The following is a 57671-nucleotide window of genomic DNA, read 5'->3' as shown; positions in this document are numbered from 1 at the left end:
CGCCAACTCCCAGAGATCTTCTTTCTCCTGCACAATATGACCAACGATTCCCGGCCTCTTATCTATCTTTTCAAGATCCAGCGGTTTCTCCATGACAGACACGATTGTCTGAAGTTCTACCTCCCGCCGTAAGAATGCATCAAATGCAAGAATTGCTCTCACTTCTACAGCCTCACTGCCTGCCATAGACACCTGGATCTGATCCACATGATGACTCATCGTACACCGTACATTTTCCGGAAGATTGGAACATTCGATCAGATGTTGGAATGGTATCATCCCCTGCCAGCTTCCATATGGTCTTGCATCATCCCCTCTCAGGTAGAGAAAGTTAAGATGCAGGATTCCTTCTATTTGGATTCCTTCTTCTCTATACTCCGTATGTTCTATCTGGATTTCCCCTCTGCTGCAGAGTACTTGAAGTACATCATCTTTTAATTCTGGAAGTGAAAGCCGTTCCGTTAGTTTATATCTGGATTGGTTCTGCATTAAAAGCTCTTCAAAAACCGTCTCCTGTTTCTCCGGAATACACTGCTCTTGTAAAGAATAAATATCTTCTAACAACTCCATCTCCTGCTCTTCGTAAAAGTTCATCCGCAGCAGTAATGTCCCTTCAATCCCAAGGATCCGCATCTCGCCGTCCTCATCCATACGGATATCAACCAGTGTATCCTCCAGCGTATGTTCCACAGAATAAAACATTCCTTCTGTCAGGCCATTGCAAAGAAGTTTTCCTTCGTATGGAATCACCTGGCTGACCCAGTCTGCCTTCGATTCTTCTGACAGATAGAGACAGAACACCTGTAGTTCCCCTCGGACTGTCACCTCATCTGTTCCCGGACGCAGTTCTAACTTTCTACCGCCCACTTCGGACAACAGAATCTGGCTGATACTCTCCTTCGTTCCCGGTAATGTAATCTCTTCTTTTATTCTATAAGTGTCTTTTTTTGTGTCTGACAATCCAAGCAGACGAAACTTTTTCATTTTTTTATAAACAGCATGTTCACTTTCCACATCTTCCGTGACTTCTTCACTTATCATCTGAGTCCTTCCAATTTCAAGTTCTGTCAGTAGATGCAGGCTCAGCTTTCTGGAATGCACCATTGATACACTGAACTCTGTTCTGAGATTTTTCAGGAAATATTCTTCCTCTCCCGGTTGTTCTACATATACCATTTCTTCAAATGGAAGCTTTCCTTCTAAAACTGCCGGTTGCGGATCCAGAGAAGCTGTCATGTACAAAATCTTAAATAGAGCTTTTCCACTGATTTTCAGATAATTCTCTACAAGCTTCATATCTTCCGTCTTCACACAGACTGTCCCTTCAATTACATTTCCCACATCCTCCTTTGCATCCGGAACGTTATAGTCTTCGTCCAGCTGAAACTGATCGTAAATACATTTTCCTTCATGCATCAGGCGTATCGCTCTCTTCACAATTTCCATCCTGCTCCTCCTCAATCAAACATAACCTCTTTTTCTGTTTCACTGATTTCCACGACTATGTATGGAAATGTCGTGATTTCTTTCGTCTCTTCACCAGTTGCCGGTCCCATCAGACTTGTATTCAAACAAACTGCATGCTCCGTTTCATAAAGTTTCTTCACCTCAATAGTATATCCTGTTGTCGGACATGCACCGTATCCTTCTGCAAGATACGTCTTTCCCTGATCCGAATAAACAAAATGAAATGCTTTCTTTTTTAACTGACTGAGCACTTCTGTCATTTCCTCCGGAAGATGCTCCTGGTCGATCAGAATATATTCCAGATCTTTTTGTTTTTGCTCTTTCTCAATCCTGGTAATACATCCGCTTATAAAAAAACAGACACACAGTAGAAACACAGCTAAAATGCCCTTTTGTTTTTTATTTTTCATTACAATATTCCAGATACTGTAAACAGTAACGCCATCCGGATTTTTTATTTCCCTTCAATCTATGCATCAGTTGTATTTTTTATGCTGCTACGGTATAATAAAGCTACATGCGCCAGTAGTTATTTTATATTATGGCGACTCTATTATTCTTAAGATAAAGAAAGGATATTATATGTTTCGATTTATTTTTGTTGCAATTTTTCTAATTCTTTACCTGATTCTTTCTATTCCTGTTTTCTTTGTGGAATGGCTGATCGGTAAATTCAACCCACATGCGCGTGACATCAGTTCTCTGCGTATTGTCCAGTGGGGATTTAAAGTGATTTTGAAAATGACCGGTGTGAAAGTTACCGTGATCGGTGAAGAGAATGTACCGAATGAACCTGTTCTCTTTATCGGAAACCACCGCAGCTTCTTTGACATTCTGCTCACTTACAGCAGATGCAGGAATCTTACAGGTTATGTAGCAAAGAAAGAGATGGAAAAGATTCCGCTTCTTTCTACCTGGATGCGTTTTGTCTATTGTCTTTTCCTTGATCGTGAGAATCCGAAGGAAGGTTTAAAGACAATCCTGCAGGCAATCGATTATGTAAAGAACGGTATCTCTATCTGTATCTTCCCTGAAGGTACAAGAAATAAAGGTGAAGAATTAAGTCTTCTTCCTTTCAAAGAAGGTGCTTTCAAGATTGCCACGAAGACCGGCTGTCCGATCATACCGATTTCTATGAATAATACTGCTGAAATTTTCGAAAATCATTTTCCAAAGATCAAGAAAACACATGTTGTTCTCGAATACGGTACTCCGATCTATCCAAATGAACTGGATAAGGATGTCAAAAAACATATCGGAAGTTATGTAGAGAATATTGTTAATGAGACAATTCATAAGAATACGGAATTGCTTAAGAACTAAATTTGCATTTTTGCAATTTATCTCATTGAAAATCCCTTATTATTTGCAAAAACGCAACCAATCTTTTTCATAAATGAACGATGTCACAATCTATTTCCCGTGCTACAATAAAGTCACTTAAGAGAGCCTGGTAAATATCTGGATGATTGGAAAGAAGGTGATGACCATGGTTGAAAACAAGAACGGAACTACGGTATCTCCTGGTGAACGCATCCAGCAGTTATGCGATACACATCAGCTGACCCGCAAGGAGCTTGCGCTGCATCTTGGCGTTGCTCCTTCACAGATCAGCCGGATTTTAAATGGCGACACCAAATCGATCAACAGTGATCTTTTAATAAAATTAGCACGGGAATTCCATGTATCCACTGATTATATTCTTGGACTTCATAAAGAACCTCAAGACACCGGATATCTGCCTATGCTGCTTATGAGCACTGCTTTCCGGCCGGGAGAGTGTCTGAATTTTATCCAAAACCTGAAAAGTCAGGACATGCAGAAAATGGCCTACTGCGAGTACTATTATTTCACTGGCGAACATGACAAAGCCGTTGATCTTGCAGAATTATATTTGAGTCATCCTGATCCCATGCTCCGGCTTTCTGCCTGCCTGATCTATACATTTGCCAATCTTTCTCTCAATAGAATCAACTCTGCAACCGGAGGGTTGAAAAGTCTGAAAGAGAACTTAGATCAGATTCTGAAAAAGGAAGATAATCGGAAGACTACCGCATTCGCAATTTTTACAACCGTTGCCGCACAAACGCTCCTTCATCTTCCAGTCGGAGGTGTTCCTCCTCTGTCAGACTATCTCTCTGAACTGCCTGTTGGAATGAGATTGTGGGGAGGTTATATCCTGGCTCATAATTCCTATCTTTCCCAGGAATATGAAAAGTCACTTGGGATTGTCCATGCCTGTCTGATGTTAAGCACGGATGTCTATCCGATTGCTATGATCTACCTGAATCTTATGGGCGCAATGGATGCGATGAATCTGAGGAAACAGGAGCTTGCCAGACAACATTTTATGAACGCCTGGACTCTCGCCCGTCCTGACGGATTGATTGAGGGAATCGGCGAACATCACGGTCTGCTGCAAGGATTGATTGAAACCTGTCTGAAAACAGATTATTCCGATGACTATAAACGTATCATAAACATCACCTATCAGTTCAGTTATGGTTGGAGAAGAATCCATAATCCGGCAACACAGGACGATGTTGCCGACAATCTGACAACCACTGAATTTTCAATTGCAATGCTTGCTAACAGAGGCTGGACAAACAATGAGATTGCTGATTATATGCATATGAATGTGCGGACAGTAAAACAGCACATGACCAGCATTTTTAACAAATTGGGGATTGAAACCCGTGGGCAATTAAAATCTTATATGCTGAAATAAGCACACCCTGGGTACACATCATGAAAGGGGGAACCTCTATGAAAAAATATGTAACACGAATCTTTCTTGTTCTTCTTGTATTTCTTCTGCTTTGTATCGGAATCTTTACAGGAATTTATTTCACACGTTTTCGCACAATGTCTTCCATTCAAAAGATAAGTTCTTATGACGATGGCTATAACCTGTATCGAATGGATGTGAAATATGATTATAACTTAGATGATGTAATCAACTACGGGATCACAGATGATCAGAGTATGATCGATGCAATTCTGAAGGAAGCACTCCCTCTTCTTCCGGTCAAGATCAAAGCCCCGAAATTTGGCTGTACTGCATTTACAATGACTGATACAGACGGTGATATTCATATGGGTCGTAATTACGATTTTAAAAAAGATACTTCCGCAATGCTCGTGTACTGTACACCGAAAAATGGATATAAATCTGTTGCATTCGCAGCACTTGATAATGTATCTGCCAACATTCCTGATGAGAATGTAAAGAAAAAACTTGCTTCATTAACTTCTCCATTCATCTGTCTCGACGGTATGAATGAAAAAGGTGTTTCTATTGCAGTACTGACGCTGGACAGTGACCCTGTTCATCAGGATACAGGAAAACCTACGATTTCCACTACTCTTGCAATTCGTCTTGTACTTGACCGCGCTGCTTCAACAGAAGAGGCCGTTACCTTACTAAAGAGTTACGATATGTTTGCATCCTCCGGCAGAGATTATCATTTCTATATCACAGATGCCAACGGAGATGGACGCGTCATTGAGTATGACTGCAACAGTAATACCCGCGAACTTGTAGATACGAAATCGGAAGCAATTACCAACTTTTTCATTCTATATAAAGACAAGGTTGCCCCAAACCAGAGAAATGGGATTTACGGACATGGAAGAGAACGTTACGATGCGGTTCTTAACGTTTTTGAAACAGAAAAAGAACACACAAACATAACTTCCTGGAATGCATTGAAAGCTGCCTCTCAGGATCCAAATCCAGTCGAAATAACCAGTAATACACAGTGGTCCATCAATTATAACAATACTGATCTGACTGCTGAGGTTGTCCTTCGGCGAAACTGGGATGATGTTGTAACATACGACCTGAATACAAATACGTTAGATGTTCAGGATGAATAAACAGATAAATTTTCTGGAAAATCGTTACAATCAAGTTGCTTAATCTAGATTTTTACACGAAAAAGGGAATGGACTGAAAACTTCAACCCATTCCCTTTTTCTGTTCATTTCAAGAGATCTGATTAAAAATTTATTTCTGATAAAGACCTTCTACTCTGGATATACAAGATGACGGTCATTCACCAATGCATCTTTGTATTTCTTAATATAATACTTCGCCATATCAAGGTTCTGCTCCTGATAGTTGCCACACTGCTCCGGTGCAGCCCCCGGAATCTCTCCTTCAAATCCGATAATGAAATCACACATTTCAAGAACAAGATCCAGCACATCCTCTGAATCCAGATTTCCAAACATAACAAGATAGCATCCTGTTCTACATCCCATTGGTCCAAAGTAGATCACGTCATCCTTCTTCTCACTGTTGCGGAGATAAGTCGCTGCCAGATGCTCGATCGTATGAAGTGCCGGAGTATCCACAACCGGCTCTCTGTTCGGTGCTGTGATTCTCAGATCAAATGTTGTTGTGACACAATCTCCTTTTGCGTCTCTTCTTGAGACATACAATCCCGGCATCAGATCCAGGTGGTTGATTGTAAAGCTTGCAATTCTATCCATGGTAAATTCTCCTCTTTCAACTTTTCATTTTTAACCAGTATAACACAAATTAACAGTGACAACTAGCTTAAACGAGTGACAGCTCATCAATCTTGCGGAGTTCTTCTTCTGTAAATTCTGTATTCTGTATTGCCTTGATATTATCCAATACCTGTTCCGGTTTTGATGCGCCTACAAGAACGCTTGTTACAATACCATCCTTCAAAATCCAACTCAATGCCATCTCTGCCAATGTCTGACCTCTTCCGGCTGCCAGTCCGTTCAGTTCTCTGATTTTCACAAGTTTTTCTTCTGTCAGAGCAGATTTCTTCAGGAATCGTCCGTCTGTCATAATTCTGCTGTCTTCCGGGATTCCTTTCAGATAACGGTCGGTAAGAAGTCCCTGCGCCAGCGGACTGAATGCAATAATTCCCTTCTCCAGCTTCTTCGCGGTGTCTTTCAATCCATTTTTCTCAATTGTTCTGTCAAAGATAGAATATCTGTTCTGATTGATCACAAATGGACACTTCAAGTCTCTTAAGATTGCCTCTGCCTTTTCTAGGGTTGGACCGTCATAATTTGAAAGTCCCACATAAAGTGCTTTTCCTGACTGCACTGCACTTGCAAGTGCTCCCATCGTCTCTTCCAACGGAGTCTCCGGATCCATCCGGTGATGGTAGAAGATATCTACATAATCCAGCCCCATACGCTTCAGGCTCTGATCCAGACTGGAAAGAAGATATTTTCTACTTCCCCAGTTTCCATAAGGGCCTTCCCACATATCAAAACCAGCCTTTGTGCTGATCAGAAGCTCATCTCTGTACACGCCAAGTTCTTCTTTCAGAATCTTACCAAAATTCTTCTCTGCACTTCCATAAGCCGGCCCGTAATTATTTGCCAGATCAAAGTGTACGATTCCATTATCAAATGCTGTGAAAAGGATTTCCTTCATATTCTCATAAACACCGGTATCTCCAAAGTTGTGCCACAATCCAAGTGAAATTGCCGGGAGTTTTAATCCGCTCTTTCCACAACGTACATAAGCCATTTTCTCATATCTGTCATTTGCTGCCTGATACATGTTTCTCTTCCTCTCTTTCGTAACGTAAAACAAGTGATAGAATAGTTCTGTGTTTATTCTACCACCTGCTTTTTATATTTAAAATCTCTTTTTTATATTATTCTCATATAATCCAGGAAGAAGCACACACAACATACCTTTTCTGTTCCCTGGTTCCGGTACACCTGTGGCTGGTCTGTCTCAAATTCCAGACTCATTCCCTTTGCTTTACGAATTTTCTTCAAATTTTCTGATACATTATGTGATAAATAGTCCATCTACTTCATCCTTACAACGCTTTTCTGTACAACATTTCAATGTCACACTGTCTGGAAGACCTCGGATTCACTGCAATGTTTCCACTCTTCATGGCATCCACTGCCATTGCTTCAATCTTGTTCTCAATCTCTTCTGCACTCACCGGGCCTGTCTTGCTGGCATTATTAATTGCTTCTGTCAGATTTGCCGGAATTCCAATCTCCCCACATAATTCACAAATCGCATCCACCAGCATCATTGGTTCAAACTCTTCCTCATAAGCCGGAACCGAACTGATGTCATTATAGATCGTCAGATATCTTCCATGATCTGCCAGTGCATTATACTCTGCGATTACCGGAAGTAATACTGCATTGGCCACTCCATGCGGTACATCAAAGAATGCGCTGACCGGATGACTCATTGCATGTACATTTCCAAGTCTTGCAAAGGAAAATGCGATTCCTGCAAAAAGTGAACCGACAAGCATTGCTTCTGCTGCTTCGATATCGCCGCGGTTTGCAACGAAACGACGAATGTTTTTACCGATCAGACTCATGGCTTTCTCTGCCATCGCATCTGAAAACGGTGATGCTGCAGTAGAAATATATGCTTCTTCTGCATGGATAAATGCATCAATTCCACAGGCCGCTGCAACGCTTGCCGGAGCTGTTGTCAGAAGTTCTGCGTCCAGAATTGCATATGCCGGAAGAATCTCATAACTGAAAACTGTCAGCTTATAATCTCTGCTGTGATCTGTAATAACTGAAAATGCAGTTACCTCAGAACCTGTTCCTGCTATCGTCGGAATTGCGATCAACGGAATGATCGGTCCCGGAACTTTGTGGGCACCTTCGTATTCTGTAATGCTTCCGCCATATTTCGCAGTAACACCGACTGCTTTTGCCACATCCATCGGAGAACCGCCGCCGAATGCCACGATAAAATCTGCACCTGATTCTTTGAATGCCACTGTTGCCTTATCCACTGTCTCAACAGATGGATTTCCTTCTATCTCTGTAAATGTATCAACAGCAATTCCTGCCACTTTCAGAGACTCTGCTGCCTTCTCCACGAGCCCCATCTTCGCCAGATGCGGTCCGGACATAAGAAATGCATGGGAACTGCCTGACTTCTTAGCAATCTCGGGAAGCTTTGTAAGGCTTCCCTTTCCTACTGTAATATTCTGTGGAACTGAAAAACTAAATCCATTCATTATTAAACTGTGCCTCCAATCAAATCACTTTTCTGCATCAGTACACGATCAATTGCTGCATCGATCACTTTATCAAGCTCTTCTTCATCTGCCTCCGGCATCAGAGTTGCTGCATCCTCATCAGAGATGATCTCAACAAGTGTACCAAAGGACTCTTTGTATTTCACTTTACATACAACATAGAACACAACACCAAGTGCTGACCATCCAAGTACCATCAGCCACTCTTGAAGGATCAGGTTTCCACCGCTTCCCGGAATACAGTACATTGCAACCATAAATCCTGACATGATAACTGCCATAGTTCCGAAGAATTTATAACATGGAACCTTATACGGTCTCGGCATATCCGGCTCTTTCTTTCTCAGGATCATAAAAGACAGAGCAACCATGCAGTAAGCGAAACAACATCCAAAGTTACCGGCATCACTGATCCATACAAGCATCTTTCTTCCTGCGAACGGAGCAAGCATTGTCAGAATACCGATCAGGATCAAAGCATTTACAGGAGTTTTGTGCTTCGGATGTAATTTTGCAAAGAATTTTGGAATCATGTAAGACTCTGCCATGGAATACATTGCACGGGAACCACCAAGTAAGAAGGAGTTCCAGGATGTAACGATTCCACACATTCCGCCGACAATAATAACCTTTGCCATGATTTTCGTGTTAAATGCCGCTGCCATCGCATCTGCCGTTACAAGTCCTGTTGCTTCCTGTGACGCGATAATGTCTCCAGGATTCATAACGAATCCAACTGCTATAATAACAAATGCATAAAAGATAACTGCAAGTACTACAGATAAAATCAAGATATTTCCAATCTTTTTCGGTGGAACATTGATTTCCTCTGCCGCCTGCGGGATAACATCAAATCCAATGAAGTAAAACGGTGACATTGCCGCAACTCCGATGATTGCTTTGATATTCACACCTGCTGTAGTTCCTGCAAATATCTGTCCATCCAGATTGTCAACTGTTCCATTGATCACCGATGCAACGATCAGTAAGATTCCTGCGCCACCGATAATACAAGTCAGAACTGTCTGCAGAATAGCCGCTGTCTTTGCACCGATAATATTGATCAACATAATCAAAAATGCGATTACAATCGCCGTGATCAGCCAGGATGCATAGATATCAAATCCTGCAACTGTATACATATAACCTTTTAAAAATCCCGGCCACAGATAAGTAATGATCGTTGGAAATGCACAGGCCTCAAAACATGCTACACTGACATATCCAAGTACAATCATCCATGTACAGATAAAGGATCCTGTCGAACCCATTGCCCGGTAACTAAATACATGCTCTCCACCACACTGTGGCATTGCTGCTGTCAGCTCTGCGTATGTCAGACCCACGAAGAAGATCATGATACCACCGATCACAAAACCAAGTGCGGCTCCGATAACTCCGCCTTTTTCAATCCAACCACCTGTTGATACAACCCAGCCCCATCCAATCATAGCGCCAAAGGCGATTACAAGGATGTCCCAGGCATTCAATACTTTGTTAAACTCTGATTTTTTCTGTGTCATAACCTGTTCCCTCCTACTTGTTCATTATCTTTTTTGCTACATCTTCAATCAATTCTGCGGTTCCATCTACTCCCAGAAGACTGCTGTCAATCAGCATATCACGGTTATGACGGTCGCCACGGTTACTTCCGGTCAGTGCCAGATGACGCTTGTGATACCTCTTATCCTTTTCTATAATAAGAAGCTTTGCATCATCTGCTGAAAGATTGTGACTCTTCATTACATTCTGGATTCTCACTTCGTTTGGAGAATAGATAAATACTCTGAGAATCGGCTGATGTTCCTTCAAAATGTAATCAGCTGATCGTCCGATGATCACACAAGATTCTCTGTCCGAAAGTTTTCGTATAATCGTTTTCTGAACATGCATTGCACGGTCTGTCAGGTCTGCATATTTTGAAAAAGATCCGCGGACATCTCCCTCCGCTCCTTTTCCGGCAATCGTAACACCTTCCTCAACCTTCTCCATAATCTCTTTCGGTATTCCTACTTCCTTTATGATCTGGTCTACTGTGTCTCGATCATAAAACTTAATTCCAAGATCTTCTGCGACTTTCCGGCCAATCTGGTTTCCCTTTGCACCGTATTCGCATCCGATTGTAATAACTAGATGTGCCATATCATTCACCCTCTCTTCTATTTCTGCTGCTTACTCCCATACAAATCATCTGAATGATTTTTCTGATTTACACGAGAGTGAACAGCATTTCATTATCGTCTCAACGATTCCAGAAACCACGAAGAAAAAGGGCGCACGATCATTCTCGTGACGCCCTTGTCTTCTATACTTCTTCTCTATTTATGATAATGCTTTTACAGCCTCTTCGATAATCTCAACTGCCTTATCACACTCTTCTTCACTGACGATCAGTGGTGGAACCATACGGATAATATGTGCTCCGATTGCTGTGATAAGAAGTTTTCTGTCAAAGCATCCATGTTTTACATCAACTCCTGAGATTGTATCATCAAACTCAACACCAACCAGAAGTCCCTGATGTCTTACCTCTTTTACATGTGGCAACTTCTCTAATTTCGCTGCAAAATAATCTCCGACCTTCTTTGCATTTCCTGCAAGGTCTCTGTCAAGAAGTTCTCCAACCTCTGCAAGTGCTGCTGCACAGCTAATCGGATGTCCTCCAAATGTTGTTCCATGTGATCCGGCTGTAAATGCTTTGGATACTTCCTCTGTTGCACAGATTGCTCCGATTGGCATTCCGCCACCAAGACCTTTCGCCATAGATACGATATCTGGTTTTACTCCGTAGTTCATATAAGACATAACTGCTCCAGTTCTACACCATCCTGTCTGTACCTCATCCAGAAGTAAGAGCATTCCCTTCTCATCACAGAATTCACGAAGTCCTTTCATAAATTCCTGTGTTGCCGGATGAACTCCGCCTTCGCCCTGTACAGGCTCGATCATAATTGCGATCGTATTCTCTGTGCATGCATCCTTGAATGCTTTCAGGTCATTGTATGGTGCATAAGAGAATCCGTAAGTCATAGGTCCGAATCCAACCTGACATCCATTTCCCGGCTGACCTGTTGCTGACATTGCTCCAAATGTTCTTCCATGGAAACCATCCTTTGCTGTAACGATGTGATATCTGTTTGGGCCATATTTCTCAATACCATATTTACGCGCCATCTTGATCATTGCCTCGTTGGCCTCTGTTCCTGAGTTCTGATAAAAGATCTTGTCCATTCCAAGTGTCTTACATACTTTTTCAGCAAGCAGCGCCTGTGGAATGGTGTATGGATAGTTAAATGTGTGCATTATATCGTCCACCTGATCTTTGACTGCTGCTACAACCTTCGGGTTTCTGTTTCCCGCATTGTTTACTGCGATTCCTGCATAAAAGTCAAGATATGGTGTTCCATTCTCATCATAGAGATACATCCCCTCGGCTGTCTCTGCAAGAAAATCGAAACGCTCATAAGTCTCGATCATGTATTTGCTTACTTTGTCTTTGATATCCTGTGCTGTTAATCCTGTGTCTTTTAATCTCATTGTCAAATCCTCCTGAATCTGCAGCTGTTTCACAGTTGCCTTAATCTCAACTAATTGTCAAATACATCGCGCGCTGAAAAATTTTTATAATAAACAAAAACAAAAAGAGCAAAGCTACTACGAAATGTAAGCACCTTTGCTCTTTGTTTTTGTCTATTATTTTGTACAAGCATACAATATCACGTTCATTATTGTCTGTCAACAACTTTTTATAAAATAAATTTTCTGTCTATTTTGTTGTTCTGTTTTGTACATTATATTGAACTCTTGCATTTTCTACATAAAATTCAATTATAGAGTAATTTTTTCTTTACTCCTCAGAGAACTGATCCTTTCCTGCGGAACACAGAGGACATTCAAAATCTTCCGGTACATCTTCCCACTTTGTTCCAGGTGCAATACCGCCTTCCGGGTATCCCTGCTCTTCATCATATTCCCATCCACATAAATCACATACATATTTCATAATTCCATATCTCCTTTTCTTTTCATCTTTGTTTTTATAATTATTCCTGACCTTGCATCCATTCACTACACGACAAGATCAATGAATCATTACCACTAATTTTCAAAAATCGGTTCAAAATCGCTGACATCATGTCCGCAGATTGGACAGATATAATCTGCCGGAAGTTCACTGCCTTCATATACATAATTACAGATCTTACATCTCCATCCAACGATCTTCTTATCCTGAGGTATCACTTTCTTCTTTGGTTTTACGCGATTCTGATAATCGGCGTAAGTAAGCGGTGCATTCTCATTCAGCAGTTTTGCATCTGTTACTTCTGCAATGAACAGAGTGTGTGTACCGAGATCCTGCTGTTCCAGAACCTTACCACTGATCACGGCGCATGCCTGATATCCCATATATGGAATATTATTCTGATCTACCGGTAACGTAAGATCTTTCATCTTATCCACATCTCTCCCTGACTGGAATCCGAAATGCTTAATTGTCTCAAAGGAACATTCTACATCCAACAGACTCAATGCAAAAATTCCGCTTTCTTTAATCAGATCACAGGTATAATTACTGTTCAAAACAGAGATCGCAATTCGAACTGGGTCATTCGCTACCTGCATACATGTATTGGTAATACAGCCATTTACTTTCTCACCGGAACGTGTGGATAACATAAATACTCCATAAGACAAATTATAAAGTGCTTTTTTCTCCATGTGATAACCTCCTTTTTATTTTAATAATAATTACTATTATTATATTTTTAATATAGCTTATTTTCTCGCTATTGTCAACTGTAAATTTTATTTTGTCCAGTTTTCTTTAAATTTTATCCTGTTTTTATTTGAATTTTCAGACAATTCTTTTTATTTATGCTATACTAGCATTATAGTAACTCGTTAACAGCAGCATTTTGTAAAGGCAGGGATGATTATGAATTTAAACTATCTTGAAGAAACAATTAGAACATCTAAGTATCTTGTTTGTCTCGCCGGAATGGAATTTATGAGAGAGCAAAATGTCGCATATCATCGAGACAGCGACGAATCCTATCGGATTGAAGAAAAGTATGGCTACTCTCCGGAAGAATTATTCAGTGCCCGTATGTTTAACACACATGCAGAATTATTCTATGAATATTATAGAAATGAAATTCTTTCCAAACATCTAGAGGCAGGAAAGGGAAATGAAGCACTTGCAAGATTAGAAGAGGCAGGATATTTAAAGACAATCATTACAAAAGGCATCTATAATATGCCTCAGAAAGCCGGCTGTAAAAATGTGATCAATATGTATGGAAATATTTATGAAAATAATGCGTGTCCACGTTGCGGAAAGATTTTCCCGATTGAATATATCAAAAACAGTGATAAAGTTCCTCTTTGTGATGTGTGTAAATCGACTGTGATTCATCCTGGAGTTTATTTACATGGTGAAATGCTCAGTAATACTGTCATTAGCCATGCTGTGGAAGAAGTCGCTAAAGCTGATACGATTCTCGTTCTCGGGATGAACCTGAATTCCAGTCTGTGCAAAGATATGCTTCCGCATTTCACAGGTAAAGATTTGATCGTAATCCACAAGGAACCACATTATCTGGATGAAAAAGCAACCGCAGCTTACCATGGGGCAGTCAGTAAAATTCTTCCAGAAGTTGCAGAAAGCATACTGGATGCATAATTTTCCAATATTAACACATATTCTTAAAATACGAATCTCCAGTAGAAATCAGTATTTTTATACTTGAACTTCTTCTGGAGATTCGTATTTTTTCTAGATAATATTCATATTTTACAGTTCACCACATTCCAGAATCTCTTTAATCTCCGGAATCGTCTTCTTCTGTTCTCTTAACCGACGAATCTGCGCAATCCTTTCTAAGCTCTCAACTCTGCGGTATCTTCTGGTCAGATTCTCTTCTGCCTGCTCGAACGGCAGCATTCCTTCCTCTGTATAAAATTTCAAAGTACTGTAACGCACTGCCGTAAGCCGCACAAGCTCTCCGATTGTCACATATTCTGCCTGCTCTATTACTTCCATGCTTCTCTGTCTTGACATCTGCTCACCTTTTCTACTGTCTACATAATTAGTATTTCGGTACTTTCTTCCTACTGCCAGTATGCCGGTACCAGGTTGACTCCCTGAATCGGTACTTTATATGCTATTTTCGTCATTGGGAAGATACGGTAATATATATTGCCTATTTTTAGTAAAGTCTCACTGCCTACTCTGATCTCCTCTACCGCAAAGCCTTTTTTCTTCAGATATTCTACAGCCGCAGCTCTTCTGTCCGCCACGTTAGTTCCAAAAATAACCGTATCAATAAATACGGATTTTCTTCTGTCAAGGTAAGGAAATACAAGATTAACACCTTCTAAATATGGATTCTTAAGCAGTTTGCTCTTAGTCTTCACAAACCGATTCATAAATCCTTCAAAAACATTATGAAATTCTGCTTCCCATAATGCACGGTACTTCTCATCCTGAACGGCAGCTTCTGTCATACGCTCTTCTACACGGTTCTGCTCTGATACAGAAAATAAGTCATGGATACAGCCACTTTCACGGAGAAGCCATAAGAGAACCGCATCTTCCAGACTAATTGGACCATCCTCTAGAATCTCTGCACGAAGTCCTTCTTTTATTCTGATATAACTTGTCTCATCACTAAGGTATGCCTTTAGTTCAACACCTGATGTATCATAATTCATATCACAGCCCAAAATGTCCGGTACTTCCTTTAGAAGTTCTTCTGCTTCCAAAACAGCAGCCACTTCTTTCTCAATCTGAGTCTCCTCTTTTTTCTTTAATGTTTTTGCCATCTGTACCGCTTTCTGCAGTTCTGCAGAAAATTCTGGAAATGAATCCGCATCTGCTTTTCCTAATTCTGTCTCCAACACCCGCGCAGCCGAAACAGCTCTCAATACAGCACTTTTTGCCACGCTTGGATGAATACTCTCCTGTCCGTCCAACGCAAGTAATGCATATTGCTGAGATAATGTAAGATCTTTCATACCTGTCTTCCTCTCTTTCCTCTTATTTCCTGATCGCCATTTTTATTGTCTACTTACTACTTACTACTTAGAAAATATCATACAGTACGCAAACCGTCAAGTTGTTACTATTACTTCTACTGACTTTACCTATTAACACAATAATTCAAGAATGCCAAACTGACCTTTAAGACATTTTCAAGTCTTCAACTATTGAAACGTACACCATATAATGCTATTATTAATAATTGGCACTTTAAATGAATTTTTAGTAATAACAGGAGAATATATGAACCAAAAAACAGCTTCTGCCCCTGCAGCAGAAAACAAAATGGGAACCATGCCGATTGGCAGACTCTTGTTCAACATGTCCTTACCGATGATGGTTTCCATGCTAGTGCAGGCACTTTATAATATTGTAGACAGCATCTTTGTAGCAAAACTGTCAGAGAATGCTCTTACCGCAGTCTCTCTCGCCTTCCCGTTACAGATGCTGCTCATCGCAGTTGCAACCGGTACCGGCGTTGGTATGAATGCACTTCTTTCCAGAGCACTCGGAGCAAAAAAAACTGACGAGGCAAATAAGATTGCATCTAACGCAGCTTTTCTTTATATCATAAGTTATATTGTATTCCTTATCCTTGGCTTTACAGTTGTAAAACCTTTCTATGCAAGCCAGATTGGAAATGCAGATGTTGAGATCATGGAAATGGGAATCGATTATCTGAGCACTGTTATGATCTTCTCTATGGGACTGCTGGCACAAATTTGCTTTGAACGACTGCTCACTTCCACAGGAAGAACCATTTTCAGTATGACTTCCCAGTTATGTGGTGCGATTACAAATATCATCCTTGACCCGATCCTGATCTTTGGTCTGATTGGTTTCCCGAAGATGGGGGTTACAGGTGCTGCCGTGGCTACGGTCATCGGACAGTGTGTCGGAGCACTTGTTTCATTTACATGTAATCATAAATTCAACCCGGATGTAAGGCTTCAGTTCCGTGGTTTCCGGCCGGACGGAAAAATTATCAGAACAATTTATGCAATCGGTATTCCATCTATTATCATGCAGTCGATTGGTTCTGTTATGACATACTCCATGAACCGTATCCTGATCACATTTTCATCTACTGCAACTGCCGTATTCGGAGTGTATTTCAAACTGCAGAGCTTTTTCTTCATGCCTGTCTTCGGTTTGAATAACGGTATCACTCCGATCATTGCATTCAACTACGGTGCGCAGAACAGAAAACGTATGGTCAAGACGATCAAACTCAGTATGGCAACAGCATTTTGCATTATGCTCTTCGGATTCCTTTGCTTTGAATTAGTTCCACAGGTCCTTCTTGGAATGTTCAACGCATCTGCTGATATGCTTACGATTGGAGTCCCTGCGCTTCGTATCATCGGTATCCATTACTTACTTGCATGGTTCGGCATCATCTGCGGTACTGTATTCCAGGCGCTTGGAAAGGCCGTGTTCAGTATGATCGTATCCATCATGCGTCAGCTTGTAGTACTGATTCCGGCTGCATATGTACTGGCAAAATTTGGTGGGCTTCATGCAGTATGGTGGGCTTTCCTGACTGCTGAGATCATGTCAATGATTGTCTCACTTATCTTTCTGTTCAGGACTAATCGGACGATTATTTCCAAGATCCCGGATGGAAGTGATATTCTATAAAGGGAAAAAGTTATGAAATTTAAGAAAAATTATGGATTTCTTTAATCCTGTTCATCCTGTTTGGCACTGTCTTTTCAGAACGAAGTGATCTCATGCTGTACCGCATAAAACGAAAACGGAAACTTGCATATGCAAACATATTAATCAGTTTATTGAAGAAAACAACTTTGCTGCAGTATTTACTATTTCTGCCGGTATTCTGCCGCTTCCGGATCTATCACAGACCGGTTATGAAGAGATTATAAAGCGAACTGACTTTTCGCTGACCGTGGCTAAGCAGCATGGAAGAAACTGCTGTTATATATTCCAGGAAGAAGAGTACCAGAATTTCTTACGTATCCGTGAGATCACAAATGAGCTTCATTCAGCAGTAAATCATGATTTCCGTGGATTCTCAATATTCTTCCAGCCAATCATGGATATCCGCCAGGACAAACTGACCGGAGCAGAGGTGCTGATACGCTTTGCTTCTAAAAAATTTGGACAGATTTCGCCTGCTGAGTTTATACCTCTTTTAGAGACAAGCGGACTGATTATTCCAACCGGACGTTGGTTCATAAGAGAAGCAATAACTGCCTGCCGGAAAATCCGGATGCAGATTCCTGATTTCAGAGTTAATATTAATGTATCCCAGGTGCAGATTACAAAATCAGATGTTATTACAGACCTTATCAGCGAGACGAACACTTCTGGTCTTCCGCTCACTGCAATTGCTATTGAACTGACAGAAAGTATTCTGCTCGAAAAAAATGAAAAGGCACAAAACTTCCTGAAAGAATTAAAACAGGCCGGCATGCAATTAGCATTGGATGACTTTGGAACCGGTTATTCCAACTTTCATTATCTGAGTGAACTTCACCCTGATATTGTTAAGATTGATCGTGGTTTTACTTCCAAGGCAATCACAGACAAAAAGGAATATTATCTGTTAAATCAGTTTAGTAACATGATTCATAATCTCGGTTTGAAACTTTGTATTGAAGGTATTGAGACGGAAGACGAATTACAGAAGATGAAACTTCTGAAACCGGATTACTGTCAGGGATTCTACTGGGGACGGTCGTGTCCTTATGATGAGTTCAGGAAACATTTTGTGGATGTGGACAGATAATTACACTATTTAAAAAGAGAAGCCAATTCCCAAGCATTTGGGAAATAGCTTCTCTTTTTTCACTATTAAATTGCCCGGTATTCCGTATACGAACATCTCTCCTAGAATTTTCCGCCACCGCCTCCGGCAGTGCTTCCGGAAGATGTTGTATGCGTACTGCTTCCGCCGCCACCACTGGAAGAATCATTTTTCTCTTTTTTCGTTTTTGTCATTGTATTATACAGGAATATGTCTCTGCTCTCAGTAAGATTCATACTTCCAGCTTTCACATAATTATTAGCTGCTGCCTGGAAACGTACTGTTTTCAGCTTTGATTTCATAGTGCCAACAACAATCAATGAAAGGACGATACCAGCTACTAATGAAATCGGAATCCAGATCCATGACATTGGTTTTTGTGGTTCATTATCGATATCATAAGGTTCTCCGGTTTTTGCCTGCGTAATAAAATCATCACACTCATCAGCAAATATATCAAATGCTGCCGCAAAATCACCATCAGACAAATCACCCGTCATCTCTTCTCCTATGTACTGGATACCTGCATCCGTAAATGCTGTAATAGCATATCCGTAGGTTGCCATATACCAATCATGATCTTCCATGCTGATCAGAAGTATTGTTCCATCCTTGTCCGGTCCATAACCATAATTATGAGACTCGTAGAATCGTTCCGCATAATCAGATACCGTCAGTCCATCCAGTGTATCGGTTGTGGCAACCGTCACATCTACCTTCTGTCGCGTACTAATCTCATCTAACTTACTGGTTAACAGCTCCCTCTCATCTGTAGACAGAAGCTCAGCATTGTCGATGACACGAGGATATTCATTCGCGAATCCTTCTGTTTCCTCCGCAAAAGCCGGAACTGCAAGGCCTAGACAGAGGATGAGGATCGTCATAAACGATAAAATTCTTTTCTTCATTTCCCCACCTCCCTAAAACAGTCCGATCAGGTGCAAAAGCCATGCAGCACCATACGTTACAACTGAGAATACAGCTGCCAGCATCACTGTCCAGCGTGCTGCTGCACCTTTATCTACCGGCAGATCACCGACAAACTTTCCTGTCTGTCCATTCATTGCAAAGGTGTATTTATTTCCGTTCCATGTCGTATTCAGAAGCCATACCGGATACAGTGCATACTTTGCTTTTCCGCCATGAAATTGTACACTGCTATTGTCTGTTGTTACTGTAGCATAACCTTTTACTGTCTCAGCAAAAGCTTCCTCTGTAGAATGTTTTACACGTTTATTGGCACGTTCAATACTTTGTTCAGCAGTTACGTCATACTTATCTGCCAGATATCCTGCAAGATAAGCAGTCTGGAAATCCACCGCACCTGAAATATTGAATGGCTCGATAGATTCCATCAGATCGTCCGCCATCTTTGTGGATCCATCTACCGGAACATTTTCAAAACCAATATTTCCACCCCGGTGAACCATAAAATGACTTGTCTCAGTATAATCATAATCACTATCACTCCACATGCGTACCTTTGTTGCCCGATAGCGGACTGCGGCATCTACATTTGTATCAAAAAGCCAGAATGGAACGTAAATACCTTTGATCTCATCAATATGATTCTGATCCTTGAAGATCTTTGGCAGAAGACGTTTTCCGGTCAGATGTTTCTTCAATCCTTCTTTTGCTGCCTTTTTATCTAATTTGAACGGGATCACCAGATCCGGTTTTAATGCTCCCGCAAATTGTCCCATCATTACAATTGGATTATCACAGAATGGACAGGATGTTGCTGCCATGTTGGCGTCTCCAACAATCTCGCCTCCACAGGATTTACACACATATGTGCGTAAACCATCTGTTTCGCCTTCCTGCCATTCACTGCCTGCGGAAGTATCCCACTCCATATCATCTGTCTGTTCATTCTGCAGCTCTGCATCATAACCTTTGAGTGCATCCATCTCGAACTCAGTATCACAGTACGGACACTTCATCTTCTGAATCTTACTGTCAAAGGCGATTGCACCGCCACAGCAAGGACATTTATATTCCTGCAAGCCTGCCATAACTCATTCTCCTTTCTTCCGTGCCGGGCTTCCGGCAGTTATTTTCCAACCGATGGTCATCCGTTACTGTCTGTCGTTCTCGTCAAAGATATCTCCACACTCCGGACAGAATCTTGGCGGATTCTTCGGATCTTCCGGTTCCCATCCGCACTTATCACAACGGTAAAGCGGTGCGCCTGCCGGCTTCTTTGCTCCACAGTTCGTACAGAATTTGCCTTTGTTTACTGCGCCACAGGAACACGTCCAGCCTTCGTCCTCTGCCGGTCTCTTAGAACCGCATTCCGGACAGAAGTTGCCTGTCACCGTAGCTCCGCAAGAGCATTTCCATGCGCCCGGTTCTGGTTTCGGTTCCGGTTTCTTTGCTCCACAGTTCGGACAGAAATTACCTGTTACTGTAGTACCACATGCACATTTCCATCCGCCTGCTGCCGGAGCTACCTGCGGTACCGGTGCCGGCTGTGGTGTCGGAGCTGCCTGCTGCTGTGCTGCCTGCTGAGCCTGCTGTTGCTGTCCCATAGCGAAAAGATTCTGTGCATTCATTCCACCACCTGCAGCGTTCATTGCCATACCCATGCCCATGAATCCTGTCATAGCTCCTGCCTCGTTGCCTGCTGCGGTCTTCATCGCATCTGCCTGAGCACCGACAAGTGTAGCTGCTGCCATTGTAGGATCACGCATGATAGCTGTACGCTGTGCCTGTTTGATCAGTTCTGCATCCTCGTCCGGAAGAGTAACTGATCCAAGAGCAATACTGACAACCTTCAGTCCACGAAGAGCACCCCACTTCTCTGAAAGTGCAGTATTCATGGCATTTTCAAGATCTGTGTTGTGTGTTACAATCTGGTTTGGACGAAGTTCCATCTCTGACAGACGACCAAATGCCGGCTGCAGGGCTGAGATAAATTCTGTCTTAAGAGTACTGTCAAGTTCTTCACGGGAATACTCCTGTTCTACATTTCCACATACATTTGAATAGAACAACAGTGGATCAACAATCTTATAAGAATATACACCTGAACAACGGATTGATACGTCAATATCCAATCCGATCTTGGAGTCTACTACACGGAACGGAACCGGATTCGCTGTACCGAAACGGTTTTCCAGAATTTCCTTTGTATTAAAGTAATAAATTCTCTGATCCTTACCTGTATCTCCACCATAAGTAAAACGCTTGCCTACGGTTTTAAATGTCTCTTTAATGCTCTCACCGAGATTGCCCGAAAAAATAGATGGTTCTGTTGAGGTATCATATGTAAATTCACCAGGCTCTGCACAAACTTCTACAATCTTCCCCTGTTCTACAATGATCATACACTGTCCATCAGCCACGGCAATACCGGAACCGTTAGAAATGATATTGTCATTTCCTTTTGTATTAGAAGAACGACCTGTCGTTCTCTTCTGTCCCTTTGTAACAAGCACTTCTTTCGGCATAGATTCGCAATAGAAAAACTCCTTCCATTGATCCGCTAACGTTCCACCAAGTGCACCCATACCTGCTTTAATAAGTCCCATACTGACTCCTCCTTTTCCAACTTATGATCTGTCTGCATAAAGTTTTACAGACATATCACGATTTGTTTCCTGCTGCCTTTTTACATCGCATAAATCTGATCCATCAGATATTCAGCTGTCATAGATCCGTAGAAAAACTGATCAATAAAACCATTCTTCTTTGCATCCCGAATATCTATCGCTGCCTGTCGTTCCGTATTGGAATCTACAATGAGAGCAATTTTACAGTGGGGACACATTTTCTTTACTTCATCACGAAGCTTCAATCTCTCACAGAGATTCCATGGGGTATAACCTGTCACTTCCATTATAAGAACAAATGGTTTATACACCTGACACAATTCAACCGTATCCTTCGGAGACTCCGTACGAATCACATCGATCTCATAATCTGAATTTCTGAATGCGGTCGCTATGGAATCAGCAAACAGAAAATTCTGCATATCGACCACAATTTTCCGCATCAAACCATCCCCCTTTCCTTTTGCGACATATCCGATGTGTTCTTTTCTTTTATTTTATTATAACAAAAAAGAAAAAATCCGTCTGTCCTCGAAAGTGAGGACAAATAGATTTTTTTCTTTCAATCATCAAGTTGATTTCCCGGTACAACCAGACGCTTACCGACAGCTGCTACCATCAGACGATTACGATTTGAATATCCCGTCTTCTCTAACATGCGGTTGATATAAGTTCTAACGGAAGATTCTGCCACATGAAGTTTTGCTGCGATCTCACTGTTTGTCTTCCCTTCGCATAGCAGACGCAAAGTCTCAAGCTCCTGGTCTGACAGATCACAGGAGAGTGCCTTTCCGAGTTGTACTGCCGGTACACTGTCCGGCCAGAAATGTTTTCCTGAAAGGGTTCCTTCGATCACATCAATGAGATCTCCGGATGGAGAGTCCTTATACCAGAAACTATCTGCACCAATCTTTCTTGCACGATCCAGGAAACGTCCTTCAAGCATTGAAGTGACCATCACAATCTTAATCCGGGGATAGAATTTTTTAACCGATTCAGCCGCTGTCAGACCGTCAGAATCACTCTCGGTACAAATATCCATCAGAATCAGGTCTATATGTCCTTCTCCACACCGGCTGAGTGCAGCATCAGCCCGGGTCAACGTACCTGCCACTTCGCAATCTATACATTTTTCAACGCATGTGCAAAGATACATACGCGCAAGCGCCTGATCCTCAACAATTAATATTTTTTTCACTACTATCCCTTCCCCCTTCCTCTGCATTATCTGTCTTTGGCAGATCCATCACCAAAGAAAACTCCGGCAGACTATATACCGTCATTATACCACCTGACTTTTCAATTCGGCGACGCAGATTTGTAAGACCTCCCCCCTCTGTGATCACCTTCTCCGGAGGCTTTCCATTATTACGGATCACCACTGAATATTTATCTTCATTTTCCTGAATACTTGCCGTCAATTCTGTTGCCTTCGCATATTGGATTGCGTTGTTCAGACAAACCTGCATCGCCACATACATTAATTCTGCCGCACTCCCTGTTGGTTCTTCCCCCTTTATCTGAATGGAAACTCCGCTGCTGCTGGCATTATCGAATAACTTCTCTTTTTCGGATAAAAGAACGGCATCACGGAAAGCAATGCTTTTCTCCCATTCATGAAGTACAACTGCTATATCAATCTCTCCAAGATTTCCTGCAAGATACTGCTTCGTTACGGTAAGACTTGCAGCAAGACCATCATGCATGGCAGACTTCGCCGCAAGCTGCTCCTTTTCTCTGACAATTGCCTTAACATTTTCAGAAAGCTCCAACAGCTTTTTTTCATCCTCGTTAAGTTTTTGATTATCAGCAGCAATCTGTACCAATACTCGATGTATTTCTGTAATATCAGCGGCTGTAAGCTGTGTATAAGTCTCTCCATAACGATCTGTAACTTCTGTCTTTTCAAATCTCCAGACACTTTTATCCGGAAACCGATAAGTACTCTCCAGCCCCGGAAGCAGTACAACTCCCTCCGGTGGAAAGCGAAGTGCCTGCTCAACTTCCCTGAGATGTTGCATATCACTGTCAAATAAATACTGGCTCAAACGATACATCTGTCGGTTGCAAAGTACAATGTCTCCCTTGTAATTAAAAAAACAGACTCCGGAAGGAAGCTGATCAAAGCTTTCCTTGATTACATTGAACCCGAAATGTTTCAATCTATGCATTGTCCTGTCCTCCTATCTGTGTACGGACCAGCCACAATCCATCATCCTGACAAACTGTCACTTCCTGTGAAGCTATCACTGACAGATCTGTACTACATTCCACAGATAAATTCATTTCATCATCAGACACAGAGATAAACAATGACTGTAATTCTCCTAGTGTCTTCTCTGCCACAACATGCAGCAATTCAAATAAGCGCACAACATCTGCTGAACGCATCGGTCTTGTCGTACGATAGAGCACTCCACATTCTGTACCACAGGCGGTCATTGCCCGTACTGCTTCATCAACTGTCAGTCGTAATTCCTGCTGCGGCAGTATTTCATATTCTTCACTTAAAAAATACAGATTTGCTCTACGCTTAATGTATGTACCGATCAGCAATATCTCTTTCAAGAATTTCCGTGTCTCACATGGATCAGCGTTCTTACATTGTTCGAGCAGCTGACGTATCTGATCTGTCTGTCTTTTAAACTTCACTTCCAGTTCATCGTAAATATGATTCTTTTCTGTCAGTTCATACAGCCTCTTCTGTACAAGATAGGCATCCTGGAGTTTCTTCTTGTTCTTCTCCATCTCCAATTTATTTTCATTCAACCGGACTCGAAGATCCATCAATGGACGCACATTGTCACTCCAGACAACAAAGCCTCCTCTGATCGGTGCTGATGAGATGCGCATTCCATCAGGCGTAAGTATTGTCTGTCCCTCTCCGGGACAGATCATATCTTCTCCTGCCGCATGGGAGCGAAGAACAATCTGCCCATTTTCATCTGCAATGCAGCCTGCCAGCGTTGTTGCCTCAAACAGTTCAATATAACCAGAATTCGACTGTATCATCTTGCAGTGAATGCAGCTTTCGTAAATGGCCATATACATCAGACAGTTCATCACATTCATATCCCCAAACACATAACGTACCTGTGGGATTCCGATCAGATAAAGCACTCCATACAGAATTGTCACACAACAAAATACAAATGGCATCACCCGTCTTTTTCCTACATTTGAAACACGACTATTCTTAAATATATGAACAACTGTAAATATCATGCAGCCCACCATCCAGGCAAGGCAGAAAAAATACACCACATTGTGATAATATGGTCCATTACCTGGATTTCCCGGAATTCCGCTTTTAAATGTAAATACTTTTTGATGAAGATCATTGGTAATAACACATAAGAAAAGTAGTGCAGGAATAATTGTCAACAGTTGTGTCTTTCCACTCAGACGATATTCCTCTGACTTTCCCAGAGACATCGCGATATATACCCCCAGCAACGGGATAAACAGCATTGGCAAGTAATACAAATACCATAGATACCTCGCCACTGTCAGATCCGTGACCACTTCATACTTAAGTGTCCGAAAAATAAGCCAAAGCAACATCAGTGCATCTGTCAGGCGCAGACAGTGCAGTACCGGCTTCTGAATGATCCGCCGGTCAATAGAATATCCCCACAAAGCAAGTAGAACTATATATAGCGCCGCGCGGACATCCCCCGGATAACCGCTGCCTATATCATACATATCCAGCATACGGCAAGTATAGGCCAGCGCAATCATTGCAAAAACAAAAATCATTACATACAATTGTCTTTTGTTTCGTTTCACTGATGTCTCCCTTATTTCTTCATATTATCTACCAGCAACATGTTAAGCTGCTCCAGACGCTTCAGATCTTTTTTAGTAAAAAGCAACTGGTGACGGAAACTTTCCGTGTGTTCCTGTGGTTTTAACGTGATTACACATTTAAAAGCACAAGGCATAAGATCTGCGCTTGAAATTCCACATAAAAGCCCCATTGTAAAATCTCTGAGTTCCAGAGGATTAAAAATATAAAGAAGATCCTCTTCCAACGGATTATATTGATTTACAAAAGAAAAACGAATCAACATATCGCTGTAAAGTACTCTTCCGATATAAAAAATCTCACTGCTTCTTCCATTTGCAGAAACAGAACAGATTGTCAGAGTTGCCTCGTACTTTCCAGGTTCTCCCTTCTTTTCATAAATATCGATAACACCATCTTTTGTTCTCTGATAGCGTCCGTCATAAAAATAAAAATATAATCTCCTCGCCTGAAAGAACGGGCTCTTTTTCCCCCATCCCGGAAAACTGACCGGTTCATTGACCGATTCCGGAAGATATGTGGTAAGCTGAGAGATCGACACCTGAAGCACCTGGCTAATCTCATATAATGTTTCAATATCAACCGAAATTTCTCCACTTTCATATTTACATATCGTAGCTCTGCTCTTGTGGATGGCATCTGCCAGTTCCTGCATTGTCATCTTCCCGGCTTTCCGGTATTGTCGTATTTGTTCCCCTACATAACAAGTAAAATCACTCATTTTGTTTCCTCATACTATCCATTCTTTTCATTAATTTCTTTCTTTTATAATTATATCTGAAAAGCAGTTGATTTGTAAAGTTTTACGAAACTTTTCTCCCATAAAGTTTCTTTAAAGGAAACTTCTTTCACTTGATTTTATATTTATTTCGTATAAAATATAGCTATTGGGCTGAACTTCTACAGCCTTTTATTAACTTTATTGAGAGGGGAATTTGAAATGAAAGAAAAAGGAAGCAGCTTTTCCGGTTCAATAGGCTTTGTCTTAGCCGCAGCCGGAAGCGCCGTAGGTGTTGGAAATATCTGGAGGTTTCCGTACTTATGTGCAAAGGACGGAGGCGGTCTGTTCCTTCTGGTATACCTGGTACTGGTATTAACTTTTGGGTTTGTATTACTGACAACAGATGTTGCGATCGGACGAAAAACAAAGAAAAATGCACTGAAAGCTTTTGAAGAGCTTAATCCAAAATGGAAATTTCTGGGACGTTTAACTTTCCTCGTTCCGGTATTGATCATGACTTATTATTCTGTCATCGGTGGATGGATTTCAAAATACCTTTTCGTCTATCTTGTTTCTGACGGAACTGAAGCAGCAGCAGATGGATATTTTACATCTTTTATCACATCTGATATTGCACCAATTGTATTTATGTTGATTTTCCTTGCGCTGACTGCCTGGATCGTATTTCGCGGTGTAGAAAAGGGAATTGAAAAATTTTCCAAGATCATTATGCCTGGATTGATTCTTTTAATCGTGATCATTTCCATTTTCTGTCTGACACTGTCTCACACAGCGGCAGATGGTACTGTTCGTACAGGTATGCAAGGTCTGTCTGTTTATTTAAAACCAGACTTTCACGGATTAACCGTAAAACGTTTTCTGGAAATTCTTCTGGATGCGATGAGTCAGTTATTCTTTTCCTTAAGCGTATCTATGGGAATTATGATCACTTACGGTTCTTATGTTAAAAATGATGTTGACTTGAATAAAGCAACGAATCAGATTGAACTCTTTGACACGGGAGTTGCATTCCTTGCCGGAATGATGATCATCCCTGCTGTCTTTGTATTTCTTGGAAATGATGGAATGGCTTCAGGTCCAAGCCTGATCTTCATCTCACTGCCAAAAGTTTTTGACGCCATGGGAATCTTTGGACGTCCGGCAGCAATTGCCTTCTTCCTGATGATGGGATTTGCGGCACTTACCTCCTGCGTTTCCGTTATGGAAACTCTGGTTGCAAACTGTATGGAATTATATCATAAGCCACGTAAAAAAATGTGTGGTGCAGTTGGGATTTATTCCCTTATTACTGCAGTATTGATCTGTCTTGGATATAATAAACTTTATTTCGAACTGAAACTTCCAAATGGATCTGTTGGACAGCTGCTGGATGTTATGGACTATATCAGCAACAGCTTCCTTATGCCATTCATCTCACTTCTGACCAGTATTCTGATTGGCTGGGTAATCGGACCTGACTGGATCATAGGAGAAGTAGAAAGGAACGGAGAACATTTTAAACGTGCCGGCATGTATCGCTTTATGATCCGTTATGTAGTTCCTGTTGTAATGCTCATCTTATTCCTTGTATCTACAGGATTTGCAGATTTAATTTTGTAAAACAGATGCGGTGTAAGGAATCTCCTACACCGCAAATTTTCAGTTTGATATTCAGTTTATCATAATACTTTTTATAATGTAAAGCTTTTATTTTCCCTATATATACGTTCTTTTACAATGAACTCACTGTCCGTGAGCATACGCTGTAAGTTTTCTTTAAAAGCAAGGTAGACGAAACGACTCTCCTCTGTTTTTCATCCGAATCTTCTTTCACAAAATATGTGCCATCTTTCAAAGAATATTTCCAATAATCAAAAAATTTACAGTAACGCCTCTTTGTATGACTGAACATGAGGCTTCACTTCTCCGTCTATGTAACTATCAAGAAATTCTTTCATACAGTTACGGCTATAGCGATTACTATGAATAATCTGTGCAAAATGACTCAAAGTATTTGAAATCGTATCATTGACCAAAATGTAATCATAACTATTGGCACATGAAATCTCTTCTTCTGCTATTTCCATTAAAGCATTCACTTCTTCTTCGGTATAAATTCCAGTGCTAGACAGCCGGCTCTTTAATTCATCCCAAGATGGCGGCAAAATGTAAATCAGTGTAGCATCCGGACAAAGTGCACGAATCTTCATTGCTCCGATTGTATCCACGTCCAAAATTACATTTTTCCCTCTTGCACGCGCTTCCTCTACACTTTTCTTCGTTGTTCCGTAAGCATTACCATTCACATATGTATATTCCAACATCTCACCCATACGAACCATTCGCTCAAATTCCAGTACAGACACAAACCAATAGTCTTTTCCGTCTATTTCATGCTTTCTCTGTCTTCTTGTTGTCACAGATACACTGACACACGCCTGTTCATGATCCTGCAAATACTCTCTCAAAACCGTCTTATTCCCCACACCCGACGGTCCCGAAACAACAATCAACTGTCCATATTCTGCAATCTTGTCCAAATATTCCTTTTTCATCGCCGTTTCTTCCTTCCTCTCAACCATATTTTCGTATGATTTATACTTTTTTATTATAAATTCAGACAATATATTGCGTCAAGCATATTTTTCATACAAATGAACGCAGTTTTACTTGTTGTCCTGTGATTTGTATTTCTGTTGCCATAACAAAAAAAGAAGAGAACTTTCATTTTACTGGAGTTCTCTTCTCTTAGTCATTTACTATTTTTCTTTGATTTACTCACTCTCTTTTCCAAAATTCACAGCAAGTACGATCATATTGATTCCCTGCATTAAAACAGCAAATGCGATCATATATCCAACTGAGAACATAGTCAATACCGGATGAGTAAAGGCTATAATACTTACAATAATGGATAACACACCACAAACAATTGCTAAAATTGCTTTTCCCTTAGAATCCTTAAACTTCTTCACTCCGGCTACAATCTGGAAGATACCATAAATCAGGACGCTGGCTCCAACCAGATAAGTTGCCATGATGTCTGTCAGGAATCTCTGTACGCCACTAAACAATAAAATGATACCGCCAAGTCCTTCCAGGACTCCAAGAATACATCCTCCGATATCTTTCTTCTCTTTTGACAATGAAAGTATCACAAGTTCAATACCATTCACGAAGAGAAGCATTCCAAGAATCCATCCGATTGCTAAAAAAGTCCTCATAGGTCGAACTACTGCATAAAAACCTAACAGCACTGTCAGAATTCCCGTGATCATTGTGATAATTTTAATTGTTTTATTCTCCTTCATTTTTGCTGCCCCTTTCATTTCTGCATTTCTTTTGTTTTTTCTATGATAACACAAATTTTTATTTACTTGTTACCTTTTTTATATTTTACTCCACAGCCAAATACAAGCATTGAGAATATCAATATCGTAATCCAAATTGTTGCTTTGCTCTCATCTCCTGTTTTCGCATTTGTTGTGCTTTCGTCTTGTAAATGTTTCTCCTCATCTTCGGGATGGTTCTCCTGCTCATTCACGGAATTTCCTGTCACATATGCTTTTACGCTGGTACTTCCTGCATAAGTTGCAGAATCTGTTGTCTCCTGAGCCAGAGATTTCTTTGGAACTGATAAAGTACAAATACATACAAGAACGAGCGACATAAAAAAGAGTCTAAGCAAGCTTTTTCTTGTATTATTCCACTCTTTTTTATTGTGCATGTACATCTACAATCTTTGTATAGAAATTAAGTGTACCGGTGTACTGTCCACCCCAGACAGAAAGATCTTTATTATATAACTGATTACGGTTCAGTCTTAATTTGTCAGTTGCTGACTGATCTGCTCCCGTAAATAGATTAAATAAAAATCCATTTGCATACCATGTCCCATTTTGAATACTCTCATCGTTGTTATTCATAATCTCATAAGTCAGAGCACAATCTGAATGTGTATTATGTGTCAGGAGAAACGGATCAGAACTTTCAGCTGCTGTCGCATCTTTTACTAAAACAGCGATTCCATTTCCTGCCCCGAGATTATCTGCTTTTATACAAGATACAGTGATATCTTTGTAAGAATATGCATTTCCTTCTGTCTCAGGCTGCTGTATTTTTCCAAAATCAACGGTCTCCGGAATGCTTATAATATAATCTGCTTTATTTAAATTTTCCTCCACTGTTGCAGTCACTGTTGTATCTCCCGTTCTTTGAGTCTCACTGGACGGGTCAAGATCTTTTGCAAAAACGCCTGTTGACATAACAGATACCATCATCGTTGCTGCCATAAATCCTGCTACTACTTTCTTTTTCATCATTCTACCTCCACGTTTTATTCTTTTACATATAATTTAAACTCTGCGCTTCCGCCGTTTAACGGACTTTTATCTTCTAATGAATAACACTTATATTCTATAACTGCCTGATACTCTCCGGCTTCCAGCTCCTGGTCAAGCGTAATATTCTCCAGACCTTCTCCCGGTTTTAACTCTTGTGATTCGAACAGTTTTGTTCCGTCTTCCAGTTTCAATACAATTACAAAAATGCAATCATTATCTGCCGGATTACCAATGCTTACTGTCTGCTCCTTTGTATTCGCCTTCATTACCATACTTGTATATCCCGGAATCAGGATTCCTTTTTCCTCGGAAGGTTCTTCCTCCTCGATATCCACATCCCAGGCTACTACTTCTGCAGACGAATTTCCGGTTTTCTGATTCTTTTGGTTCATAACATACCAGGTAATTCCTGCGGCTGCTATCACAGCCGCAATCAGAATTCCGATTATAATCTTTGTCTTTTTTTTCATCTTATTTTTTTACTTTCTTTTTTCTCCAGTAAATAACTCCACCTGCTACAATACCTGCCACAACAACAATACCAAACAAAAGAATCACACTGCTGTTATCTCCTGTTTTTACTGTATCCTTAATATGATCAACTGCTTTGGAGATCTCACTCTTTTCAGCCAGTACAGCAAACGGAACCATCTCTTCTACATCTTTTGAGGCGATCATCTGTTTATCAATTTCAAGCTCTTCGATCTGATTATTTCGATAAACAAGAACCTTATATCCTTTTCCTCGATACTTTGACAGATCCAGTTTTACATTCAGATTTCCTTCGTATGGTGCTGGCTGTTCATCTCCATATACCAACGTCGGTTCTGCTGAATAAAGAACCTGCTTATCTGCCTTTTCCGCATATTTCTTAAATGCCTGATAAATGTCATTCTTCTTCTCTAGCTCGTTTAACTGAAGTTTCGTATCTTTATGCATCATACCTTTTACGGTAACTCCTTTTGATGCGTTCACTAATTCAACTTCCGTAATAAGCGAAGATAAGATTCTTGGATACCCCTGATTCTTTGTTGAATTCCATGTCCAACTACACAATTCTTCATTGCCTGCTACCAGAGTATTTAATTCCTCTTTAAAAGCATTGCTCTTCATTTCAGCCGCTGTTTTCGCTGTTCCCTGTTCTTCGTTTCCTGATAAGGTATCCAGGTAATATGTGTTATTCACAGCTCCTGCTGTTTCTTCTTTTGTGCCAAATACTGCTCCGGTTGTCCCACCTTCTATCGCAGTCTGTGCACTATATGCAATTTGAATGGAGCCATTTTTATCCAACTTTCCAACGATTCCTCCGGCAATTCCATTTTCCTTTGTTGACAGAGTGCCTATACTCATACAGTTCTCAATCGTTCCGCTGTTTACTACTGCAATTCCTCCAGCAATTCCATCTGATGCACTTGCTGTTGCCTTTGCATAGTTCGCAGTATTTCGAATCACACCTTTATTCTCAACTACAACGCCTCCTGCCATTGATGTGCCCTTAACAAATGTCGTTGTCTCCGTCAAATTTTTAGGCTCATGCGTGAGTTGATCAGTAAATGGACCGCTGAGATTTGATCCACTGATACACTCATCAATCAATCCATAATTGACAATCGCTAGACCTGCTGCTTTCTCTCCTTCAATATTTTGATAAAAAGCTGCGAAATTCTTTACACTTCCCCGTGCACCGATCGTATCAAAAAGTGCTGCATTTCCATCTGATGATTTGATATCGAATCGGTAGACATAATATCCTTGTCCGTCAAATGTACCATTATACGGATTGTCTGCTGAACCGATTGATTCTGTCATTGTTTTACCGTTTCCGAAAATTGTGTTCATCAGCTTGAAGTTTGCACGATTGTTCTTCTTAACAATTTCCGGAATTTTCTTAAATTCTTCAAATGTACGAATCTCGTAAGTTTCTTCTACAGGTTCTTTCTCATAATTCGAATAGGTTCCATCTTCCCAACGATAGACTGTGCCATGTGTATCATCCAGAACCGGATAAGCATCCGGAGTTTCTCCGTTATCAATATTCTGATACCATACTTGAGAGCCGTCTGTCACCTCGTTATTTAAAAGATATGCCTCTTCACCACTCTTGAACTGTTCTGCTGTCTTTGCCTTTGCCAGTTCTTCATCATTCGCAATCTCAGCTTCTCCCAGGAAACCTTTTACCGGAAGTGTATCGAGATAATAATTATTCTTGATTCCATCTTTCTTCGCCGCACAGTATCCGGAAATTGCACCATAGATCTCCTTCCACTCTTCAGCAAGCACACTGCCATAATTGTAACAATCAGAAAGAATGAAATCCTCTTCACCCAATGCAACCTGTCCGGTGATTCCACCGCTGTAACCACGTCCTCCGTGATTTTCCACTTTATAATATGTGATCAATCCGTAATTTGCACAATCCTTGATTTTTGTGCCGCCTGCATATGTATCATCATCAGTTACAAAACCTACAATTCCACCGACTCCGTAGAAACTATAATCCAGTACGATCTTACCTGAATATGTACTCTCCTCTATAGAAGTTGCTGCATTGATCTCTCCGACAATTCCGCCGATATAGTATATCAATCCACTTCCAATATTTACATTTGAATTCACCCGCCTGATCACACTGTCGGAAGTTGTTCCTACAACACCACCTACTGCACTTGCCGCCTCTGCTGTTGTAACGATTGTTCCATTCAGTGTAAAGTTCTTAAGCGTCGCTTTCTTTGCCTCGTCTGTCTCGTTCGGGTCACTCATAAGGTTCTGGAAAAAGCCTATTGACTGATCATTTACTTTCGTCATACTGAAATCAGAAATCGTATGATTCTGTCCGTCGAAAATTCCTTTGAATTCTCCGATTGGTTTCCATTCATAGTTTTCATCCGCCGGATTCTTAAGTGAAATGTCAGACACCAGCACTCCATGTGCATCTGGCTTTGCTTCCTGAATCTGTGTATGTTCACCGTCCCCATTTACAAGAGCGGCAAACCAAAACATCTGTCCACCATTCCCAATCTCATAACTGCCTGTAGATTCATTATAGTCTGCCGGCTGATATCCACCACATTTCGTACAGAATCCATTGTCATAGGAATGTTCCTTGCAGACTGCATTATAATATAATGTAATATCCTTCGCCGGCATTACGAAACTTCCTTTTCTGTCACCCTCATAATTTTCTGTTAATGCAAGCTCTTTATAAGTATTTCCCTCATAATATCCGACACTCTTTACATTATCTGATACATAAAATTCAACATTTTCTCCTTCTTCAAAGTAATCTACATAGGAATCCAATAGGATTGCATCTTCAAATGACTGATTCGTACCTTTCACATATACCTTATGTCCTACTGCTCCATTTAAAACAAATGTTGCGTTTGAATATGGTGCACCGCATGTATATGTATAATATCCTTCTTCATCCGGAGTCAATGTCGCGATCTGGTCTTTTGTCAACAACGTTTCTTCCGAAGTTACTTCTGATGGATTTTCTGTATTGTTATGTCTCTGCAATGTAAGGGATTCCAGAACAGTTGTACCTTCCGCCTTAAACCGAAGTGTTACCTCTTTTCCTGAAGGAACAGTATTTTCCTGACATGTTGTCCCATCTTCCTGAATCATTTCTAACTCTGTATCTCCGACTCCATTCGTAGCAACATCAACTTTCGTCTTATAATAACCATCTTCTTGTGGGCGGTTCTTTAATATAACGGTATATGCCGAATATGCCCCCGCTGATTTATCCGGTTGAATTTTTTCTGCACTTAAAGTAGAACTTTCAAGACTGCTTCCCGGATACTGTCCTGTTGTATCAACCACATGGAAAATCGTATAGCTTGTCGCCCATGCATCATGATAATCAAAATCATAATCCGATAAAGCAATATATGTTTTTGTATCTTTTTTTGTAAGCAGGTATTCACTCAGATAATCACCAGGTATACTTGATAATGCACTGAATAGTCCTGTAGCGAATAAGCTCTGAAATTCCGCCGTATTTTTCGCGCAACTAAATTGATTCTGCCCATCGCTATAATTTTCTTTTGTTAAATTAATAAAATCACAAGATGGAATATGTTGATCTCTCGCCAAAGTAAGATCTATTTTCTCTTCAAATTGATAAAACCGCAAATTTTCAGGAACAGAATCGTCTGAATTCCAAGCCCAATCCTCTTCCGCATCGTGTGGCTGTGATGTATCGAAAGTATAATAAATATCTATTCCCGATGGATTCTCCTCCGTTTTAGGTGTCGGCACAGCAATTCTGTGAAAATTAATAAACGGCGTAATTACATCAGCATTGGATTTCCAACCATACTCCTCAATAAGGTAAAGATAACCTTCGTTAAACGCATCGATAATCGGTTGCTCATTCTCATAGAACTCGCCTGTTAATTTCTCATGGTAATTTTCATTTTTCATACGTACAGATACCATGTCTTCTGGCTTTACAAATTCATCCAATTTCATCCGAATCGAACCAACCGTTGAATCCGAAACTAATATTTCTCTGTCAAGCATAGTATCCATAGCTTTGGCAACATCTTCATTCAACTTATTTAAATCATTCGTCCATGCAGCATAGCTCTCCCATTTACTTTCATCATCTGGATATTTCTCTTCAAAATAATCACCACGCTGTGCAATAAATTCCTGATACATCATCTCCATCTTAATGATTTCCATAAATTGTTTATCAATACTTGAAACTATGTAATTATATTGATCACCAGAAAATCCATAAGCCCTATATGCAAATTGTGCCGCAGCATCCGCATAATTTTTCTCATCACTTGGCTTATTCAACGCATTGATCATACTCCAAATCGATCTTTTGAATACACCATCTATCGTGTCATTACAAAATATAGCGTCCTTTTTTTTCTCATCGGTTGGATTTTCAAAGCTATTTCCAGCCGCTTTATAAACCTCAATAAAATTATCATAAAGATGTTGCTTACTCTCTTCGACAGCATTCATATCCGTCTTACCATCCATATACAGTTGCGCGGCTTTCATATAATCTTCGTAGGCGCTCAATGTATTTCCTACATTTCCGGCAGTTTCATATACATCTATATCTTTAGACCATTGCTGATTCAGCTCATTTTTCGCTTCTGTGTACTGTATTTTCTGAAGTGTATTCTCTATTTCTGCATCATACTCTTTAAGATGTTGATCAACGATCTTAACTTCATTAAGTATCTCATTACAAAGAGCCTGAATTTCTGCCAGTGTCTGTCCAGTGTTATTGCCTCCACAAATCCATTTATTAACAAATGAAGCTACTTTCTGAAATCCTTCACTCTCTGTCGCTCCGGCAATTCTGACAAGTGCTGACCCACAAGTAGTCAACCCTACTGTGTAAATACGATTGACAAATGTTTTTCCGGTACTCACCCATAGATTATTTTGTTTAACTGCCGGTGCAGCAGTCTCTGCTTCTGCACTTACCGATAAAGGCATAATCGAAAATGCTACGCAAAGGCTCATTCCAATTGCAATAATCCTTTTCGAAATTCTTCTTTTCATCCGCTTCCCACTCCTTCCTTATTCCTGTCTCTGCCTGATGATTCGTTTTGTATCATTATTTATACCTTTTTATAATGCCACTCACACGGTTAATCAGCAATCTTTTTTGCTCAAATCTGCGCTTTTATTTGATGTTTCTTAGATAAATTGTTGTGGAACTCAATTAAAGTGCATTTTATTTTCATTAATTATTGCATTTTAATTATTTCTATTGTATTTTCAAAACAACTATAGTAATATAAAATTATCACAATAAAGGAAGGTCTCATATGCGTTATAATGTTCCACTATATTTCGAACGAAAGAATATCAAAAGTTCAGATATTTTTTACCTTACCAGACAGAATCCTCACACAATCATTACGCTTTCCTCGGGAGAAAGCATTACGACTACAATCCCGATAAAAGAACTTATGCTCTACTTACCGGAAGAAGATTTTCTAAACATCTCAAAAGGCGTTGTTCTTCGAAAAAATCAAATTGTTCATATATCTGACGAAGGACTTTATACAATGACTGATGGTGCTGTCTTTCAAGGAAGAAAACGTAATCTGAGTCAGCACAAACAAATCCGTAAGGAACTTGGTTTAAATACGCAGGACCTTTCGGATGTTTCAGAAGACAGCTCTCTTCAATTATTTGATAACTGTAGCTTTCTCAATGATATGCCACTTGCTTTTTGTATTATTGAGCTTGTATTTGATGCGAATGGACATGGTGTAGACTTTGTATTTCGTTACTGCAATGATGAAATGGCTGTTGTTGAGGGCGTTCCCGTTTCAGAAATGTTGAATCGTTCATTTTATGAAGTCTTTGAAAACGGGGATAAAAAATGGCTTGTTACTTATGCGGATGTAGCGTTAAACGGCAATAAACATATCCTGCATGATTATAGTCCGGAAATCGACAAGACTCTGACCATCTACTGTTTTCAACCAGCTCCGGGATATTGTGCATGTGTGTTGATTCCGTCTTAAAAAAGTGCCAAAACTATGAAAGACCTATCGTGGATAATGACTCCACAATAGGTCTTCCAACTACTTTACTGCTCTTGTCAATGTCGTTGCTGTAAATGGAAGCACTTTTCCGGCTTCTGCAATGTACAATCATTTCTTCCACCAGATCCCGAATATATTGTCTGGATGGATTTGCTTGTATTATATCTTATTCTCAAAGCCAATAAGGACGGGGAAAAATCCGTTTTCCCCGTCCCCAATGACTTACACTTCTTTAAATTTCGAATGCTTGGATAATGCCATTGTCACTGCAAATCCAACAACAAGTGAGATCAGAATTCCGATCATATAATTCAGCATTCCGCCGGACTTGATGCATACGAATCCGATGATTCCTGCTGCTCCCGGGGAGATATTCTGAACATTTGTCAGTGTCACATAAGCACATCCTACAGCAGAACCGAACATTGCTGCATAGAATGGATATTTCATCTTCAAGTTGACTCCGAACATTGCTGGTTCTGTAATACCAAGCAGTGCTGAGATACCGGAAGAAACTGCGATACTCTTCATCTTCTTATCCTTTGCACAGAACATTGCTGCCAGTGTTGCTCCACCCTGAGCCACATTGTTGCATGCTGCGATTGCAAAGAGGAAAGATCCGCCTGCTGCAATCAACTGGATATCAACCGGGAGAAGACTGTGGTGCATTCCTGTCATTGTTAATGGTGCATAGATAAATCCGAAAATAAATCCACCGACAACACCTAATGTATCATGGAGCCACAAAATACCATTTGTAATCCAGTCTCCGGCTGTACGCATCACTCCACCTACCACTGTAAATGTAAGGAATGCTGTTACGAGTACGGAAAGTGCCGGTGTCAGGAGGTTGTCCAGATATTCCGGAACTACTTTGTGAAGTTTCTTCTCGATAAATGCAAGGATTGCTGCCGCTGCAAGTACCGGAAGTACAGTTCCCTGATATCCAACCTTCTCAATTGTCAGCGCTCCGATATGCCATACCGGAACCGTTCCCTCTGTAATGGCTGTACCATAAGAATATGCATTCAGAAGATCACCGGATACCATGATCATTCCCATAACTGCTCCAAGATAAGGATTGCCACCGAACATCTTTGTTGCTGAGAACCCTACAAGGATTGGCAGGAATGCATATGCTGCACTTGCAAATGTGTTGATCATAGATGCAAGATCTGCAATATTCGGATATACTTCAACAAGTGACTTTCCTGAGACAAAAAGTCCTTCTGCTGTCAGAACATTGTTCAGACCCATCAGAAGACCGCTGGCAACCAGTGCCGGAATAATCGGTACGAATACATCCGCCAGCATCTTTACCAGTTTCTGTAACGGATTCATCTTCTGGTCAGCAGCCTTTTTCACTTCATTTTTTGTACTTTCTTTGATGTCTGCATACTGAATAAAATATTTGTATACTTCATCTACTGTACCACTTCCAATGATGATCTGGAACTGACCGCCTGTGGAAAACTGTCCTTTTACAAGCTCTGTCTTGAGAATTCCATCTACATCTGCTTTGCTCTCATCTTTTAATACCAGACGTAATCTGGTTGCGCAGTGAGCCGCGCTGATTACATTTTCTTTTCCGCCTACCAGACGCAGAAGTTCACTTGCTGCATTCTGGTAACTCTGCTCTTTACTCATTCTAACTCCTCCTGTAACTTCATTTCTTTTCTATCTCAATCAGGATTTTCTTAGTACCATCGTTGTACTTGAAAAGTCCTGTCTGATTCTTGGTATTCGGATTCCTGCATACATCAGTTCATCCCCGCCATACTCCTGCCCGGTCTCACAATCTGTGTAAACTGCATCCGGATCCAGTCCTTTTAAGCGAATTACCGGAACCCTGTAGGCTGAGCGTGCAAGGATCTGCACGTGAGTGAAGATGACTTCCATTCCATCTTCTGAAACAATATTCCAGGCACTTTGATTCTCCTGAAATGAATCCGCCAGCCGGTAATAAGTTCCGAACTGTACGGTTCTTCGTCTCCTTTTATATTCTGCAATCTGCTCTCTGACTTCTTTCTTCTCTTCTTTTAAAAGCTTCTTCAAATCCAGTTCATATCCAAGATTGCCTGCTGCCGCCACGGCAAATCTTGTAGCAAGCGGTGTGGTCCGTCCGACCTGATGATTCGGACATGCTGACACATGCGCTCCCATTGTAACTGTAGGAAACAGAAAGCTTGTTCCATGCTGGATTTTCAGCCTGCAGACCGCATCTGTATTATCGCTGGTCCATGTCTGTGGCATGTAATAAAGCATTCCTGCATCGAATCTGCCACCTCCACTGGAACAGCTTTCAAACAACACCTGTGGAAAACGTTCTGTCAATGTCTCCATTACCTGATAAAGTCCAAGCACGTAGCGGTGTGAAAGTTCATTCTGATTTTTCCTGTCAAGATAAGCACTTCCAAGATCTGTCAGATGCCGGTTCATATCCCATTTCACATAACTGATATTTCCCGGTACCAACACCTTACTGACTGCTTCGATCAGATATTCGCAAACTGCCGGATTCGACAGATCCAGTACCAGCTGATGTCGGCTGAGTATTGGTTCGTAAAGTGGACTTCGGATCACCCAGTCTGGATGCTCCCTGTAAAGGTCACTTTCCCTTGAAATCATCTCCGGTTCAAACCAGATTCCGAAATCAATCCCTTTCTGTTTCACCTTTTCGGCAAGACTCTGCAGGCCATCCGGAAATTTCTTCTTATCTTCCGTCCAATCCCCCAAGGAAGTCGTATCTGTATTTCTTCCCTTGAACCAGCCATCATCCATCACCAGAAGTTCGATTCCAAGCTCCGCTGCTTCTTCCGCTAGCGTCAGCATTTTCTCTTCATTGATCTCAAAATACATACCTTCCCAGCTATTCAATAGAACTGGCCGTTCCCGGTCTCTGTACCATCCCCGGCAAACGCGCGTTCTGTATAACCGGTGAAATATATTCGACATTCCGGCAAGTCCATTTACACTATAGACCAGTACAGCCTCCGGTGTGCAAAAGCTTGTTCCCGGTGCAAGCTGCCATCCAAACTGATACGGATTAATTCCAAGCTGTACCCTGATTGTTCCATACTGTCCACACTGAACACATCCATAGAAGTTTCCACTGTAAATCAGGTTTACTCCAAGCACTTCCCCTTGCTCTTCCGTAGTCCCAGGACTTAACAATCCGATAAATGGGGTTGCCTGTGGGCTGCTCGTTCCACGACTGCTTTCAATCGTGACTGAATCCGCACACAATGGACGTCGATACACGTTTTTCTCTTCTGTATGTGCACCGGATAATGTCAGTACATCATATTCCTGTGTTGGAAGATCCATGTTCATGCTTAAGAATCGACAGATTTCTATCGGTTCTGTTCCGTCATTGATCCATTTTGCGAATCGTGTGACCACTGCATCTTCATAGATGGTGTAATATAACAGAATTCTCTGATTTCTCACCTTATCCTGAAGCGTAATCTCCAGTGTCATTGCCTCGGTGTCCGCATCAGTATAGACATGTGGCAGGCCATCCGGAGCGATCTTTCCACTCAGAATGCGATAGCCGTTATAGAAAAATCTTGCGTTTTTATCTCCATTTCTATCTTCTAGTTCGTAAGCTGGACTTCGGAAGTCCCCCTGTCCGGACTCCGGAAATTCCCTCAACTGTGTATCCAGAGAAAATGTCCTGTCTTCCGCTATCGGATTCGCACAGAATCCACGGTCGTAATAATAATCCTTGATGCCGCTGTGCCATCTCTTTATTCTTTTTCCGTAGTAACAATGCTTTAAATATCGTTGTTTTTCTACTTGAATCACATAACTGATCTTATCGTTGTATAGATGAAAAACCTGCTGTTCTTCCTCAAAACTGATCTGCATTCTATTCCTCCACTCTCTCATTCTGCTTCATTTCATCGCTTGACTAAATGCATTATAACTTCCATCTCTTTTCACTTTCAATGGTAATGCAGATTAGTGAATGGTAATTTCTTGCTATTTTTTATTGATTGCTATATTATAATATCGGATATAAAAACCCAAAACTAAGATTTCTACAGATTGTTTCGTGTTGCGCCTCGCAATCTTCATTTATTTTGAAAGGAGTACTTTTTATGACAAACACAAAATCATCTGACCAACCGCCTTTTGATTCCGTCGGTTTTCATATAACCTCTGCGCTTCCCCTCCAGACACTTCGTGGAATCGGCATGCATCACATCACTTCCCATGACTATCATTGGGATAACCGAGTCCGCAAAAACTCTTATGTATTACTTCAGTACACGATTTCGGGAAAAGGAAGTTTCCAGACACCAGACCATACCTATCCTCAACAGGCGGGTGATCTCTTCCTTGTTCAAGTACCCGGAGACAGCCAATACTCATTACCCGATGATTCGGAATGCTGGGATGTTCTTTATCTAGAATTTTCCTCCGAGTGTCTCCCTCTTCTCTACCACATTCATCAATCCTGTGGACCTGCTTTCCACCTGGAAGCATCCAGTACTTTACCTGAACAGATGAAGCAGCTCTATGCTGATGCAATTTCCAATCAGTTAGCATCGGTATTTGATAATTCCAAAGCGGCCTACGCTTTTCTTTTAGATCTAGCAGATTATGCATTGGAACACCCGGCACTTTCTTCACCTCGTGTTACACTGGCCAAGAATTATCTGGATTCCAATTATTACAACACGGATCTGAACCTTGACGAAGTCGCTGATGCCGTCGGGCTGTCCAAGTATCATCTTTGCAGAGAATTCAACCATCTCTATGGAATCTCGCCCGGAAAATATCTGGCGAATCTGCGTCTTCAGAAATCCTGTGCGCTTCTTTTACAGAGCCGCCAGCACACAATTGCCGAAATCGCCTCCATGGTCGGATTTTCAAATGATAATTATTTTTGTAAGGTCTTTCGAAAAGCTTTCGGAACTACACCAACTCAATATCGGCTTCAAAATCAGAACTATGATCTTGTCCGCGTTCTCCATGATTCGCATCCCAAGATTCCATCTGATAAATAACCGCCTCATATGGTCTGAGTTCTGTAATTTTTTCCGCGGCAGGCGTATCTGCATAATTACTAAGCATGACCTGCCCAGCTCTCTTACACTGTAACTTTCTTGTCTTCTCATGAAAGTTACAGACAATCAGCCATTTTTCCTCCTCCAGCGTTCTTGTATAGATATAAAGGTCTTCATCCTCCGGGAACAGCAGTTGATAAGTTCCGTATACCATAACTTCATGTTCTTTCCGAAGCTGAATCAATTTCTGATAATGATAGAAAACGGACTCTGGATCCGCTAATGCCTGTTCTACATTGATTTCCTTATAATTTGGATTGACTCTGTACCATGGAATTCCTTCTGTAAATCCTGCATTCTTTTCGGCATTCCACTGCATCGGTGTCCTTGCATTATCCCTCGCCTTCGCCCGGATTGCATACATGGTCTCTTCCTCTGTGAATCCCGCTTTCAGGCGTTCTTGATAAATGTTCTGTGTCTCAATATCAGGGAATTCATCAATCGTCTGAAATGGAACATTCGTCATTCCAATCTCTTCCCCCTGATAGATATACGGTGTCCCCTTCATTCCATGAAGCAGTGTCGCAAGCATTTTTGCAGACAGGACACGATAGTCTCCGTCATTTCCCCAACGGGAAACGATTCTTGGGAGATCATGATTATTCCAAAATAAACTGTTCCATCCATGACCTTCTAACTCTGTCTGCCATTTGCTGAAAACACACTTCAGATCCGGCAGATAAAGTGGTTTCAAATCCCATCTTTGTCCACCCGGTTTCTTATCCAGCTGAATCTGTTCAAACTGGAAGATCATACTAAGTTCTTTTCTTGCCGGATCAGTATATAATCTTCCGATCTCCGGGGTCGCCCCCCAGCACTCACCAACCGTCATGCTGTCCCTGTGACCAAAGGTCGCTTCGTTCATCTCTTGCAGGTATTTATGAAGCATCGGCCCATTCTCTTTGATCTTCTGATCCGGTATCTTTCCAATCAGATCAATCACATCCATACGGAAGCCTGCAATCCCCTGATCCAGCCACCAGTTCATCATGTCATAAATTTTCTGCCGCAGCTTCGGATTCTCCCAGTTTAGATCCGGCTGTTTCTTACTGTAAAAATGCAGATAATACTCATTCGTCTCCGGAGAATACTCCCATGCACTTCCACCGAAATTTGACATCAGATCATTCGGTGGCTGTCCATCTTCACCTTTCCTCCAGATGTAATAGTCCCGGTATGGATTATCCAAGCTTTTCTTTGCTTCTATGAACCATGGATGTTCATCTGATGTATGGTTCACTACCAGATCCATAATGATTTTGATATCATTATCTTGACATTTTTGTATCAATATCTTCATATCTTCCATTGTTCCAAACTCCGGGTAAACCGTACGATAATCAGAGATATCATATCCATTGTCATCCTGCGGCGACTGATAGATTGGACAGATCCAGAGTACATTGACTCCCAGTTTTTTCAGATATTCAATTTTCCCTATAATTCCTGGAATATCGCCCATTCCATCTCCATTGCTGTCCGCAAAACTCCGTGGATAGATCTGATAAACAACACTGCTTTGCCACCATTTCTTCTCCATCTTATGCCCCCTTCTTGCTTTTTTTATTTGAACCAAGTATAATACAAAAAATAAGAAGATACTTTCATTATTTTATCAAAAAATAACACAATATTATGCACCAGTTCAGCCATGCGGCTGTATAAGGACAGACTATCGTTATAAGCTCGCTTATATAAAATAGTCTGTCCTTATGCAGACATAGGGCAGACGCCCCTAAGCGAGGATTCGTCACGCAGTGTCGAATTCGAGCTGCATGGCTGAACTGTTTCACTACAAGAAAGGAGATCACTCATGTCACGTTCCTTAAAAGAGACAAATTTTCACGGAACCCCTATGTTCCCCTTACAGATTTATTCTCATAAAGATAAGAACGGTTTCTATTCCGTTACTGCCCACTGGCATGAGGAACTGGAATTTCTCTATATTGAGGAAGGAACTATGCACGGAATCATTTCCGGAACCCCTTATGAAATGAAAGCCGGTGAGTTCTATTTCATCAACTCTGGTGAACTGCATGAACTAAGCGCACACAACCATTCCCTGCATCATGCAATCGTTTTCGATCCTCAATTACTTAATTTTGATTTGTATGATGCCTGTCAGTACAATTTCATCCAGCCAATCACACAGAAGAAACTGCTCTTCCCAAACAACATCTCCAATGCCCTCAGTCAGGAAGAACAAGAAAGTCTCCGACAGCTTTTTCTTGAATTGATCTGTAATTACCACTATCCGGAACAATGTGCACTTCTCAAAATTAAGATCTGTCTTCTACAGATTTTGGAACTCTGTTTCCGCACAGAAATTCTTATACAGAACCAGACTACCGGAAAGCAGCTCTCCTCCATGAATCTGCTGAAGGAAGTGCTTGATTTTATCCGGTCACATTACGCCGAAGAAATTACATTAAAAGAACTTGCTGACATTGCCTGCATGAGCCCGACCTATTTCTGCAGATATTTCCATCAGGAGATGGGAAAAACACCGTTCGCCTTCCTGAATGAATACCGCATCAAAAAAGCTGCTATCCTTTTGGATGACAGCTCACTGTCTGTTTCTGATATTGCCATTAACTGTGGATTTGACAACATCAGCTATTTCATTCGTAAGTTCAAAGAATACCAGGGAATCACCCCCAAAAAATACAGAAGCCGGAAGATGCCAGAATAATATTTCTTTATTTGAGAAATATTCAGCAAACAAGTAGCAAGTACAACATTATAGGGATCTTTAAAAGACAAAGATGACCCAGTAAGTGGATGTAATTAAAGAAATAGTATGATATCATATGAATAACAATCGGAATTGATAAAGGAGCATCTGCATGAAACGATTATTATGTTCGCACTTTTCAAGTGTAGGAAATTTGATAAAAAAAGAAATTGAAAAAAAGGACTAATTTTTATGAACAATGTAAAAGAGAGAATCAAAATATTTTCAGGAGCGCAGCTTAAATACATCGCTTTTCTATCCATGCTTATCGATCACACAAACAAAGCATTAATCTATCCGAATTTGGATGGAGGAGCATTGAATCGGTTGAGTGACTTTTTTGATATTTTAGGAAGAATTGCATTTCCAATATTCATCTTCCTTCTCGTCAGTCGAGTAGACTAAGACCTCTCAATCTTAGCCCCTCACAGATCCGTACGTGCGGCTTTCCCGCATACGGCTCCTCATAGTAACATTCGCTTCAATATAAACAATAGTACGTTTTAGGTTTTGCTAACGGGTAATACTTGAGCATTTCCACAAATCCATTCCATGTAACACCATAATACCGATAGTGTCCAATTAGTTTTACGTTCAACTCTTTAATTATTTCTCGCATTGGTCGATTTCGATTATCGTAAATCCAGTTCTTGTATGCTCTAACCTTTTGCTCAAACTTCTGCCTTGAAGTCTGTACCTTTAACTCTTTATAGTATCTTTCAGCTTCTGACTTATATTGAAATCCTGCAACAAAATCATCCGCAAAGTTGACGAGAAAACACTCTCCCTGCATTTCCCTTTGCACCACCAGCTTGAACCACAGCGTCAGCACATGATGCATGTATATATTTGCAAGCATCGGACTCATTACTGAGCCTTGTGCCGAACCTTCCTCTGTTGGCTCGAATTTTCCTTGCTCCATTATTCCTGCTTTAAGGTATTTACGTATTAGCCACAATAAGTTCTTATCCTGTATATTCCATTCAAGAAACTTCATCATCCAATCATGGTCGATATGGTCAAAGAAACCTTTGATATCGGCATCTACGATATAGCTGATTTTTCCATAGCTTATCCGTTGGTATACTTCTTTTATTGCTTCGTGACACCCCCTATTCGGTCTGAATCCATACATGCAGTTTAGGAATCTCGGTTCATAGATAGCTCCCAGTATTTTCTTCACTGCCATTTGTACAATCTTATCTTCATAGGAAGCAATCCCTAATGGTCGTTTCTTTCCATTTCCTTTAGGTATATATACCCTCAGTGACGGAAGTGGCTTAAAGGATTTGTTTTTCAACCTCTGTACCAGTTCCTTGATATTTCTATCAAGGTTCTTCCTATACTCATCCTTAGTTACCTTGTCAATTCCGACTGCTTTGTTCCCATCTAATTCCTTATGGCATTGCTTTAGCATATCTTCATTTATCAAGTGGTACACTGATGTAAATATAGGATGTTTTGATGTTGCCGATATCTCAGCTATTCTTACTAATTTCGTTTCCATTATTTCCTCCGTCCCTGAGTACGGATAATGTGTCCTCAGTAAGACCTTTACTATGTAATCCCCTTCCCTCCATCGGCATTGCCCGATTTCTACAGTACTATGGGATTGTCCGACCACCTACCATTCATTTGAAATCCTCCGTTTTCAGTTGCAACTTCATACTCTTCTTCGAGAAATGGCAGGTTCTCCCCAGTTGATGTGTATTCACAATGTAAAACATGATTGGTTCTCTGACTCCGCAGTGCCACATAACACTCGCCATATCGCATTACATGATATTGTCTTCCGCACCAGTTAAGACGTCGACCGACTGAAGTTAACGTTTCGAAGCTCAATCACCATTCAACCCTGCTTTCTTGCTGTCTACGCTTGTCAGATGCCGTTACCGGCATCATCCCAAGACTCGCTATTATCTGGTTGGCTAAACCTTGGATAAACCGGAATCCCACCGGCTTGACTACACACCCTTAGCTGGGCGCACAACTGGAATTTGTTTGTACAATGTTCAAGATATAACTGTTATTATGTCTTGATTAGAGTACAAACTCATATAAGAGGAACTTCCTCGGTACTCCAATATCAACATATGTGATTTCAGCCTTATCCACATACTTAAATCCAAACGACATATACATTTTCTGTGGAATATCATTTCCCTCTATGCAATCAAGACGAATTGATTTAAGGTTTCTTTCCCTTGCTGTGTCTATTGCGTGTTGAACTAACTGCTTCGAGTATCCACGACCTCCATATTCCGGAAGGACACGCAAGGCATGAAGAACTACTGTCTCGTTATCATTTGCATCAATAAGCCATTTAACTGCGTGATACGCCTCATCACGATCATGATTCATAATATACGCCACAACAATTCGACCATCTTCAATACCAATAAACTGATTTCTCTCTTTGATTGCATCTTTGATCATTTCATCTGGAGGGAAACCACCTTTATCTCCCTCCGGCAGAAAATCTTTTCCGCTCAAAACTTTACACATACCGTCATAAAACTGTCGCAATTCTATAAAATTTTTCTCTTCTGCATATCTGATAATCATAGAAATCTATCCCTCCAACTTCAGATTTCTCAGTTTCAAAAACTGGAATTTATATAATTATTCCTCTAACTTTCCCCATTTTATAGGCTTTCCTGCCTGTCCATTAGTGAAATGATATGTAGTTTCCCTTATTTTTGCCCTTATGAGATAATCACAAGGGAAATAAGGGAATTTTTTTTAATCATTGCCTACCACTTTATCAAGAAGCCGAACCGATTTTCGTTTCGCATCTCTTGTGGAGTGAGCATAGACATTCATTGTGGTACTTACATCTGAGTGTCCTAATAATTCCTGCACATCTTTTGGAGCAGCTCCATTTGCCAAAAGGTTGCTTGTATAGGTGTGACGTAACTGGTGGAAATGAAAGCCTTCAAATCCCTCTAATGTTTTTGCCACCTTTCTGCATACCGTCCCCAAAGTAGTCGGAAGTTCCAGACAACCATCCGGTCTTAAGCAGACGAAAGAAATTTCTTTATAATCTGCCGGGACTTCCTCTGTTCTGTCTAAGCAGTAATATTCGTAGTACACTCTGTTTTTCTCTTTGACCTCTTTGTAGTAGTTCGTGTGATAAAGTTCTCCGTACTGCATTCGATTTTTTAACTGCTCTTTCCGGGCATTGCGGAAAATCTCTACCAGCGTATCTCCAAAATCAACAATCCTCACTTTTTTCCGCTTGGTTGGTCCGATGATATATTTGCGCTTTGAGCCATCATATCGGATGCTGCGTCTTATGGTAAGGCATTGTTCTTCCAGATTTACGTCCTGCCATGCCAAACCACAGGCTTCTCCAATACGAAGCCCGGCATAATAGGCTATCTGGATTGGAAGTATTGCGGCTGGGTTCTTTTTTTGAAGATACGCAAGCAGTCTTTCATAATCTTCTCGTGAAATTGGTTGGATATTTCCGTCCATGTCCTCATCCGAAAACAAATCAACTTCGTCCGTCTGATACCGCAGTTTAATATACTGCATGGGATTGAACGTAATATACTGTTTTGGAAATACTGCAAAGCGGAAAGACTGCTGCATGACTGCGGAAAAAGAATGGATGTAATCTTTGCTGTAACCCTTTCTCTCTTTTCCATCGGGATGAACTCCCCCGAAGGAAAGCAAATCAAAGAAAGATTGCAAATGCTCAGAGGTTACATTTTTTAATTTCCGTTCTGCCAGCGGATGTTTCTTAATATTTCGGATTGTTCCGAGGTAATTCTCCACAGTACCATTGCTGAGCGTACCTGTTTTTAATTCCTCCTCTGCCCACACATCCAGAAGTTGTCCGACTGTGAGATTTTCCGCTTTGGCAACAAATTTCTTTTTCTCATAATCATCCATTGCCTGACGGAGCAGCTTTTCAGTTTCACTTTTGCTTTCTGTTCCAACGCATTCTTTCTGAACAAGATTGCCGCTTGCGTCCTCTACATAGAAGCGGTAGTACCATTTCTTTCCTTTTTTTCTTACAGATCCTTTTGCCATAATCGTATGTCTCCTTTCGATATTAGACAATCGGAACTGATGAAATGCTTCGTGCGTGTAAGTATATCATAACTCCGGTTGTCTTACTATACCGATTCGGAATCTTCGTATAAGACTTCTGATAAAAGATTTGCAAGCCTTTGTTCTGCTGTTTTTGGTTTCTTGGAATAGAGCCTTACAACGTCTGTCATCTCATTAAAAGCATTGATGGTAGGAGTGATTTCCCTTAAGAACATAATCTCATTATATTCATCATTCGATTCAAACCCTATTGTTTTGGCAATATCCGTCTGACCAGCATTCCCCTTGAAGTTTTTGCAGGCGAACTGAAAGGAATCCAAAAACAGACCATATTGTTTTAACATCAGCAGTAATAAATCTTTTGAAAAAGCATCTTCTTCTTTGGTAAGGGCAAGCGGTAACTGTTCCAGAATATCTCCCATCGCATCACGAATCTGTAACTCTCTCTTATCCGTAATGTCGGTTTCATATTCATCTGTTTCCCCTTTGAGCCATTCCACAGATACATGGAGTGCTTCCGAAAGACCTTCCAGCACCATTTTTTTCGTATTGTCAATCGAACCATTCTCATAACGCAGGATTGTAGAAGCGGTAACCCCCATCTTTTCTGCGACATAAGGCTGTGTCAGATTCAATTCCAGACGGCGCTGTTTTACTCTGCTGCCTATCAGCTTGCGTAGTTCTTTATCTTTCATGCTGACTGCCTCCTTTTTCGGTATGTATGAATTATAGCATTGTTTTTCCAAAATTGCAATATGCAATATAATATTTGCTTTTAATATTTCGTAACGCTTGACAAAAAGATATGAAAAGGATATACTTACATCACAAGAATTGCATAATGCAATTTATAAGGAGGTGATTATATGACGCAAAGAAAAATTGCATTATCCATCGAAGAAGCTGCTGACTATACGGGAATCGGCAGAAACACCTTAAGACAGCTTGTAGAATGGAAGAAACTTCCAGTATTAAAGGTTGGTCGCAAAGTCCTGATTAAAACCGATATTCTGGAAATGTTTATGGAAGCGAATGAAGGTCGTGATTTGAGGGATAGAGGAAATGTAAAAGCCGTAACAAGAACTGCGGCAAATTAAAAAGGCGGCTTCCAAAGAAACCGCCAAAGGTTCTATCAGACCGAAGCCATGATATACCTACACGCAAGAAGATTATACCATGTGCTTCTTCTGATACGCAACCAAGAACTTATGTTTGCAAGAGAAAGGAGAATGTAATAATGGCAAAATCAACAAAAAGTTATGAAGAACGAATGCTTGAAATGGAAAAGAAAGAGCAGGAAAGCCTTGAAAAGGCGAAAAGATATGCAGCACAGAAGAAAGAACTTCTGAAGCGAAAGAAAGCCGAAGAAAGTAAAAAACGAACCCATAGGCTCTGTCAGGTTGGCGGTGCGGTGGAATCCGTTCTTGGTTCGCCTATTGAGGAAGAAGACATCCCAAAGCTGATTGGTTTTCTGAAAAAGCAGGAAGCCAACGGGAAATTTTTCTCAAAGGCAATGCAGAAAGAAACAAATACCGATATGGAGGAAGTGTAATGGCGGAGGGGATGAGGTTTTCATTCCCTTCATTGCTTTTTTATGAAGGGCGCACTTATGGACAACCAGAGGTCGTCCCAATAAGTTTGCCACAAGTGGCAACCGGTCTGCGCTCACGCTTGCCGGGCTCGTTCCGTCGGCGGGGCTTTCAGCCAGACCTGCTCATGCCGCAGGAGGCACTCTTCGCCAGAGGGGCGCATTCCATGCAGGCTGCTATGCGCAGGGCACTCTTACGCAGAGGGCGTTCCGGCAATGCTGCTTTTCCTAAAACCGAAAGCAATGTTGCCGGAAATCTATGCCGGATGTGCAGAAAGGAGGCATCCAGACATGGCGATTTTTCATTACACAGTCAAAATAGTCGGACGTAGTAAAGGGAAATCTGTTATCTCCGCTTCCGCATATCTCAATGGGGATGTGATGAAAAATAAGGAAACCGGGCGAATCAGTTATTACACTTCTAAAAAAGAAGTGGTCTACACCAGTCTGATGATGTGCGAAAACGCACCTCCTGAATGGCAGATAGTACCAGAGGAAAATATAAAACGCTTTCAGAAATCTGTCCGATACAAAAAGTCAGCAGATAAAGAAGCTGCTTTAGAAAAATTTAAAATCACATTTCAGAAACAGAGGTTATGGAATGAGGTATTGAAGATTGAAAAAAATGCGGATGCCCAATTTGGCAGGTCATTTGAATTTGCCCTTCCCAAAGAATGGAACAGACAGGAACAAATTCAATATACAACTGACTATATCCAAAAAACTTTTGTAGATAGAGGAATGTGCGCTGATTGGAGTATCCACGATAAAGGGGATGGCAACCCCCATGTCCATCTGCTTCTGACTATGCGTCCTTTTAACCCGGATCATTCTTGGGGAAAGAAAGAAGTCAAGGATTGGGATTTTGTCAGAGATAAAAACGGAAATATCGTGATTGATGAATCCCATCCGAACTGGTGGCAGGATAAGAAAAACCCTGACCGTCATGGAATCCGTATCCCTGTATTAGACGAAAACGGAATTCAGAAGATTGGTGCAAGAAACCGCCTGCAATGGAAACGGGTGCTGACCGATGCTACTGGATGGAACAATCCAAAAAATTGTGAACTATGGCGGAGTGAGTGGGCAAAGGTGTGTAATGAACATCTTTCTTTGCATAATCAGGTCGATCACCGTTCTTATGAAAAACAGGGAAAACTCCAGATTCCTACCATCCATGAAGGTGCTGACGCAAGAAAGATTGAACAAAAGTTTCTTGTCGGGCAGGAAATAAAAGGTTCGTGGAAAGTAGCGGAAAATCAAATCATAAAACAACAAAACACGTTATTGCAAAAGATACTGGACACCTTTGGAAAAGTATCGGGTGCATTATCATTATGGAAGGAGCGATTAAATGACATTAGAAGAAAGCCGGGAAATTATACCCTTAATGGAGTCCATGATTGGGCAAATCGAAGAACAGCAGACCTTAATGACAGAAATGATTCTGGAAATGCAGAACCGGGACACCCAACTCTCTCTTATGCAGGAACAGAATCAGAAATTGCAAAAATTAAACAGCGAGTTATCCGAGCTGCTCAACATTTTGCCAAATACCGAGGAACTGCTTTCCAAGATGGAAGAACAGAAAACGAAGATAGAACTTTTGGAAAACGAAAATCAGCAATGGCAGAAATTGGCACAGAATCTGAACAGCGAAAACAGTTTATTGCTGAAACAGAACACCGAATTGCTGAACTGGAACAGCAAATAAGGAAAGGACGTGATATAGATGAACGAATCCAGAGAATCAAAGAACGCCGAACAGTTGGAAGAACTTCTGCTCTTGACCGAGGAGATACAAGAAGAACTGGAACAGAAAGACCAGCTTATCGTGGAACTGAAGACGCAGCTCAGCGAATCTCTGACCTTGAACGAGAAATTAAACAAAGAGAACAGAGCCGGGAATATTCAAGCATTAAAGAACGACTTGAAGCTGGCAGACAGAGCATTGCAGATCGAGAAAGAGAAGCTGCGAAGCGCAAACGTCACGATAGGGGAATGTCAAGATAAAATACGATGCTTAACACAACAACGGGATTATGCCCGGACACATCAGAAAATCGTAGAGATACCGGTAGAAAAGCCGGTGCTCTATGAAAAATGTGAAGCCTGTGACCGGACAGCCTATCAGAATGAAAAAGCGAAATACGAAACACAAAAAGAGCGACTTGCAGGACAGTATAAAGCAAAAACGGTAATATTCCAAACAACCTTGTTCCTTCTTGCATGGTATTCGCTGACAACCACTCTTTTTCAGGCAGTACAGTCAGATGTGTTCCTTTCCGATTGTAAATCATTCTTCCATGATGCAGCGTCATTCATACAAACTTTTATCGGATGGACGATTGCTGCCGGACATTCTGCGGCACAGATTAGTACCAAAATTCCAAATGCGTTTATAGCCGGAATCATATATTGGTTATTGCTGATATTGGTTGTCGGAATATGCGTAGCAGGAACAGGGATACTGGTGATACTGATAGAAATAAAGGTTATAGAATTATATAAGAAAAACTGTTGGGATTTTATTACTCTACTGATGATACTGACAAGTGCTGCTGTCATCATTTATTTTGGAGAATCCATCAAAAAAACACTGTCAGTAAATCTTCTATTGCTTTTTGTACTTTCGCAAGGAGTATATGTTGGACTTAGATGTTATTTGAAAAATCAGTTAAATACCAAGCTATATTAATCAAAATATGATAAAAAACGTATAAAAGCAGGGGATAAAAACACACATCGTCCCCTGCTATTATATTATCCTTTTCCAATTTCTAGTAGGATATGCCTGTTTCATTATGCTTTTTTAAAAGCCTTAGTTTGAATGCTTTACTGTATTTCTTCCTAGACATAAATATGCTCCACATGGTACATAAAAAAGGACATGGCAATACCTCCTTGATACCACCGTATCCTTGAAAAAGGGCGACTTTAACACACCCTCCGTATTCTCATTTTTACAAAAGAAAACGGCGGTTTTGATTGTTATTTCAAAACCGCCGTTAAAATGGCATGAGAACTTTCTACTTCATAAGCGGTTTTTTTTCATGCTTATGAAGTAGAGAATTTTTACCTTATCGTAAATTCGCAAGATAAATTATATGTATCGTAATCCCAATCTCTTTCACTTTCAAAGAACGCAAATTGTTTAATCAAACGATAGTGTCCAGCAGGCAATTCTCCATAAAAACTTTTAACATCAATTTCTAATGTTAATCGTTCGTTAGGCTTAATAAAGCAATCCTTTTCATTGCTCTTTGAGGGGTCATCAAGCTGTTTAAGTTGATACCAAGTGCCGGATTGTTCAGCTTCTATTTCAAAATAATCTGGTGAATATTGGTATTCTTTATCAGAAGTATTTTCTATTAGAAATGAAAGGTGCTTTAAGTCTAAATCCTTTTCTGTACTCATTGAAATCTTCAAATCGCCCAAAGTGTCAAGCGCTTCTTCACTTCCATAAGGAGAAACCTCATATTCTTCGGAATAATCTTGTACTACATGATTATCACTGTCCTTTGCTTGACTACACCCAACAATACACACCAATAACAATAAGGTTAGAAACATACATATTATTTTTTTCATTTGTCCTTATCTCCTTTCTTTTAAATTTATAATAGCAATAAAATGTCTATTTTCAATCAACTTTCATTGCAATTTATTTTCACTGTAACACATGCTCCCCCTGCTTTATTATTAGCAATTTGGATATTTCCGCCATGTCTTTCACTTAAAATCTTACTAATATTCAGCCCTAACCCCAAATGTTCAGTAGCTATATCTTTCGATGATTTATAAAATGGTAATGTCGCCTTTTCAATATCAATATTTTTAAACCCGCAACCATCGTCTGAAACAGATATAACTAAATTATCATTCTCTATTACTACGCTAATAGCAATATCACTTTTTGCGTATCTAATACTATTAGAGAGTAAGTTTTCATAAATCTGCATGACTGTATCTAAATTGATAAACAAGGTTATATTATTACCGCTTGTAGTAATTGAAAAATGTTTGTCATAACAAAGTGCTTCTGCTGTGTTATTAAAATTATCAATAAGTGAATGAAATGTAATCTGTTGTCGTGGAATATCAATATCCTCTAACCTGTATAAGTTCGTCATAGCATTTACATATTTTTCAAGACGTGAAATATTTTTTGACATTACTGATATTTCATCTAATATTTCTTGTTGTGATACTAAGCCTTTGGGAATAAAGGAAAGCAGCATAGTAGCATGACCCTTTAGTAAAGTCAAAGGAGTGCGTAAGTCATGCGAAAAAGCAGCATTTAGACGGCGCTGTTCAGCAAATTGTCGAAACATAGTTTCATTATTTTTCGACAAACAGTCTTTCATTTTTTCAAAGGCATGACAAAGTTTCCCCATTTCATCATTTAATGGATATGATAACGTAAAATCTAAGTCATTTGCTTCAATTTTATGATACGCATTAGTTAATAGCTTAATAGGTTTCGATAATTTTTTTTTATAAAAAAATGTTACACAACATATCATACTAATAGATAATACGATAGGAATAATTGCAATATTTAATGAACCTAAAGCACTGTCAATAAGCCTATCCCGGTTTGTAAAATTAGGTAAAACTTCGATATATGAAACATGGTTCGGATAGACATATTCGTGTACTGGGCGTTCTTTTTGATAATCAACATTGAACTTGCATATCTCGTTTCCTTTCGTGTCAAATATTGTGTATTTTGTTTGGTCATTACTATAAGTGGCGGTAAATGAGCCATTTTCCGGTATATCATACCTCGTTGACAGATTTTCATACTTATAGTTTAAATTTATTCTGTATCTGTCAACCATTGAAATTAAAAGTATACAAATAATTATTCCAATCAACAACGAAAACAAAGCATAAAGAACAAAGGTCATTCTAATACTCATGCTATTTAACCGATTGAACAATCTGCTTCTCTTTAATTTTTCCATCTATATCCGCACCCCCAAACAGTTTCAATGTAAGGTCTATCGCCTAAAGATAAAAATTTTGCCCTAATACGTCTGATATGTTCTGTAACAACTGTATTATCACCAATGCCGTCTAATCCCCAAACTTTTTCATAAATAGTTTCCCGGTCAAAAACAATTCCTTTGTTTTGCGAAAGGAAAGATATTATATCAAATTCCTTTTTGGTAAAAGCCATATCCTTATTATGATAAAACACAATACGTGAGGAATAATCTATAACCATATCTTCATCAAATTGCACCTTTGAAGATATATTGTGTCTTTTTTCTCTGCGAAGATGTGCTGCAATGCGAGCTTCTAATTCATCAACAGAAAATGGTTTTATTACATAGTCGTCTGCGCCAATAGAAAATCCTTTTATTTTATCACTATCTTCAATGCGTGCTGTTAAAAAAATTATAGGGCATGAAACATAATCCCGTATCCTTTCGCAAACAGTAAATCCATCTATATCTGGCATATTGACATCTAACAAAATAATGTCAGGTTTTTTTTCTACTTCTTTTAATGCAGCATTTCCTGCTGTTGCAGTATATACCGTATATCCAAGTTTGCTGAAATAGCAATACAGCATTGATACAATTTCTTTTTCATCGTCTACAATTAAAATACTCTGCGCCATAAATATGCCTCCATTGTGAATATCTGATTTAAGATTATCAAACAAAAATCTATTTCTAATCAATTTCTTTAATTTTCGATGTCATTAGTTATTATATATGGCAATATGAGTTGTAGCAACCTTACTCTACATGTTTTATGCTCTATTACTATCCACACTATGATGTGTGTAATCATATCCCGAAAGCCATACCAAACAAAGCAGTCTATGGCAGATTTAGAAATAAGTCCTATGATTATTGAAAAATAAGAAAATATAAAAATTAGAGTGAAGTAATTATATTACAAAAATGAAAAACGGGAGATACACAGATATTGTGCTATCTCCCATATTGTTTTTAGTGTCATATCAAGGCTCATTTATTAGTGGTAAAATTAGCGTTTTTCTATATTTCTCAAAATGCTTGAAAGTAAAGTGTTCATATGGATAATCGAAAATCAGATATAAACTTTTGTTTAAATTGCCTATAATTCAAGTGAATCTTCTGCATCCACCCACATCTGTAAATTGCCATCAAGATATAATCTTGCATATTCCAAAGGCTCATCCACAGCCAATGAAGTAAGCGCACATTCTGATCCATATGTGGTTTTTAAATTTTTTTCAGCTTCCCAACAATTAATGCGAAGCATATATCCGGCACTTGTGTAAACATCAATACTATCGTGGTTTATGTTGTATTCTGCATAAATTGTTCTCATTGTATCTTATCTCCATTTTTTAATAATCATTTACAGAGTTAAATATCGAAAACATTTCATTCAGTTCACCATGTCGTTATTGTTATATGTTATACTATGTACGAATTTTTCTTTCCCTTAATTTTTCCCATATTAAGGTTCATGAAAACCAATGAGAGAATATAATACAAGGGAAAGAGTAAGGGAAAGTTCACTTGCTACAAACTTAGTATTTTCAAGGGTTTGTGAGGAATTTGATAATCAACTATAACAGTTATTAAATTTCCTAAAATAAGTGAAATATCAACTGGAAGTTGTCTATTATCTGATACAAGCTTTGGCAGTATAGGATTCAACGTCAATCTTAACCACATTTACTGCACTTGCCATCTTATCGTCGATCTCATGTTCTTTGCCAGTCTGTACTTTCATAAGAACACCAAGCGCTTTACATTTTTCTTTTATATCTTCAATGATCATTGCTTTACCTCGACACATAACGCTCTCATACTCTGCTCCATATTTGCAAGGTATATCCGCTGTAACAAGAGATTCACCCCTATCAATTTCTACAAATACATTCCTATTTTCTTTGAGGCACTCCAGCTTGTGTCCTTCTTTCGCACAATGC

At 40.3% G+C, this 57671-nt stretch carries 55 protein-coding genes (2 of these 55 only partly in view); 15 read left to right on the top strand and 40 right to left on the bottom strand.

The genetic code is table 11. From position 1 onward, the window contains the following. Both LI126_RS01920 and LI126_RS01915 read right to left on the bottom strand, forming a co-directional pair. Positions 1–1446, bottom strand: the 5' portion of a protein-coding gene (locus LI126_RS01920; protein WP_227164719.1) for a DUF3794 and LysM peptidoglycan-binding domain-containing protein. It extends 114 nt beyond the left edge of the window; 1446 of the gene's 1560 nt are visible here — the first part of the coding sequence; it begins with the start codon at positions 1444–1446; its stop codon lies off the left edge, out of view. Positions 1447–1457: 11 nt separating this feature from the next. Then, the gene (locus tag LI126_RS01915) at positions 1458–1877 is read right to left on the bottom strand and encodes a protease complex subunit PrcB family protein (RefSeq protein WP_227164718.1); all 420 of its coding nucleotides are present in this window, start codon (positions 1875–1877) and stop codon (positions 1458–1460) included. A 172-nt stretch (positions 1878–2049) separates the two neighbouring features. Here LI126_RS01915 and LI126_RS01910 point away from each other — a divergent pair, with 172 nt between their 5' ends. From LI126_RS01910 to LI126_RS01900, 3 genes are all read left to right on the top strand, one after another. Further along, positions 2050–2790, top strand: coding sequence for a lysophospholipid acyltransferase family protein (locus tag LI126_RS01910; protein ID WP_227164717.1), 741 nt, complete (start codon positions 2050–2052; stop codon positions 2788–2790). A gap of 166 nt (positions 2791–2956) precedes the next feature. Further along, positions 2957–4195 (top strand): helix-turn-helix domain-containing protein, encoded by a 1239-nt coding sequence (locus LI126_RS01905; protein ID WP_227164716.1) that lies wholly within the window; start codon positions 2957–2959, stop codon positions 4193–4195. Positions 4196–4233: 38 nt separating this feature from the next. Next, the gene (locus tag LI126_RS01900) at positions 4234–5346 is read left to right on the top strand and encodes a linear amide C-N hydrolase (RefSeq protein ID WP_227164715.1); all 1113 of its coding nucleotides are present in this window, start codon (positions 4234–4236) and stop codon (positions 5344–5346) included. A 150-nt stretch (positions 5347–5496) separates the two neighbouring features. Here the strand turns inward: LI126_RS01900 and LI126_RS01895 are convergent, their stop codons facing one another. The 9 genes from LI126_RS01895 to LI126_RS01855 form a co-directional block, all read right to left on the bottom strand. After that, on the bottom strand, positions 5497–5964 hold the full coding sequence (locus tag LI126_RS01895; RefSeq protein ID WP_015528625.1) for an S-ribosylhomocysteine lyase: 468 nt from the start codon (positions 5962–5964) through the stop codon (positions 5497–5499). 67 nt (positions 5965–6031) lie between these two features. Beyond that, positions 6032–7024: an aldo/keto reductase gene (locus LI126_RS01890; protein ID WP_015528624.1), complete on the bottom strand. Its 993-nt coding sequence runs from the start codon at positions 7022–7024 to the stop codon at positions 6032–6034. Between the two features lie 92 nt (positions 7025–7116). Continuing rightward, positions 7117–7281 (bottom strand): hypothetical protein, encoded by a 165-nt coding sequence (locus LI126_RS01885; protein WP_227164714.1) that lies wholly within the window; start codon positions 7279–7281, stop codon positions 7117–7119. An 11-nt stretch (positions 7282–7292) separates the two neighbouring features. Next, complete coding sequence (locus LI126_RS01880; protein ID WP_227164713.1) at positions 7293–8477, bottom strand: iron-containing alcohol dehydrogenase; 1185 nt, start codon at positions 8475–8477, stop codon at positions 7293–7295. A 2-nt stretch (positions 8478–8479) separates the two neighbouring features. Continuing rightward, the gene (locus tag LI126_RS01875; protein ID WP_226865826.1) at positions 8480–10021 is read right to left on the bottom strand and encodes an APC family permease; all 1542 of its coding nucleotides are present in this window, start codon (positions 10019–10021) and stop codon (positions 8480–8482) included. A gap of 13 nt (positions 10022–10034) precedes the next feature. Next, positions 10035–10640 (bottom strand): cytidylate kinase-like family protein, encoded by a 606-nt coding sequence (locus tag LI126_RS01870; protein WP_178741867.1) that lies wholly within the window; start codon positions 10638–10640, stop codon positions 10035–10037. 180 nt (positions 10641–10820) lie between these two features. Beyond that, positions 10821–12035 carry an aspartate aminotransferase family protein gene (locus tag LI126_RS01865; RefSeq protein WP_144367594.1) on the bottom strand — a complete coding sequence of 405 codons (1215 nt, stop codon included), beginning with the start codon at positions 12033–12035 and terminating at the stop codon, positions 10821–10823. A gap of 310 nt (positions 12036–12345) precedes the next feature. Beyond that, positions 12346–12501: a rubredoxin gene (locus LI126_RS01860; RefSeq protein ID WP_020436293.1), complete on the bottom strand. Its 156-nt coding sequence runs from the start codon at positions 12499–12501 to the stop codon at positions 12346–12348. Positions 12502–12596: 95 nt separating this feature from the next. After that, the gene (locus tag LI126_RS01855; RefSeq protein WP_227164712.1) at positions 12597–13217 is read right to left on the bottom strand and encodes a flavin reductase; all 621 of its coding nucleotides are present in this window, start codon (positions 13215–13217) and stop codon (positions 12597–12599) included. Between the two features lie 217 nt (positions 13218–13434). On the opposite strand from LI126_RS01855, the gene LI126_RS01850 reads away from it, so the two are divergent. Next, positions 13435–14181: an SIR2 family NAD-dependent protein deacylase gene (locus LI126_RS01850; protein ID WP_020436295.1), complete on the top strand. Its 747-nt coding sequence runs from the start codon at positions 13435–13437 to the stop codon at positions 14179–14181. Between the two features lie 111 nt (positions 14182–14292). Here LI126_RS01850 and LI126_RS01845 read toward each other — a convergent pair whose 3' ends face one another. Together LI126_RS01845 and LI126_RS01840 are read right to left on the bottom strand one after the other, a co-directional pair. After that, a complete protein-coding gene (locus LI126_RS01845) occupies positions 14293–14559 on the bottom strand; it encodes a helix-turn-helix domain-containing protein (protein ID WP_227164711.1) in 267 nt (88 codons plus the stop codon). Positions 14560–14609: 50 nt separating this feature from the next. Beyond that, positions 14610–15515, bottom strand: coding sequence for a hypothetical protein (locus LI126_RS01840; protein ID WP_227164710.1), 906 nt, complete (start codon positions 15513–15515; stop codon positions 14610–14612). A 268-nt stretch (positions 15516–15783) separates the two neighbouring features. Between LI126_RS01840 and LI126_RS01835 the strand changes: the two genes are divergently transcribed. After that, positions 15784–17181 carry an MATE family efflux transporter gene (locus LI126_RS01835; protein ID WP_227164709.1) on the top strand — a complete coding sequence of 466 codons (1398 nt, stop codon included), beginning with the start codon at positions 15784–15786 and terminating at the stop codon, positions 17179–17181. A gap of 268 nt (positions 17182–17449) precedes the next feature. Further along, positions 17450–18292, top strand: coding sequence for an EAL domain-containing protein (locus LI126_RS01830; RefSeq protein WP_227164708.1), 843 nt, complete (start codon positions 17450–17452; stop codon positions 18290–18292). Positions 18293–18393: 101 nt separating this feature from the next. Here LI126_RS01830 and LI126_RS01825 read toward each other — a convergent pair whose 3' ends face one another. The 8 genes from LI126_RS01825 to LI126_RS01790 form a co-directional block, all read right to left on the bottom strand. Next, entirely contained in the window at positions 18394–19218 is an 825-nt protein-coding gene (locus LI126_RS01825) for a TPM domain-containing protein (protein ID WP_227164707.1), read from the bottom strand. Between the two features lie 12 nt (positions 19219–19230). Continuing rightward, the gene (locus tag LI126_RS01820) at positions 19231–20325 is read right to left on the bottom strand and encodes a hypothetical protein (RefSeq protein WP_227164706.1); all 1095 of its coding nucleotides are present in this window, start codon (positions 20323–20325) and stop codon (positions 19231–19233) included. A gap of 63 nt (positions 20326–20388) precedes the next feature. Beyond that, positions 20389–21843 carry an SPFH domain-containing protein gene (locus LI126_RS01815; protein WP_227164705.1) on the bottom strand — a complete coding sequence of 485 codons (1455 nt, stop codon included), beginning with the start codon at positions 21841–21843 and terminating at the stop codon, positions 20389–20391. 80 nt (positions 21844–21923) lie between these two features. Then, positions 21924–22307, bottom strand: coding sequence for a hypothetical protein (locus tag LI126_RS01810; protein WP_196020957.1), 384 nt, complete (start codon positions 22305–22307; stop codon positions 21924–21926). Between the two features lie 119 nt (positions 22308–22426). Beyond that, on the bottom strand, positions 22427–23062 hold the full coding sequence (locus tag LI126_RS01805; RefSeq protein WP_227164704.1) for a response regulator transcription factor: 636 nt from the start codon (positions 23060–23062) through the stop codon (positions 22427–22429). After that, positions 23040–24035, bottom strand: coding sequence for a sensor histidine kinase (locus tag LI126_RS01800; protein ID WP_227164703.1), 996 nt, complete (start codon positions 24033–24035; stop codon positions 23040–23042). The genes LI126_RS01805 and LI126_RS01800 overlap by 23 nt, the downstream gene beginning before the upstream one ends. Then, positions 24028–25653: a histidine kinase N-terminal 7TM domain-containing protein gene (locus LI126_RS01795; RefSeq protein ID WP_227164702.1), complete on the bottom strand. Its 1626-nt coding sequence runs from the start codon at positions 25651–25653 to the stop codon at positions 24028–24030. Before LI126_RS01795 ends, LI126_RS01800 begins: the two co-directional genes overlap by 8 nt. An 11-nt stretch (positions 25654–25664) precedes the next feature. Beyond that, positions 25665–26393, bottom strand: a complete 729-nt coding sequence (locus LI126_RS01790) for a helix-turn-helix domain-containing protein (RefSeq protein WP_196020961.1) — start codon at positions 26391–26393, stop codon at positions 25665–25667. A 219-nt stretch (positions 26394–26612) separates the two neighbouring features. Here LI126_RS01790 and LI126_RS01785 point away from each other — a divergent pair, with 219 nt between their 5' ends. Beyond that, positions 26613–28013, top strand: coding sequence for a sodium-dependent transporter (locus tag LI126_RS01785; RefSeq protein WP_227164701.1), 1401 nt, complete (start codon positions 26613–26615; stop codon positions 28011–28013). Between the two features lie 260 nt (positions 28014–28273). Here the strand turns inward: LI126_RS01785 and gmk are convergent, their stop codons facing one another. The 6 genes from gmk to LI126_RS01755 all read right to left on the bottom strand — a co-directional run bounded on the left by gmk (position 28274) and on the right by LI126_RS01755 (position 36274). Continuing rightward, a complete protein-coding gene (gene gmk / locus LI126_RS01780) occupies positions 28274–28948 on the bottom strand; it encodes a guanylate kinase (protein WP_227164700.1) in 675 nt (224 codons plus the stop codon). 219 nt (positions 28949–29167) lie between these two features. Further along, positions 29168–29704 carry an HdeD family acid-resistance protein gene (locus LI126_RS01775; RefSeq protein WP_226861282.1) on the bottom strand — a complete coding sequence of 179 codons (537 nt, stop codon included), beginning with the start codon at positions 29702–29704 and terminating at the stop codon, positions 29168–29170. Positions 29705–29766: 62 nt separating this feature from the next. Continuing rightward, a complete protein-coding gene (locus tag LI126_RS01770; RefSeq protein ID WP_196021862.1) occupies positions 29767–30120 on the bottom strand; it encodes a hypothetical protein in 354 nt (117 codons plus the stop codon). Continuing rightward, on the bottom strand, positions 30110–30715 hold the full coding sequence (locus LI126_RS01765) for a hypothetical protein (protein WP_227164699.1): 606 nt from the start codon (positions 30713–30715) through the stop codon (positions 30110–30112). Before LI126_RS01765 ends, LI126_RS01770 begins: the two co-directional genes overlap by 11 nt. Before the next feature lie 14 nt (positions 30716–30729). Beyond that, positions 30730–31206 (bottom strand): hypothetical protein, encoded by a 477-nt coding sequence (locus LI126_RS01760; protein WP_147322152.1) that lies wholly within the window; start codon positions 31204–31206, stop codon positions 30730–30732. A gap of 1 nt (position 31207) precedes the next feature. Beyond that, positions 31208–36274 (bottom strand): LPXTG cell wall anchor domain-containing protein, encoded by a 5067-nt coding sequence (locus LI126_RS01755; RefSeq protein WP_227164698.1) that lies wholly within the window; start codon positions 36272–36274, stop codon positions 31208–31210. A gap of 269 nt (positions 36275–36543) precedes the next feature. On the opposite strand from LI126_RS01755, the gene LI126_RS01750 reads away from it, so the two are divergent. Further along, complete coding sequence (locus tag LI126_RS01750) at positions 36544–37251, top strand: LytTR family transcriptional regulator DNA-binding domain-containing protein (RefSeq protein ID WP_020436321.1); 708 nt, start codon at positions 36544–36546, stop codon at positions 37249–37251. Positions 37252–37494: 243 nt separating this feature from the next. On the opposite strand, the gene LI126_RS01745 is transcribed toward LI126_RS01750, so the two are convergent. Next, on the bottom strand, positions 37495–38919 hold the full coding sequence (locus LI126_RS01745; protein WP_055162950.1) for a sucrose-specific PTS transporter subunit IIBC: 1425 nt from the start codon (positions 38917–38919) through the stop codon (positions 37495–37497). Between the two features lie 39 nt (positions 38920–38958). Next, a complete protein-coding gene (locus LI126_RS01740) occupies positions 38959–41142 on the bottom strand; it encodes an alpha-galactosidase (RefSeq protein ID WP_055162949.1) in 2184 nt (727 codons plus the stop codon). A 233-nt stretch (positions 41143–41375) separates the two neighbouring features. Here LI126_RS01740 and LI126_RS01735 point away from each other — a divergent pair, with 233 nt between their 5' ends. Further along, on the top strand, positions 41376–42287 hold the full coding sequence (locus LI126_RS01735) for an AraC family transcriptional regulator (RefSeq protein ID WP_227164697.1): 912 nt from the start codon (positions 41376–41378) through the stop codon (positions 42285–42287). On the opposite strand, the gene LI126_RS01730 is transcribed toward LI126_RS01735, so the two are convergent. Then, positions 42196–43887, bottom strand: coding sequence for a glycoside hydrolase family 13 protein (locus tag LI126_RS01730; RefSeq protein WP_227164696.1), 1692 nt, complete (start codon positions 43885–43887; stop codon positions 42196–42198). The genes LI126_RS01735 and LI126_RS01730 overlap by 92 nt on opposite strands. A gap of 273 nt (positions 43888–44160) precedes the next feature. Here LI126_RS01730 and LI126_RS01725 point away from each other — a divergent pair, with 273 nt between their 5' ends. Continuing rightward, on the top strand, positions 44161–45039 hold the full coding sequence (locus LI126_RS01725) for a helix-turn-helix transcriptional regulator (protein ID WP_227164695.1): 879 nt from the start codon (positions 44161–44163) through the stop codon (positions 45037–45039). Between the two features lie 234 nt (positions 45040–45273). Further along, entirely contained in the window at positions 45274–45486 is a 213-nt protein-coding gene (locus LI126_RS01715; protein ID WP_331468653.1) for a TraX family protein, read from the top strand. A gap of 76 nt (positions 45487–45562) precedes the next feature. Here the strand turns inward: LI126_RS01715 and LI126_RS01710 are convergent, their stop codons facing one another. From LI126_RS01710 to LI126_RS01690, 5 genes are all read right to left on the bottom strand, one after another. After that, positions 45563–46588 carry a reverse transcriptase domain-containing protein gene (locus LI126_RS01710; protein ID WP_227164694.1) on the bottom strand — a complete coding sequence of 342 codons (1026 nt, stop codon included), beginning with the start codon at positions 46586–46588 and terminating at the stop codon, positions 45563–45565. Between the two features lie 89 nt (positions 46589–46677). Continuing rightward, complete coding sequence (locus tag LI126_RS01705) at positions 46678–46923, bottom strand: hypothetical protein (RefSeq protein ID WP_227164693.1); 246 nt, start codon at positions 46921–46923, stop codon at positions 46678–46680. A 198-nt stretch (positions 46924–47121) separates the two neighbouring features. Continuing rightward, a complete protein-coding gene (locus tag LI126_RS01700) occupies positions 47122–47646 on the bottom strand; it encodes a GNAT family N-acetyltransferase (protein WP_227164692.1) in 525 nt (174 codons plus the stop codon). Positions 47647–47823: 177 nt separating this feature from the next. Further along, the gene (locus tag LI126_RS01695) at positions 47824–49119 is read right to left on the bottom strand and encodes a tyrosine-type recombinase/integrase (protein WP_008400148.1); all 1296 of its coding nucleotides are present in this window, start codon (positions 49117–49119) and stop codon (positions 47824–47826) included. Positions 49120–49205: 86 nt separating this feature from the next. Then, on the bottom strand, positions 49206–49835 hold the full coding sequence (locus tag LI126_RS01690) for a helix-turn-helix domain-containing protein (protein ID WP_173694419.1): 630 nt from the start codon (positions 49833–49835) through the stop codon (positions 49206–49208). A gap of 171 nt (positions 49836–50006) precedes the next feature. Here LI126_RS01690 and LI126_RS01685 point away from each other — a divergent pair, with 171 nt between their 5' ends. The 4 genes from LI126_RS01685 (at position 50007) to LI126_RS01670 (ending at position 53426) form a co-directional block, all read left to right on the top strand. Further along, the gene (locus tag LI126_RS01685) at positions 50007–50237 is read left to right on the top strand and encodes a helix-turn-helix domain-containing protein (RefSeq protein WP_004843519.1); all 231 of its coding nucleotides are present in this window, start codon (positions 50007–50009) and stop codon (positions 50235–50237) included. 140 nt (positions 50238–50377) lie between these two features. Beyond that, the gene (locus LI126_RS01680; protein ID WP_005337289.1) at positions 50378–50692 is read left to right on the top strand and encodes a hypothetical protein; all 315 of its coding nucleotides are present in this window, start codon (positions 50378–50380) and stop codon (positions 50690–50692) included. Positions 50693–51019: 327 nt separating this feature from the next. Beyond that, a complete protein-coding gene (locus LI126_RS01675) occupies positions 51020–52741 on the top strand; it encodes a MobA/MobL family protein (RefSeq protein ID WP_173694417.1) in 1722 nt (573 codons plus the stop codon). Then, complete coding sequence (locus LI126_RS01670) at positions 52680–53426, top strand: DUF6040 family protein (protein WP_055156872.1); 747 nt, start codon at positions 52680–52682, stop codon at positions 53424–53426. The genes LI126_RS01675 and LI126_RS01670 overlap by 62 nt, the downstream gene beginning before the upstream one ends. Positions 53427–53803: 377 nt before the next feature. On the opposite strand, the gene LI126_RS01665 is transcribed toward LI126_RS01670, so the two are convergent. From LI126_RS01665 to LI126_RS01645, 5 genes are all read right to left on the bottom strand, one after another. Next, positions 53804–54319, bottom strand: a complete 516-nt coding sequence (locus tag LI126_RS01665; RefSeq protein WP_008400157.1) for an immunoglobulin-like domain-containing protein — start codon at positions 54317–54319, stop codon at positions 53804–53806. Positions 54320–54375: 56 nt separating this feature from the next. Further along, positions 54376–55698 (bottom strand): HAMP domain-containing sensor histidine kinase, encoded by a 1323-nt coding sequence (locus LI126_RS01660; protein WP_055156874.1) that lies wholly within the window; start codon positions 55696–55698, stop codon positions 54376–54378. Beyond that, on the bottom strand, positions 55686–56360 hold the full coding sequence (locus LI126_RS01655) for a response regulator transcription factor (protein ID WP_044944580.1): 675 nt from the start codon (positions 56358–56360) through the stop codon (positions 55686–55688). Before LI126_RS01655 ends, LI126_RS01660 begins: the two co-directional genes overlap by 13 nt. A gap of 464 nt (positions 56361–56824) precedes the next feature. After that, positions 56825–57061 carry a DUF6061 family protein gene (locus LI126_RS01650; RefSeq protein ID WP_008400163.1) on the bottom strand — a complete coding sequence of 79 codons (237 nt, stop codon included), beginning with the start codon at positions 57059–57061 and terminating at the stop codon, positions 56825–56827. Positions 57062–57361: 300 nt separating this feature from the next. Beyond that, positions 57362–57671: the 3' portion of a pyridoxamine 5'-phosphate oxidase family protein gene (locus LI126_RS01645; protein ID WP_227164691.1), read on the bottom strand. It continues 2 nt past the right edge of the window; 310 of the gene's 312 nt are visible here — the last part of the coding sequence; its start codon straddles the right edge of the window (only 1 of its three bases is visible, at position 57671); the stop codon is at positions 57362–57364.

Source organism: Mediterraneibacter sp. 210702-DFI.5.30 (assembly GCF_020560115.1).
Lineage (GTDB): Bacteria > Bacillota > Clostridia > Lachnospirales > Lachnospiraceae > Mediterraneibacter > Mediterraneibacter faecis.
The sequence above is the reverse complement of the archived record's forward strand: the minus strand, read 5'-3'. Positions and strand labels throughout refer to the sequence as shown.

Coding starts and splice junctions, on each gene's coding strand:
- LI126_RS01915 (WP_227164718.1), bottom strand. CDS start 1,877: ATGAAAAATAAAAAACAAAAGGGCATTTTAGCTGTGTTTCTACTGTGT.
- LI126_RS01910 (WP_227164717.1), top strand. CDS start 2,050: ATGTTTCGATTTATTTTTGTTGCAATTTTTCTAATTCTTTACCTGATT.
- LI126_RS01905 (WP_227164716.1), top strand. CDS start 2,957: ATGGTTGAAAACAAGAACGGAACTACGGTATCTCCTGGTGAACGCATC.
- LI126_RS01900 (WP_227164715.1), top strand. CDS start 4,234: ATGAAAAAATATGTAACACGAATCTTTCTTGTTCTTCTTGTATTTCTT.
- LI126_RS01895 (WP_015528625.1), bottom strand. CDS start 5,964: ATGGATAGAATTGCAAGCTTTACAATCAACCACCTGGATCTGATGCCG.
- LI126_RS01890 (WP_015528624.1), bottom strand. CDS start 7,024: ATGTATCAGGCAGCAAATGACAGATATGAGAAAATGGCTTATGTACGT.
- LI126_RS01885 (WP_227164714.1), bottom strand. CDS start 7,281: ATGGACTATTTATCACATAATGTATCAGAAAATTTGAAGAAAATTCGT.
- LI126_RS01880 (WP_227164713.1), bottom strand. CDS start 8,477: ATGAATGGATTTAGTTTTTCAGTTCCACAGAATATTACAGTAGGAAAG.
- LI126_RS01875 (WP_226865826.1), bottom strand. CDS start 10,021: ATGACACAGAAAAAATCAGAGTTTAACAAAGTATTGAATGCCTGGGAC.
- LI126_RS01870 (WP_178741867.1), bottom strand. CDS start 10,640: ATGGCACATCTAGTTATTACAATCGGATGCGAATACGGTGCAAAGGGA.
- LI126_RS01865 (WP_144367594.1), bottom strand. CDS start 12,035: ATGAGATTAAAAGACACAGGATTAACAGCACAGGATATCAAAGACAAA.
- LI126_RS01860 (WP_020436293.1), bottom strand. CDS start 12,501: ATGAAATATGTATGTGATTTATGTGGATGGGAATATGATGAAGAGCAG.
- LI126_RS01855 (WP_227164712.1), bottom strand. CDS start 13,217: ATGGAGAAAAAAGCACTTTATAATTTGTCTTATGGAGTATTTATGTTA.
- LI126_RS01850 (WP_020436295.1), top strand. CDS start 13,435: ATGAATTTAAACTATCTTGAAGAAACAATTAGAACATCTAAGTATCTT.
- LI126_RS01845 (WP_227164711.1), bottom strand. CDS start 14,559: ATGTCAAGACAGAGAAGCATGGAAGTAATAGAGCAGGCAGAATATGTG.
- LI126_RS01840 (WP_227164710.1), bottom strand. CDS start 15,515: ATGAAAGATCTTACATTATCTCAGCAATATGCATTACTTGCGTTGGAC.
- LI126_RS01835 (WP_227164709.1), top strand. CDS start 15,784: ATGAACCAAAAAACAGCTTCTGCCCCTGCAGCAGAAAACAAAATGGGA.
- LI126_RS01825 (WP_227164707.1), bottom strand. CDS start 19,218: ATGAAGAAAAGAATTTTATCGTTTATGACGATCCTCATCCTCTGTCTA.
- LI126_RS01820 (WP_227164706.1), bottom strand. CDS start 20,325: ATGGCAGGCTTGCAGGAATATAAATGTCCTTGCTGTGGCGGTGCAATC.
- LI126_RS01815 (WP_227164705.1), bottom strand. CDS start 21,843: ATGGGACTTATTAAAGCAGGTATGGGTGCACTTGGTGGAACGTTAGCG.
- LI126_RS01810 (WP_196020957.1), bottom strand. CDS start 22,307: ATGCGGAAAATTGTGGTCGATATGCAGAATTTTCTGTTTGCTGATTCC.
- LI126_RS01800 (WP_227164703.1), bottom strand. CDS start 24,035: ATGCATAGATTGAAACATTTCGGGTTCAATGTAATCAAGGAAAGCTTT.
- LI126_RS01790 (WP_196020961.1), bottom strand. CDS start 26,393: ATGAGTGATTTTACTTGTTATGTAGGGGAACAAATACGACAATACCGG.
- LI126_RS01785 (WP_227164701.1), top strand. CDS start 26,613: ATGAAAGAAAAAGGAAGCAGCTTTTCCGGTTCAATAGGCTTTGTCTTA.
- gmk (WP_227164700.1), bottom strand. CDS start 28,948: ATGAAAAAGGAATATTTGGACAAGATTGCAGAATATGGACAGTTGATT.
- LI126_RS01775 (WP_226861282.1), bottom strand. CDS start 29,704: ATGAAGGAGAATAAAACAATTAAAATTATCACAATGATCACGGGAATT.
- LI126_RS01770 (WP_196021862.1), bottom strand. CDS start 30,120: ATGCACAATAAAAAAGAGTGGAATAATACAAGAAAAAGCTTGCTTAGA.
- LI126_RS01765 (WP_227164699.1), bottom strand. CDS start 30,715: ATGATGAAAAAGAAAGTAGTAGCAGGATTTATGGCAGCAACGATGATG.
- LI126_RS01760 (WP_147322152.1), bottom strand. CDS start 31,206: ATGAAAAAAAAGACAAAGATTATAATCGGAATTCTGATTGCGGCTGTG.
- LI126_RS01755 (WP_227164698.1), bottom strand. CDS start 36,274: ATGAAAAGAAGAATTTCGAAAAGGATTATTGCAATTGGAATGAGCCTT.
- LI126_RS01750 (WP_020436321.1), top strand. CDS start 36,544: ATGCGTTATAATGTTCCACTATATTTCGAACGAAAGAATATCAAAAGT.
- LI126_RS01745 (WP_055162950.1), bottom strand. CDS start 38,919: ATGAGTAAAGAGCAGAGTTACCAGAATGCAGCAAGTGAACTTCTGCGT.
- LI126_RS01740 (WP_055162949.1), bottom strand. CDS start 41,142: ATGCAGATCAGTTTTGAGGAAGAACAGCAGGTTTTTCATCTATACAAC.
- LI126_RS01735 (WP_227164697.1), top strand. CDS start 41,376: ATGACAAACACAAAATCATCTGACCAACCGCCTTTTGATTCCGTCGGT.
- LI126_RS01730 (WP_227164696.1), bottom strand. CDS start 43,887: ATGGAGAAGAAATGGTGGCAAAGCAGTGTTGTTTATCAGATCTATCCA.
- LI126_RS01725 (WP_227164695.1), top strand. CDS start 44,161: ATGTCACGTTCCTTAAAAGAGACAAATTTTCACGGAACCCCTATGTTC.
- LI126_RS01715 (WP_331468653.1), top strand. CDS start 45,274: ATGAACAATGTAAAAGAGAGAATCAAAATATTTTCAGGAGCGCAGCTT.
- LI126_RS01710 (WP_227164694.1), bottom strand. CDS start 46,588: ATGGAAACGAAATTAGTAAGAATAGCTGAGATATCGGCAACATCAAAA.
- LI126_RS01700 (WP_227164692.1), bottom strand. CDS start 47,646: ATGATTATCAGATATGCAGAAGAGAAAAATTTTATAGAATTGCGACAG.
- LI126_RS01695 (WP_008400148.1), bottom strand. CDS start 49,119: ATGGCAAAAGGATCTGTAAGAAAAAAAGGAAAGAAATGGTACTACCGC.
- LI126_RS01690 (WP_173694419.1), bottom strand. CDS start 49,835: ATGAAAGATAAAGAACTACGCAAGCTGATAGGCAGCAGAGTAAAACAG.
- LI126_RS01685 (WP_004843519.1), top strand. CDS start 50,007: ATGACGCAAAGAAAAATTGCATTATCCATCGAAGAAGCTGCTGACTAT.
- LI126_RS01680 (WP_005337289.1), top strand. CDS start 50,378: ATGGCAAAATCAACAAAAAGTTATGAAGAACGAATGCTTGAAATGGAA.
- LI126_RS01675 (WP_173694417.1), top strand. CDS start 51,020: ATGGCGATTTTTCATTACACAGTCAAAATAGTCGGACGTAGTAAAGGG.
- LI126_RS01665 (WP_008400157.1), bottom strand. CDS start 54,319: ATGAAAAAAATAATATGTATGTTTCTAACCTTATTGTTATTGGTGTGT.
- LI126_RS01660 (WP_055156874.1), bottom strand. CDS start 55,698: ATGGAAAAATTAAAGAGAAGCAGATTGTTCAATCGGTTAAATAGCATG.
- LI126_RS01655 (WP_044944580.1), bottom strand. CDS start 56,360: ATGGCGCAGAGTATTTTAATTGTAGACGATGAAAAAGAAATTGTATCA.
- LI126_RS01650 (WP_008400163.1), bottom strand. CDS start 57,061: ATGAGAACAATTTATGCAGAATACAACATAAACCACGATAGTATTGAT.